Here is a 49,555-nt window from a genome sequence, read left to right as displayed (position 1 = left end):
ATGGCGTGCCAAGTTAGCTATCGGGGTTGTGGTCCCCAAAAAAGTTTCTCGGCATCTACCCTTGGCTCCTCCACCCTCAAGTTTCTTTCATCATTCGGGGCGTCGCTCTGGATTCATGACAGTTAGCGGAGGCACCGAATACCGCACCAGGGCAAACAGCAAAGCACCGGGGGCACCGTGCAGGCGTGTGGACAGCCGCACCGCCAACACCGCCCGAAAACGTCAAAACCATGGGCGGGTCGTTGCTCACTGGAACAAAACACCAAAAACGAGCACCAGCGCCAGCGATTCAGGCAGGCGAGGCAAAAACCAGCGAAGGCAAGGGGCGAAGGCGAAAAAAACCGGGGGGTTATATGTAATTGATTGAAAAACTCTCTGTATCTGTATCTGTTCCCGTTCTGTTCCCGTTCTGTTCCCGTTTGCCCTACCCCCGTCAAACCCGCATATTTCCTAAGTTTTTGCCTTTTTGTTCCCGTGTTCCCGCCGTTCCCGCTGTTTTTTGTTTTTGGCGGTATCAAAAGCAGTCATTCAGGCATCAATCGGGCGTAAAAAAACCGCCTCGGTGGGCGGTTTTCGCTGGGGCTTGGCACCCGGGCCGGGCTGCATCACGCCGCCCTGTGCGCTTCCAGGTCGATCACGTTCCCCTGTGTCAGCCGGTCCACGTAATCGGCCCACAGTTGAATCTGTTCAAACCGCTTCTTGATGTATTGGGTCCGGTTGTAGCTTCGCCCGTTGGCATCCTTCACGGCGTGGGCTAGGTTCGCTTCAATGGCCAAGGGGTCAGCGTCCAACTCATCCACCAACATGGTGCGGGCGCTGGCCCTGAAACCGTGCCAGGTCTGTTCCTTGCCAAACCCCAGCGCATACAGGGCGCTTCTGACGGAGTTTTCAGACAGCGGGCGGTCATGGCTTCGCTCACCGGGGAACACGTACACCCCGCCGCCCGTCAGGGCTTGCAGGTCACGCAGCAAGGCCACCGCCTGCACGGGCAAGGGCACCACATGAGGTAAGCCGTGTTCCTTGTCTTTCTTGGTGCGCTTCATCTTGGCGCTGGGGATCGTCCACAGTGCCCCGTCCAGGTCGAGTTCTGCCCACTCCATCGCCCGCAGGTTGCCGGGGCGTTGGTACAGCAGCGGGGCCAGTTGCAGGGCCGTGCGAACCAGCGGCCCGCCCTTGTATGCCCGGATAGCCCGCATCAGTTCACCAAAGCGGCCCGGCTCGGTGATCGCTGCAAAGTGGCCTTTGACCCGTGGCGTCAATCGGGCCTTCAAGCCCTCGGTAATGTTCCTGTGTTGGGGCGGGGCCATGGGCAACCAGTGTTTGAACACCTGCCCCGCCGTGTCCAGCACTCGCCGGGCCGATTCCATCGCGCCCCGTTCCTCTACCTTTTTGACAGCCTGCATCAGTTCCATGGGGTGAATCTCGGTCATGAGCTTGGCACCGATAGCGGGAAACAGGTCTTTTTCAAGATTGCGCCGGGTCCGTGTGGCGTGGTTCACACTCCAGCCGGGTTCCTGCACAGCGAACCATCCCAGGGCAACAGACTTGAAGGTGTCGCCGTCCGGGTTGCTGGCCTTCAGCTTTTCCAGCTTCCTCGCTTGGACTGGATCAAACCCCTCCCCCTTCAGCGCCTTTGCAGCGTCACGGGCTTTGCGGGCCGCTGCAACACTGACAGCCGGGTAAGACCCCAGCGCCATGCGTCCTTCTTTGCCGTCTTGGTAGGTCTTCCAAAACCAGCGTTTTGACCCAGCCGGGGAAACCTCCAGGTAAAGGCCCCCGGCATCGGTCAGGCGCAGGCGTTTTTTGTCAGCGGGGCAAAGGGCGTTTTTGCATTGAACATCGGTCAGCATCGGGGGCGTTCTCTCAGGTGTCCGGGGGGCAAACCGGGGAACGTTCCCCGGTTTTTTGGATTTTGCCCCGGTTGTTCCCCGGAATGTTCCCCGGTTTGGTCCCGGCTGTCAACGAACGTTAATGAACACCCTTGGACTACAAACCGTTGATTTACCAATGAAAAAGGGCGTTTACTGGAAGCCAGTAAACGCCCTTGAACTTGCATATGGTGGTGGGTGCGGACCCGGGTTCAATTCCTACAAGCTAGGAGCATGCTGACACCCGTTACGACCCTGCGGAAGGTTGCGGAAAGGTGCTTGCACCTGCCACCCCGTCCTCGACGCCTGCAACCTTCCGCATCCTTACGAACCAGTCTTTCGAATCGATTCAAGGTCGCGTTTCGACCCATTGCAGCCGGTCACATCTTTTAAGACGTTGACTTGTTTGTAGCGGTTGCTGCCGGTCGTGTCCCGCAGTCATTTGTGGGCTTTCTGCCAGTAGCGGTCGGTCGATCTTTAACCATCAGGCTCGGCAGCCGGTCAGTTCGGTCATAGGCCAATGACCGCTACCACACATCCTATCCAGTGCTGACGGATAGGATCCATTGATGCATGGGCCAATTTGCACAACAGGCTATGACGCCCAATGAACAGGGAGCCCTGCACATTTTCGATGCAGCGACGTTTTCTTACTGAACTAGCTGGATGTCAGTGACGATCATCTTGCCACCTTCATTGATCACCATAAACTTAATTTTTTCGCCTGGCTTGATGCTGGTCAATAAACTCTTATCTTTAGCAGTAAATACCATTGTCATTCCCGGCATATCCATATGTTTGATTTCGCCGTGTTTGATCGTGACCTTGCCAGTTTCGAGATCAATTTTCTTGACCTCTCCGTCGGTTAAAGACGGCGTCATTTGAGACATGTTCATCTTGCTGTGATCCATGACAGCTTGGGAAAAACTGCTTAAGGGAAGAGCCGCACCAATGGTCAATAGTAAAGTTGCAATTTTGGTTTGAATATTTTTCATATTTTCCTCATGAGTAAGAGTTAAAAACTTTTGATGATCCGTCTTTTTGGATTAGCAAGACTTGATACGCGTCACGCCTTGCGCCGTAGACAGGACCGTCCATTCCAGGAGATCCGATAGGCATCCCCGGAACGGCAAGACCTAACGCTTGTGGTTTTTCTTTGAGTAAACGTTGAATGTCTTCGGCTGGCACATGCCCCTCAATCACATATCCACCGACCAGAGCTGTATGACATGAAGCGAACTTTTGAGGCATACCCAGTCGAGCCCGCGCTGCGTTATTACCTTGATCGTTTACTTTCAAAGAAAAATTATTCTTTTCTAAATGAATAATCCAGTCTTTGCAACAGCCACAGTTAGGGTCTTTCCAGACTTGTATAGCTATAGCGTTTGGGCTGGCTGCAATAGCAATTGAGGACGAGCACATTGAAGCTATTCCCAACAATAGCAACCGCCTCGTTGAATTTTTTGAACTGTTTTTGTCAGTCATTTCAGCAGCCCTTTCCTGTAATGAAATTACTTCTTGCCAACCTTGATCGCGCCCTTCATCCCAGCTTCGTAGTGGCCTGGCATCAAGCAGGCAAAATTTACGGTTCCAGTCTTCGTGAATTGCCAAACAATTTCGCCTTGCTGTCCTGGAGATAGTGTCACTTTGCCAGGTTCGTCATGTTCCATATCTGGGAATTTTTTCATCTGCTCCAGATGCTCGAGCAATTCCTTCTGGGTGCCCAGACTCAATTCGTGCTTGACCTTTCCTTGATTCTTGACAACAAAGCGGACCGTCTCTCCTTGCTTGACCTGAATAGATGAGGGTGTGTAACGCATGTTATCCGTCATATCGACATTGATGGTCTGCGTTACCTTGGAGGCAACACCTGGTTTGCCAATTGCGGTTTCCTCGTCAGCATGGCCATGCCCACCGGCGTGCTTTCCAGCCGCAAAAGCCGACGCTGACAGGGTCAGAGCAACCAAAACAAAGATTTGGCGAGAAGTGATGTACTTGGGTTTCATTCGTTAACTCCGGAAAAAAAATTCAGTGATTGCTATGTGATGAGGGCTTGCGCACCTTGACTTCGGTCGTTTTGGCGGGCATCTGGGCGCGAGGCATGGACTGCCCACCCTCCGCCTTGAAGCGCGCTGGTTCAGTCAACGGCCCGGTGTACTCATGGGCTACCGTGCCTTCGGGATGCTTGTACCAACCCGGGTCCTTGTAGTCCCCCGGCTTTTGATTACGGCGGACCTTCAGAACGCTGAACATGCCACCCATTTCGACCGATCCGAAGGGGCCTTGGCCAGTCATCATCGCAGCGGTGTTGTCAGGGATGGGCATTTCCATCTCAGTCATGTCGGCCATACCACGCTCACCCATGACCATGTAGTCTGGAATCAGGTTATTGATCTTCTTGGCGATGCCACGGTGATCCACACCAATCAATGTCGGAACGTTATGGCCCATGGCGTTCATGGTGTGATGGCTTTTGTGACAGTGGAAGGCCCAGTCCCCTTCCTCATCTGCCAGAAACTCGATCTGTCGCATCTGACCGACGGCCACATCGGTCGTCACTTCATGCCAGCGGGTGCTCTTGGGTGTCGGGCCACCGTCCGTACCAGTGACGAGGAACTCATGGCCGTGCAAATGTATGGGGTGATTCGTCATCGTCAGATTGCCAATGCGAATACGCACCTTGTCGTTCAGGCGAACATTGAGGCTGTCAATGCCTGGAAATATCCGGCTATTCCAGCTCCACAGGTTGAAGTCCAGCATTGTCATGATCTTGGGGGTGTAGCTGCCCGGATCGATGTCATAGGCGTTGAGTAGGAAGCAGAAGTCTCGCTGGACCTCATCAATCAGATCATTCTTGACCTTAGGATGGGTCACCCAAAAGCCCATCATGCCCATGGCCATCTGTGTCATCTCATCAGCATGCGGGTGGTACATGAAGGTGCCAGGCCGGCGCGCGACGAACTCGTAAACAAACGTCTTGCCGGAGGGAATAGCCGGCTGGTTCAGTCCGGCCACACCGTCCATGCCGTTGGGCAGGCGCTGCCCGTGCCAGTGAATGGAGGTATGCTCTGGCAGCTTGTTGGTCACGAAGATCCGTACGCGATCGCCCTCGACCACTTCAATCGTGGGCCCCGGGCTCTGGCCGTTGTAGCCCCAGAGATGGGCTTTAAAGCCAGGGGCCATTTCCCGCACTACTGGTTCGGCGACCAGGTGAAATTCCTTGACGCCTTGATTCATGCGCCATGGCAAAGTCCATCCATTCAGCGTCACCACCGGGTTGTAGGCGCGTCCGCTGTTGGGGACAAGCGGCGCCATGGTGTTAGGGCTGGTCTGTATTACAGGCTCAGGCAGAGCGGCCATCGCCACGCGGCTGACCGCGCTGGCGGCCACGGCACCACCAGCAATCCCGGCGTACTTAAAAAAGTCTCTTCTGGAAGTCATCGTTGTATCTTTCATTCAATGAGGCGCAGCGCCACCGGCTGGCGCACTGGGCATGGCTGCCAGCGGAGTGTTCATCGGTCGCCCGACCAGTGAGGCTTGTAGCGCGGCATCCGCTAGCCAAAACTGCTGCTCGGCTCCGATCGCAGCCATGACCGTAGAGACCTGATCACGTGAGTCCGCCAGCAACTCGAAGATGCCGATGATCATTCCGTTGTAGCGCAGTTGGTTCTCTTCTGAGATCACCTTACGAAGCGGTATCACCTCGTCCCGGTTGTGCCGTGCAATGTCATAAGCCGTGCGATAGGATGAGTAGCTTTCTCGCAAGCTTGAACCCGCCGAGCGGACGGTCGCCTCAAGCTGATTGGCTGCGGCCAAGGTGCGTGCGTTCATGGCATCGCGCTGCATGCCCCCCCAATCAAAGATGGGCAGGCGTACCGCGATTTCATACCCTCGCGCTACGCTGCGCTCACCTGCCACACTGTTCGTGCTGGTGTTGCGCATGGCGGTCAGTTCGATGTCGGTGATGCTGGTGACCATGTTCAAACCCTGGGCTCTGGCGGAAGCATCCAGTGTGCTTTGGGCAAGACGGATGTCGAGGCGGTTACGCGTAGCAAACGTCGCAACGCCCTGCGGATCGAGCGCCTGTTTGGGTAGTTCAGGCAAGCGGTCCGGTAGTTTGAGCATCTGTGCCTGTTGGGCATCCAGACCGAGTACGCGTACGAACTCTTCGCGGGCAGCCGTTACTTGGTGAGTTGCTGTTGCCAATCGGGTCCCTGCGTCCGCATAGAAGGCCTGCTCACGAGCCCGTGTGAGGCGGTTGAAGTTGCCTATGGCCTGCATCCTGCGAGCCAGTTCGGCACTCGCTGCAGCGCTTTCATACACCTGCTTGGCATACTGAAGCGTCTGTTGGGCAGCCACGGCGCGGACCCATGCCTGGCGCACGCGGGTGACCTGGTCGACCACATCACTCGACAGTCGCAGATGGGCCGCTTCGATGCGACGGTTGGCGATTCCCTGGCGACTAGGCAGTGTCAGGATATCGAGCAGGCCGAAGGAAAGCGCACGGCTCAACTCCAACTCATCACCGGCCACCATGCGCTCCAGGGAGAAGAACGGGTTTGCAATTCTGCCCACCTGTGCCGCATCTGCGGACTCCGCCCAACCTTGAGCCAGCAGCGCCTGGAGCGACGGGCTGTTGACGAGCGCCAGCTGGACCGCCTCGCGCTGACCCAGAATGTTTTGAAGCAGCTTCTGGGCCGCCTGCGCACGCTGTTCGCGCTCATCGGCAGTCCGCGCGAGAGAAATCTGCCCTTCGGCAAAACTCTTGGCCTCCTCGTTCACCCGGGCAACGTTTTGTTCGAGGCTAACAGTGGCGCAACCGGCAAGCGTGGCCAAGGCGATCGCGGATAGCGCCAGTTTCCCTAGCGAGGTGCTTGGGATGCGCTTCATGGCTTGACTCCCCCATGATGACTAGATTGCGTATCAGGCACTTCAGAGGCATCCTTTAGGGCCTCACCTGTCGCGACCTCCTTGGCATAGCTGCGCCAGCCTCCAATACGACCTACCAAGTCGTTGGCTTTGACCCAGGACTGAATGGCCTGGTCGTTGTAGGGGCGGAAGTCACTAAGTGCAGACTTGTACTCAACTTCCACCACCGAAAGATTTTTCACGGGCTCTTTGTTGGCTTGGGCCGCGGCTACACCAGCTAACATGGCACAACTCAGGGCGAGACATGTCTGTGCGAATAATAGTGAACGTCTGACGAGCATGGTTTCCTCAATGTGATCGGTAACATAGACAGGGGGAATTATTAAAATACCAAGTCGTCAGCACGATGTCGAAAAGATTACATATTTGTCATCTCGCCATCGCAATAAATGGAAGTCGTCATACTCAGGTCTGCCAAAGAGGGTCAGTTGCCAATGAAAATTTTGATTGTGGAAGATGAGCCTAAGACCGGGGCATATCTGCGCCAGGGACTGATCGAGGCCGGTTTCGTTGTGGACTTGGCCAGAAATGGGCCCGACGGCCTTCACCTAGCTCTTGGCGGTAACTACGATCTCGCGATCCTGGATGTGATGATGCCGGGCATGAGCGGTTGGGAGGTCCTGCAGGCGATACGTCATGAAGGCCTACAAGTGCCAGCCATGTTTCTCACCGCCCGCGATCAGGTGGAAGATCGCGTGAAGGGGCTTGAATTAGGCGCCGACGATTACCTCGTCAAGCCGTTTTCCTTTGCCGAGCTCTTGGCCCGAGTTCGCACCATTGTGCGCCGCGGTCGTAGTGGCACCGAATCCACGACCTTGCAGGTGGCAGACCTCCAACTTGATCTGCTACGCCGCCGCGTCACCCGAGACGGCAAGCGCCTTAATCTTACCGCCAAGGAGTTTGGATTGCTGGAACTGCTGATGCGTAGGCAGGGAGAAGTCCTGCCCAGGTCGCTGATCGCCTCTCAGGTTTGGGACATGAACTTCGACAGCGACACTAACGTCATCGAGGTGGCCATGAGGCGTCTGCGCGTCAAGATCGATGAGGATCACCAGATCAAGCTGATCCAGACTGTACGCGGCATGGGCTACGTGCTCGAAGCGCCGGAGGGTCGCTAGGTGCTTCGCACGCTATCACTGACATCCCGCCTCACCATCTTTTTCATAGCGCTGGCCAGTTCGGTCATCCTGGGCTTGGCACTTCTTTTCATGGTGGAGGCTGATCGGCACTTCGTCGACCTCGATAGCGCCGCCTTGGATGACAAAAAGCACCTGGTCGAGGGCATCCTGGCCAGTTCCCGATCCCGTGAAGAAGCTCGCAGTCGCCTGAACGAAGCCTTGAAGCATCACCACGGCCTTTACGTTCTGATCAAAGGACCACAGGGTGAAAAGCTGTACCAGACCAACGGCTACAGCGGCCCCACTACGCAAGCATCATTCATCACGACTGACGACGGTCGCGAGCTTCAGTCTTGGAGGAATGGAGGGCGCGAGTTCCATGAGATGAGCTTTACTGCTGGCATGGTTCAGGGGGCGGCCGGGCCGCTCCAAGTATCAATCGCCGTCGATACGCAGCACCACCAAGAATTCATGAGAGAGCTCCGGCGCAGCATTGCAATCTATGCTGTGCTGGCGATTCTTCTAAGCGGATTTTTAGCCTGGTTCGCGGCTCATCAAGGCATGTCTCCGCTGCGCGCAATGAAACGTCGTGCCGCTGCAGTGACAGGCCAACAGTTGCAAGAGCGCATGCCCGAGGATGCCGTCCCGATTGAAATGGCAGATTTGGCCCGGGAGCTCAATGAGATGTTGGGCCGCCTGCAGAATGACTTCAAACAGCTTTCTGATTTTGCGGCGGATTTGGCGCATGAACTTCGCACACCCATCAGCAACCTCCTCACCCAAACACAGGTGACGCTGTCCACCCAACGCGACCTTAAGACATACCAAGATACGCTGGCGTCCAACGCAGAGGAATTGCAGCGTTTGGCTCGGGTGGTGTCAGACATGCTATTCCTCGCAAAGACAGAGCGGGGGGTAGACCTGCCCCATAAGGAGTCTTTCTCGGCAGCACAAGAAGCTCGTGAACTCGTTGAATTTTATGAAGCCGTTGCGGACGAAAAGCGCATCTTGATGAGCGTGGAAGGTGATGGGCGAATCTATGGCGATCGTTTGATGTTCAGACGTGCCGTGAGCAACCTCCTATCCAATGCGCTCAGGCATGCACCAGTCGGCGGTGTAGTGTCCGTCAGGATCGAAAGTTCGTCGCGCGAAATCGGGGTCACTGTCGAGAACACGGGCAAGGAGATCCCCCCGGATGTCCTGCCGAGACTCTTCGACCGCTTCTATCGCGCAGATTCGGCACGCAGGCACCCGGCTTCTGACGGGGCAGGCTTGGGGCTGTCGATTACCAAAGCCATCGTCGAGGCCCATGGCGGTGCGATCTCAGCTACGTCAGACCGGGACTGGACACGATTCCGGCTTGTTTTTCCAGAGCGACGGTCGAAGGCTGAGGCAACCGCCTGAACTACTCAATCCACACCTTGCCGGCCCGGGCTTAAGGCCGACTCCTACAGTCTTAAAAACTGCCGCGATTTAACTTGGTTGAGTGATAAGCCCGCCTGAGCGTGTGGGCTGGCACCTGATGCGTTCCCAGTTGGACCGTGCAGCTTCACAACCGAAGGAGATTTCAATGCCCCATCAGCAATTTTCGTCGTGCGTCACCACTTGCTACGAGTGTGCGCAGGCATGTAATCACTGCGCAGCGTCTTGCCTTCAGGAGCAAGAGATAAAGGCAATGGCCAAGTGCATCGCACTGGATATTGATTGCGCGGAAATCTGCGCACTTGCCGCTTCTGTGATGGGACGAGCCAGCGAAACGTCGAAGCAAGTCTGTTCTGCCTGTGCTCAGGTATGCCAAATGTGCGGCGACGAATGTGCCAAACATCAGATGCAGCACTGTCAAGACTGCGCACAAGCCTGCATGCGATGTGCCGATGAATGCCGGAAGATGGCCGAGATGGCTTGATCGCTGCAGGACATTGAGCCATCGGCCCCAGAGATAAAAACGACACTCTTGCAGCACATGTCTGTTGGGGAGCCTTCGTCCGGCGCAAGAGCTTGCTTCTGGCTTTTCAAGCAAGAGAGCACAGAAGCTTGACGCAGATCAAAGAGCAACTGCACTGAGGCACGGATAGTGCAGTTGAAACTCAAGGAGAAACTCATCATGCGAACACGAATTCTTGCTGCCACCACAGTGGCCACAGCTGTCATCTCTGGAATTGCCTTCGCGCAAACACCCAAGGCCGAAGAGGATCATTCGGCACATCACCCAGCCGGCAGCACTGCTGCAGCAAATTCCTCCACGCCTAGCGCAGCACCCAGTCCCGAGGCCATCAACCAGCAGATGAAGGCCATGCAGGACATGCACCAGAAGATGCAGGCCGCCAAGAGCCCGGCCGAGCGGGCCAAACTGATGGACGAGCACATGAAGTTGATGCAGTCCGGCATGGCCATGATGGGCCGGATGGGCGGTGGCCCCGGCGGCTCGGCGCCGGGGGGCATGGGCATGATGCCACCAACAGCCCAGGCTGGCACGGGCCAAACGCCAGCGGCCAGTGCAGGTGGAGCGTCCGGCATGGCGGGCATGAGCGGGATGATGAACATGCACATGCAGATGGAGCGCCGCATGGCCATGATGGAGCAGATGATGCAGATGATGGTGGACCGCGAGGCGGCCAGGCCCGGCAAGTAACTCGGCAATTAACTCGGCTAGTAACTTGTCACTGACAGGAGGCTTTCATGAACCAATCCCAGCCTGACGGCCCCCCGTCCTTTTGGAAGTCGCCCGCCGGCTTGAGCCTGCTGGTCGCGGCCCTGGTGGGTGGCTACTTTCTACTCACGGAGCACCGGGCTCACCTGTTCGGCGCGCTGCCCTACCTGCTCTTGCTGGCTTGCCCCGTGATGCATCTATTCATGCACAAGGGTCACGGGCACGGGGGTCATGGGGGATCCGGTCAGGGCCACAAAGACCACAAGGAAGGACCTAGCCGTGACCAGCGCGAGCAATGACTATGGGCTGTGGGGGCTGGTGTTCCTCAACGTGGGCGTGTTCGTGGGCTTTGCCTACAGTTTTTTCAAGCCCACCACCCTGCGCGATTGGCGCAGCTTTGGGGCCTACACCGGCTTCATCGTGGCACTGTTCGCCGAGATGTATGGTTTTCCGCTCACGATCTACCTACTTTCGGGTTGGCTGGGCCAACGCTTTCCGGACGTCAACCTCTTTGGACACGAGGCGGGCCACCTCTGGTGGCTGCTCACCGACCAGCAAGGCGACCCGCACGGCGGAGTGATGCATATCCTGAGCTTTGTATTCATCGGGGGCGGCTTCTGGCTGCTATCTAATGCCTGGCACGTGCTCTACCAGGCCCAACGCCGACATGAACTGGCCACGACAGGCCCCTACCGCGTCGTGCGTCACCCTCAGTACATCGGTTTCGTTGCCATCATGGCGGGATTCCTTCTGCAGTGGCCCACGCTGTTGACGCTGGCCATGTTCCCCGTGCTGGTGGTCATGTATGTCCGCCTGGCCATCAGCGAAGAGCGCGACTCTGAAGCAGCGTTTGGTGAGGCTTGGCAGCGCTATGCAGCCATCACGCCCCGATTCATTCCTCGACGCGCCAAGCATGAGAAGTCCGTCATCGACCATCAAGGCCGCTGAGCTCGCCTCCGGCTTGGGCGCCATCGTCTTGGGGGCGGGGCTCGCACTGCTCGTGCCTAAAGTGCTTCAGCGCTTCGCGGTGGCGCTCTTGATCGTGGGCCTGCTGGTGCACGGGGCGGGCATGACCCTCAAGTACAGGCTGGAAAATCGTGCAGGCCCGCCACTGCGGTGGGAACGCGCCCTCTTCTGGCTGTGCTGGGCTTGCCTGATCGGTCTGGCCGGCTGGATGGGGGTACGCCTACTGGCCAGTTAGAGATCGGCCCCGAAGACGTTGAAGCCAGCGAGAAAAACCACAAGGAGAACGGCGTGCAACGTCACCCTGACTTGAAAAGTACTTCCGAGCCGGGCGCTCCTGACCGGCCCCTCATGACGCACCAGGCCAGCACGGTCGCCGCTGGACAGGCCTACACCTGCCCCATGCACCCTGAAGTTCGGCAGCCTGCGCCGGGACAGTGCCCGATCTGCGGCATGAATCTGGAGCTTGAGGGCACCGGCTCCAGTCACATGGCAGACCACCATCACCATGGGCATCACAAAGCAGTGCCTCCATCCAAGCCCGTCAGCGATTCGGTAACCGCTGCGGACCACGACGTCGCGTTCACCTGCCCTATGCATCCCCAGGTGCGGCAGATGGGTCCGGGCAACTGTCCCATCTGTGGCATGGCGCTGGAGCCGGTGATCGCGACAGGGACGTCCGGCGAAAGCGCCGAATTGCGCGACATGACGCGGCGCTTCTGGATCGGCCTGGTGCTGTCCTTGCCCGTGCTGGCGCTGGAGATGGGGGGGCACCTGCTCGACATCAAGCATCTCGTCGGAGCTCAGACTTCCAATCTGATCCAGATGCTGCTGGGAACGCCCGTCGTGCTCTGGGCCGGCTGGCCCTTCTTCGTGCGGGGGTGGGCCTCCATCCAGCATCGCAGCCTCAACATGTTCACGCTCATTGCCATGGGCACGGGTGCGGCCTGGATCTACAGCATGTTCGGCACGCTCGCGCCTGGCTTGTTCCCGGCCGAGTTGCGCGGCCAGGAGGGTGCCGTCGCGATCTACTTTGAGGCCGCTGCCGTGATCACCGTGCTGGTGCTGCTCGGGCAGGTGCTCGAACTCAGGGCGCGGGAGAAAACCTCCGGGGCCATCAAGGCCTTGCTCGACCTGGCACCCAAAACGGCGGTTCGTGTGTCGGCCAGCGGTATCGATGAAACGGTGCCTATCGACACCATCCAGGTGGGCGAACTGCTGCGCGTGCGCCCCGGCGAGAAGGTACCGGTGGATGGTGAACTCACTGAAGGCAAGGGCACGGTGGACGAGTCCATGGTCACGGGCGAGCCCATGCCCGCGGTCAAGGCGCCGGGTTCCAAAGTCACGGTCGGCACTATGAATCAGACCGGCGGCTTCGTGATGCGGGCTGAGAAAGTTGGCGCCGACACCCTGCTCTCGCAGATCGTGCACATGGTGGCCGCCGCCCAGCGCAGCCGCGCCCCCATTCAGCGGATGGCGGACATGGTCTCGGCATGGTTCGTACCGGTCGTGATTGCGGTTGCTCTGCTCACATTTGTCGTGTGGCTGCTGTGGGGGCCGAGTCCGGCATTTTCCTATGCGCTCATCACCTCTGTGGCCGTGCTCATCATCGCCTGCCCCTGCGCACTGGGGCTGGCCACACCCATGTCCATCATGGTCGGCGTGGGCCAAGGTGCCCTGCATGGCGTGCTGATTCGCGACGCTGAGGCTCTGGAGCGCATGGAAAAAGTCGACACGCTGGTGGTCGACAAGACGGGGACGCTGACCGAGGGGCGTCCTCGCGTGGTTCACATCGAGCCCGCGCCCGGGTTCTTGCCCGATGATCTCCTGGTCAAGCTGGCCAGCGTAGAGCGCGCCAGCGAGCATCCGCTGGCCATGGCCGTGGTGGCTGCCGCGCAAGAGCGCCACTTGCCCCTGGTCGAGGTCACCGACTTTGACTCGCCCGTGGGCAAAGGCGTGCTGGGCAAGGTGGGCAACGTGGCTCTGGTATCCGGCGCTGCCAAGTTCCTGGCCGAGCATGGTGTCGATGTGACTCCGCTCCAGGCCGCCGCCGAACTGCAGCGTACCCAAGCGGCCACGGTGATCTTCGTGGCGCTGGACGGTCGGCTCGCCGGCTTTGTGGCCATCGCCGACCCCATCAAGGCCACGACCCCTGCCGCCCTCAGGAGTCTGCGCGAGGCCGGCGTGCGCATCGTCATGCTCACGGGGGATGGCCGCACGACGGCCTTGGCGGTAGCGAAGGAACTTGGGATCGACGAGGTGGTGGCCGAGATCTTCCCCGAGGACAAAGCCAAGATCGTGCAGCGGCTGCGCAGCGAAGGCCGCGTGGTGGCAATGGCCGGTGACGGGGTCAACGACGCGCCAGCCCTGGCTGCCGCCGAGGTGGGCATTGCCATGGGCACCGGGACCGACGTAGCCATGGAAAGCTCGGGAATCACGCTGCTAAAGGGGGACCTTATGGGCATCGTGCGGGCACGCAAGCTCTCGCACGCCACCATGAAGAACATCCGGCAGAACTTGTTTCTGTCCTTCGCCTACAACGTGGCAGGTATCCCAGTGGCGGCCGGCGTGCTCTACCCTTTCTTCGGGCTGCTGCTATCTCCGATCGTAGCGGCTGCAGCTATGGCGCTGTCGTCGGTAAGCGTGATTGCCAACGCGTTAAGACTTCGAGCCGCGAAAGTCGACTGACGCCGCCCGGTTCTAGACCGAGTCATGACGGGGATGAAAGACACCCGAGCGTGGCGGCCACCTTCGAAGCTTGGGATCATCACTACACAGCGAGTAGTTCTCCTGAGATCCCCTCAGGGTGACTTGCGTTTCCCGGAAACCTTGTGGGTTCCATGTACGTGACCATCGTAGGGCGTATCAGTCGCAGGCTCGGCAAGCGATGCCCGCGACAAGCCCGAAAGTACGCCGCACTCATCGACCGCGCCACCGCCTGCACAACTGTTACGCAGGTCGACCAATTGCTTTTGCAGGGATTTCAGTTCCTTGATGCGGACTGCCACGTGCTTGATGTGCTCGTCGACCAAGTTGTTGATGACGGAACAGTCCTTCGGCGGCGAGTCTTTAAATTTCAACAGCGCGCGAATCTCATCCAATGTCATGTCCAACCGTCGGCAATGCCGGATGAATGACAAACGCTCTACATGCTCAGGTCCGTACACGCGGTAGTTACCTTCTGTCCGGGCGGTTTGAGCGAGTAGTTCCTCACGCTCGTAGTACCTGATGGTCTCAACTTGCGTATGAGCTGCCTTGGCGAGATCTCCAATTTTCATGAACACACCTCGGTGAGCGACTTGGCTTTGATTCTCGAGCGATTTTAGCCACTTGACACTGAAGTGGCTACAGGGTTTCTAATACCTCAACGAGGAAGAAATCATGATTACATCTTGCGAAAGCACAAAGCCACAGATCTGCCAGAGTGAAAACTGCTGTTCAGCAGTGGCATGCACGACCATGGCGCAACCTGACCAGGACATGGCACAGATGCACTCAGACCATCCACAGAAAAAGTTCCGTATCTCCAACATGGACTGCGCCTCAGAGGAGTCCGAGATCCGGCGCGCCGTGGATAGCATCCCGGGAATCGAAGCCCTGCGATTCGATCTTGGGGCACGCCTACTCACCATTTCCGCGAGCCAAGCTGCACTGCCAGACGCACTGCAGGCGATTCGAAAAGCGGGCTTTAAGCCTGAGCCCATCGACGAAGACGCCAACACCCCTTCGGTTACGCGTACTGCGGCTGCGACGTTTTTGGACGTATGGGGAAAACTTCTGGCCGCGCTCGGCCTGGCATTGGCAGCAGAGTCGATCGCGTACGCCTTCCCTGCAACGACCTGGCTCAAAGCCCTTGGCATGGGCATGGCATTGGGTGCCATTTTCCTTGCGGGCTTTGGAGTCTACGCAAAGGGGATGGCTGCGCTTCGGCAAGGACGATTGAACATCAACGCCCTCATGTCGGTAGCCGTCACAGGCGCCTTCCTGATCGGTCAGTGGCCCGAGGCAGCCATGGTGATGGCGCTCTACGCCATTGCGGAGGCCATTGAGGCCCGCGCGGTCGATCGTGCGCGAGGCGCTATCAAGAGCCTCTTGGCTCTGTCCCCCGAGCAAGCCGAAGTGCGCCAGGAGAACGGTGGCTGGCTTCGGATTGGCGTCAAATCTGTTGCGCTGAACTCCGTGGTACGTATCGCTCCGGGTGAGCGTGTTCCGCTTGATGGCACCGTACTGGCGGGTCAGAGCGCAGTCGATCAGTCACCTGTGACAGGCGAAAGCCTGCCGGTGGACAAGGGACCTGGTGATGAGGTTTTTGCCGGAACCATCAACCAGGCATCTGCTCTGGAGATCCGGGTCACGTCTGCAGCCTCGGACAGCACGCTCAGCCGGATCATTAAAGCCGTCGAGGAAGCTCAGGCCACCCGCGCACCGACGCAGCGATTCGTTGACCAGTTCGCCGCGATCTACACACCTGCGGTCTTCGCCCTTGCACTGCTGGTTGCCGTCCTGATGCCCTGGGTGGCAGGGCTCACGTGGCTTGAAGCGGTCTACAAGGCTCTGGTCTTGCTGGTGATTGCATGCCCTTGCGCCTTGGTCATCTCCACACCTGTTTCGGTGGTGAGTGGTCTGGCCGCCGGCGCACGCCGGGGCATCTTGATCAAGGGAGGGGTTTACCTGGAGGAGGCCCGAAAGATCAAAGCCGTCGCCCTGGACAAAACTGGCACCATCACCGAAGGGAAGCCCAAATTAGTGGCGTTCGAGCCCATCGCGCCCGACGAGCCTGAGCAACGGGTAGAACTGCTCGCAAAGAGCCTGGCTGCGCGTTCAGACCACCCCGTCTCGAAAGCGATTGCTCAAGGCCTAGCGGTACAAGCCCAAGAAGTCGAAGCATTTGAAGCTGTCGCAGGTCGTGGCGTCCAGGGGGTTATCGATGGCCACCCCTACATCCTGGCCAATCACCGCTGGATCGAAGAGCGCGGCCAGTGTTCTGCGCCATTGGAAGCACGCCTCGCAGTTCATGAAGAGGCAGGACGAACTGTGACCATTTTGGCCAATCGGGACCGGGTAATCGCGCTCTTCGCTGTAGCGGACACGATCAAACCGTCATCGATCGAGGCCATTTCCGAGATGAAGGCGCTGGGGGTCGTTCCCATCATGTTGACCGGTGATAACGCCGCAACGGCGCGCACCGTCGGACACTTGGCAGGCATTTCAGAAATCCGAGGCAACCTGCTGCCTGAGGACAAGCTCAAGGCGATTGAAGAGTTACAAGGAAGATACGGTGTGACGGCCATGACCGGTGACGGCATCAATGATGCCCCGGCACTTGCAAAGGCGAACATTGGCTTTGCGATGGGCGCTGCGGGCACTCACACGGCCATGGAAGCGGCCGACGTCGTCGTCATGAACGACGACCTGCGCCGCTTGCCCGAGACGATTCGCCTCTCCAAACGTACCCATGTCATTTTGTGGCAGAACATCACCCTGGCTCTGGGCATCAAGGCGGTATTCCTGCTCATGGCCATCTTTGATGACGCGTCTATGTGGATGGCGGTCTTTGCCGACATGGGCGCAAGCTTGTTGGTGGTTTTCAACGGGCTTCGGCTTCTCAAGGCAGTCAAGTGATGGCTCCTTGGCAGCTGTAAACCTCTTCCATTTCCTCAGGATTACTGAGGCCAACGCCTCGTCCCGTGATCAAGCAAGCCTGAAGCGACTAAACTATCAACTTATGAAAAAGTTCTTGGCAATTTTCTTGCTGGTTCTGTTGCCCTTGCAATACAGCTGGGCAGCAATGGCAAGCTATTGCGAGCACGAAACCAGTGCGACTGCCAAGCACCCTGGTCACCACACACATGACCATGCGGCAATTGACCAGCAAGATTCCAGCAAAAATGCACCTCAATCGGCGGGCATGGACCATGACTGTGCCACTTGTCATATGGGTTGTGCCGCTGCCCTGGTCAGCGATCTGAGCAAATCCACATTAGCGGCCTCTGACGATCACCCACTTCACCTTCAGGTCATTGCTTCGCATATGTCTAGTGAACGTCCTGAACGGCCTCAATGGCCCGTGCTTGCCTGATCGGCGAGCCTCGGGTTTCTTTACCTTTCCCTCTTTTCGAATCCCCTGTGTGCGGATGCACATGACGCTTTGCGCGTTGTGCGTCATCGCCTAGCGACGTGTTGTCGCTGCTCGCTGATCTCCTTGGATGTTTTCACCATTGGAGATGAGCTATGAGTTTGTACAAAAAAAGATCGGCACCGATTCGAATCGCGCTGTCGGTCATGACCCTGAGTGGCTTGGTGCTGACGGCCCAAGCACAAGGCACATCCGCCGCCGCGTTGAGTGGCTCGGTGTCCTTGAAAGATGTTTTCGAAACGGCGTGGCAAAGGCAACCCGAGGCGCACGCGCTTCAATCGCGTCGCGATGCCGCCCTGGCCCAGGCCAAAGCCGCGTCGATGCTGTCCCCCGAGCCGCCCTCGCTGGAGATAAGTCAGCGATCAGACCGGATGACAGGCAACAGCGGTGCGCGGGAAGCTGAGGTGGGTATCGCCGTTCCCATTTGGCTACCCGGACAACGCACAGCCAGTGCCGATCTGGCGCAAGCTGAAATCTCGTTGGTTGAGCGCAAGCTGCTCGCCTCACAACTGCGGCTCGCTTCTTCCGTCAGGGATGCTTGGTGGGGCTGGTTGCGAGCTCGCGTCGATGCTGAACTGGCGAGCGAACAACTGGCCAATGCACAACGTATCGCCGCTGATGTAGCCAAACGGACCAACGCGGGTGATCTGGCAAAGTCCGACCAGCATCAAGCCGAAGGCGCTGTCGCTGCGGCCCAAGCGCATGCCGCCCAAGCTCAAGCTGCATCTGCCGCAGCCTTGGCACAAGTGATGGCGCTAACAGGCAGGACGGCACCGGCAGACTTGAAAGTCAACGCGGCGGTGGAGCCAACGCCAGATTCGACCCCACATACGGGTGCGTCAGTGGGGCATCCCTTGTTGGCTGAACTGGAGGATCGCATCACGATGGCCAAGCGGACGGCTCAGCTGATCAGCGCCCAGAGGCGATCCAACCCGGAACTCACGGTGGCCACCACGCGCGGCCGTGGGGCATTTGGAGAACGCTATGGCCAGACTGTGCTGATTGGCATTCGCGTGCCCTTGGGTGCAGGCCCTAGGCATGACGCCCGTCTTGCGACTGCACAAGCCGAAGCGATAGAAGTGCAGTCACAACTGGTCCTCGAGCAGGCGCGCATTCAAGCCGACAAACAAGGCGCTGCTGCTCGTCTGGAGGCCGCACGCACTCAACTTGATGCTGCGCAGCGACGAGCCCAGCTGGCCAACGAGTCCCGCAGCTTTTTTGACAAGTCGTTCAGGCTGGGCGAGTCGGATCTGCCCACCCGCTTGCGCATTGAAGCAGAGGCTGCAGAGGCCGCGAGACAAGCCGCTCGAAGCCGAATTGACCTGGCCTCCGCCATTTCGGCATTGCGGCAGTCCTTGGGCCTGCTGCCTCAGTGATGCTGACACCCCTCAAAAATTCAAGGAACACCATGAAGATCATTCATTCAACAGTCGCCACCTTTATGGCGCTGATATTCACATTACTCAGTCCTATGGCCATTGCCGGTGCGGGTCACGATCACGCGGAAGCTGCGCCAAAAACCCAGGGAACAGCACTGCCGCGTTTCGTCGCGGTTTCAGAGGATCTGGAAATGGTTGGCATCGTCAATGGCAAGCAGCTGACGATTTTCCTGGACCGTTTTACAGACAACAGTCCGGTTAATGACGCTCAAATTGACATTGACATCGAAGGCAGCAAATACAAAGCTGAAAAACACGGCGTAGGTGAATACGAAGTCATCCTCAAGGACACGCTCAAACCTGGCGTCATTGCCATCACCGCAACCATTCAGGCCGGTGAACTGAACGACCTGCTGACTGGCGAACTCGATTTGCACGAGGACGAAGATGAACCTGTCAGTGGTTCTTCTTGGAAAGGCATCGCCCTGTGGATCGGCGGGGGGTTATTGGCCCTGATGGCATTAGGCGCGATCGTTCGCTTTCGTCAACAAGCTCGTACGGCCTAAGGAGCCTCAGCATGAAAACAATCAACACTTCAAAAAAACGCCACTGGATGGCACTGGCCACTGCTTTGACCCTTGCAGGTGCTGCGCTGCCTACGTACGCGGGCGAAGGCCATGACCACGGCGCTGCGCCTGCGACGGCCAATGCCAATGGTCCACAGCGCATGGCCGATGGCAGCGTGTTTCTGCCCAAACCAGCCCAACGCCAACTGAATGTGCGCACGATGGTGGTGGAAACCGCTGAGGTGCCACGCGCCTTTGAACTCAATGGTCAGGTACTGATGGACCCCAACGCTGGGGGCAAAGTCCAGCCCATCAACGCCGGACGCATAGAACCCGGCCCCAATGGCTTGCCCAACGCAGGGCAAACCGTCAAGAAGGGTCAGGTATTGGCCTACGTGGTCCCTGCGGTCGCCCCCCTGGAGCGGGCCAGCCAGTTGACTCAATTGGCCGAATTTCGCGCTGCCAAAGCGCTTGCTGAAAAGCGTTTGGCACGTTTGCGCGAGTTATCAGATACCGTACCGCGCAAGGAAGTGGAAGCCGCAGAGAGTGATGTGCTCAGCCTGACCGACCGCATGTCGGCCGTTGGTGGCGGCCTCAGCAGCAAAGAAGCACTGGTCGCGCCCGTTTCTGGCGTGATTGCCTCGGCGCATGTCGTGGCAGGCCAAGTGGTGGACACGCGGGAATTGATTTTTGAAATTGTCGACCCGAAGCGGCTGCGCATTGAAGCCTTGGCTTTTGATATCTCAGTGGCCAACAACATCGGCGGTGCCACATTGGCTGTCGGCGACCAGCGCACGCCACTGGTTTTCATGGGTGCAGCGCGCAGTTTGCGAGAGCAAGCTCTGCCGCTGAACTTCCAAGTGCAAAGCCCGGAACTATTAGGCCTGGCCGTTGGACAGCCCGTCAAAGTCTATGTGCAGTCCAAGCAAAAGACACAGGGTATTGCGGTCCCCCAGTCGGCACTGATGAAAAACGCTGCCAATCAGAACGTGGTGTGGGTCAAGTCTGCAGCTGAGCAGTTTGAACCCCGCACGGTGACGTTCGAGCCCCTGGATGGAGCGCGCGTCACGGTGATCTCGGGCTTGAAGTCTGGCGATCGTGTGGCGACCCAAGGTGCCACGCTCATCAATCAAGTCCGGTAAAGGGGTCACGATATGTTCAAGTGGCTTCTCGAAAATAGCCTGACCAACCGGCTTCTGGTGTTGATAGCGGGTGCCGTATTGATGGCTTACGGGGCATTCACATTGTCTCGAACGCCAGTCGATGTCTTTCCCGATCTCAACAAACCTACTGTGACGATCATGACCGAGGCGGGTGGCATGGCGCCTGAAGAGGTCGAGCAACTGATTACCTTTCCTCTGGAGACGGCCATGAATGGCTTGCCTGGGGTCGAATCGGTTCGTTCGACCTCTTCTGCTGGCCTGTCCTTTTTGTATGTCACCTTCAACTGGGACACGGAGATTTTTCGGGCACGCCAACTGGTGTCTGAACGCCTCTCGTCCATGGAAGAAGGTTTGGCTGCCGGGGTAATACCACGGATGGGGCCGATCAGCTCCATCATGGGTGAGATCATGCAGATCGCTATTCCTGTCGATCCGCAGAAGATCTCCCCTATGGCCGTGCGTGAGTACGCCGACTGGGTGCTCCGGCCTCGACTCCTGGCCATCCCCGGCGTCGCACAGATCATCCCCATTGGCGGCGAAGTGCGCCAGTTTCAGGTGCAGCCCAACACAGCGCGCCTGTCGGACTTGGGTATCTCCTTGGACCAGTTGGAGTCGGCGTTGCGCGGGTTTTCGGCCAACACCTCGGGGGGGTTTCTGGAACTCAACGGGCGCGAGTACCTGATTCGAAATCTTGGTCGCACTTCACGCCTGGAGGACTTGCGCAATCTGGCCATCACCGCCAAGAACGGTCAGCCCATCTTGTTGCGCCAGATCGCTGAGGTCACTTTTGCCGCAGCCATCAAACGTGGGGATGCAGGCTTTGAGGGCAAGCCCGCCGTGATTCTGGGCGTTCAAAAGCAACCCACCGCTGACACGACCCGTTTGACACAGTCGATTGAAGAAGCGATTACGGATCTCAAGGCATCCCTTCCTGAGGGGATGGAGGCACCCCGTGTGACCTTCCGCCAGGCCAGCTTCATTGAGGCGTCGATCTCGACGCTGCAAGGCAAGTTGATCGGTGCGTCGCTGTTTGTGGCCGCGATCCTTTTCTTCTTCTTGGGCACAGTTCGACCCACCATCATCGCGCTCACCGCCATCCCAGTGTCCATCTTCATCACGGCACTGGTGTTCAAGTATTTTGGCTTGTCGATCAACACCATGACGCTTGGAGGACTGGCGATTGCCATTGGCGGACTGGTGGACGATGCCGTGGTGGATGTGGAAAACATCTTGCGGCGCATGAAAGAAGACCGTGCCAAGGACCCCAGTCAGCGCCTGTCGCTGCTCGCGCTCGTGGCCAAGGCGTCCATGGAAGTCCGCTCGGCGATCCTCTATGCGACGGTGATCATCGTGCTGGTCTTCCTGCCGCTTTTTGCTTTGCCGGGCCTGGAAGGCAAGTTGTTTGTGCCGCTGGGCATTGCCTTCATCATCTCGACACTGGCCTCTTTGTTGGTGTCGGTAACGATGACGCCGGTGCTGAGCTACTACCTCTTGCCGGGCATGAAAAACCTGGACCATGGCGACACCAAAGTGCTGGCATGGCTCAAGCAAGGCTACAAAGGCAGTTTGCAAAAAGTGCTGGACAAGCCACGCGTGGCGATAACCAGTGCATGTGTGGCGGTGGTGTTGGCTGCGGCGGCTGTTCCGTTTTTTCCGACCACCTTCTTGCCTCCTTTTAATGAAGGCACCTTGCTGGTGGGCATACGGCTGAACCCGGGCGTGACCTTGACCGAGTCCTCTGACCTGGCGCGCCAGGCCGAAGTGCTGGTCAAGCAGGTGCCCGAAGTGCTGCATGTGGGCAGGCGCAGCGGACGTGCTGAACTGGATGAGCATGCCGAAGGTGTTCATGTCAGCGAATTGGACGTGGGCATCAAACCCTCAGGCGAGTTGACGCGCTCAATGGATGAGGTCCGTGCCGACATCCGTGCACGCTTGGTCAACCTGCCTGCTTCGATTGAGGTGGGGCAACCCATCTCACACCGCATCGACCACATGCTGTCTGGGGTGCGCTCCCAAATCGCCATCAAGATTTTTGGCGAAGACCTGGACGTGCTGCGCGGGCAAGCCGATGCGCTGCGCTCACGGCTGTCAGGTATCGAGGGCATAGCTGACCTGCAAATCGAAAAACAAGTTCTTGCACCCCAGATCAAGGTACGGTTGGACTATGCGGCAGCGGCGCAATACGGCCTGTCTGGCGCGCAAGTGCTTGCCACACTGCAGACCCTGGTGGAAGGTGAACGTGTCACGCAAATCATGGAGGGAGGTCGCCGCTTTGCGTTGGTTGTGCGTTTACCAGAATCCGCACGATCGCTGGAAGGCTTGGGCCAGGTGTTGATCGAAACACCCTCGGGCAGAATTCCGCTGTCCAAAATCGCAACGATTGAAGACGCCGATGGTCCCAACCAAATCAGTCGGGACAACGGCAAGCGGCGTATCGTGATTTCTGCCAACGCTTCGGGCCGCCCATTGTCAGAAGTTGTGGCCGACATACGCAAAGTGACGGCGGATTCTCGATTGCCAGAGGGCTACTTCATCACCCTTGGAGGACAGTTTCAGGCGCAAGAAGAAGCCTCGCGCCTGATCTCTTTGCTCTCGGTGGTCTCTGTGGTGTTGATGTTTGTGGTGCTTTACAGCCGCTACAAGTCCGCCGTTTTGTCGGCCTTGATCATGGTGAACATTCCCTTGGCGCTCGTGGGTGCCGTGTTGGGTCTTTGGCTGTCAGGTCAGCCCTTGTCGGTGGCCGCCTTGGTCGGGTTCATCACGTTGGCTGGCATTTCGGTGCGCAACGGCATTTTGAAAGTCAGCCATTACATCAACCTCATGCGCTTTGAGGGAGAGTCCTTCACCAAGCCCATGATCTTGCGCGGTTCGATGGAACGATTGAGCCCTGTGTTGATGACGGCCTTGGTGACTGCCTTCGCATTGGCACCCTTGCTCTTCGAGGCCGAACGCCCCGGCACCGAAATTTTGCACCCGGTCGCCGTGGTGATTTTCTCGGGCTTGATCAGCTCTACGCTGCTCGACACCTTTCTGACGCCTGCCATGTTTTGGCTCTTTGGCCGCAAACCTGCCGAGGCGCTTTTGCAAGACAAAGATGCTGAAGCGTTCTGACAGATCACGCGCTACCTCCACCATAAACTCAAAAGGAAATCTCATGAAACTTCGTACTTTCTTAATCACCTCGTCGCTGGTCCTGGGCGGACTTGCCTGGGCTGGTCCCAACGATGGTGATCACAAACCCGTGCACGGTGGTGTTCTAACCACTGTCAAGGATATCGACTATGAATTGGTTGCCTCGCCCACGACTCTGCGTCTGTACGTGCGTGACCACGGCAAAGCAGTCGATGCGTCGAAGGCCTCGGCTAAATTGACACTGCTCACTGGCGCTGAAAAGCAAGAGGTCGACCTCAAGCCCGCCGGAGACAAGTTAGAAGCTACCGGCAGCTTCAAGGTTGGTCCGGGCACCAAGGTCGCGGCCATCTTGACGGTCGCGGGTAAGCCAACGACGGCACGTTTCATCATCAAGTGAAACTGCTAGCCCCATGAGCAGCACGTACGGTGGGCACACCGGTCCATTCCCAACCAGATCAAGCACCGGGTGGGTCTTGCTATCCGCTGCCTGGGCGGCCGCACTGGTGTCGACTTTTGCCGCGCTGTTCATCGGCGAAGTGATGGGCATGACCCCCTGCCAGCTCTGCTGGTACCAGCGCATCCTGATGTTTCCGCTGGCGGTGATGTTGGGCATGGCGGCCTACTGTAACGACCGCCGCGGAGCGGTCTATTCATTGCCGTTTGCAATGGGTGGCATAGCACTGGCTAGCTACCACAGCGCGCTCGTTGCAGGCTGGGTACCGCAGTGGTGGATTCCCTGCGGCGCCGGCCCATCCTGCAGCGATCAGAAGCTGGTGATCCTCGGCGACATTCAGATTCCGTGGCTGTCACTTCTGGCTTTTGCCGCAATCGCGGTTCTACTGCTCGTCTACCTGAAAAAATCCGCACATGAAAACCAATAAAGTGGCTGTCGCTGGCATCCTGCTCTTCGTTGTTGCCGCGTTTGCTCTGGGGGTGAGCCTGTATCGCAAACACGTTCACAGCGCCCAGGATCAGACAGTCAGCGCCGAGCAGACTCGCCTCGTGCGCATGCACTCGCCGATACTCGGCCCGCAGGGCGCGCCCGTCACGATCGTCGAATTTTTTGACCCGGCCTGCGAGACCTGCCGTGCGTTCTATCCCATCGTGAAGAGCCTGATGGCTAAGTACCCCGAGGATGTCAGACTGGTCATTCGCTACGCGCCCTTCCATCGGGGATCCGATCAGGTGGTGAAGTTGCTCGAGGCTGCGCGGCGCCAAGGCAAGTACCAACTGGTGCTGAAGGCTGTGTTGCAGGCCCAACCGACCTGGGCTGACCACAGCCAGCCCAATCCTGATCTCACCTTTGAGCTATCAAGGGCCGTCGGTCTGGACATCGAGCGGGCTCGGCAGGATATGGCCCGACCCGAAATGCAGGCACTTCTAGACCAGGATCTTGAGGACCTGAAAGCGTTACAAGTCAGCCGGACACCGACGTTTTTTGTCCAGGGGCGCAGCCTGCCCAGCTTCGGGCCAGACCAGCTAGCTGCCCTTGTGGCGGAGGAAGTCGCGAAGGCAAAACGATAAGTCAGCCGCGCCAGACTCGTACGAGTTTGATCGTCCAAGAAAGAAGTAGATGAACCAGTCTTTTCGCAAAGCACAGTGGCATTGCCTCGCGATCGTCGTGCTCGTTGCCGACCAGATCGCCAAGAGCTACATCGATATGACGACCCCGTTGGGATGGTCGCATGAGGTCACGTCGTTTTTTAACCTGGTTCACGTTCTCAATCCTGGCGCAGCGTTCAGTTTCCTCGCGGGCGCAGGTGGCTGGCAGCGTTGGTTCTTCCTTGCGATCGCCCTCGCGGCGTCAGCGTGGCTGGTATGGCTGCTGGCTCGGCCCCTGCGAGAATTCGAAGGCCTTTCGTACAGCCTCATTCTGGGCGGAGCCCTCGGCAACGCGTTCGACCGTGCCGTGCGGGGGCAGGTCATCGACTTCCTGGACTTCCACCTGCGCGGCTGGCACTGGCCGGCCTTCAACATCGCCGATATGGCCATCGTGGTCGCAGCCATCGCGCTAGTGCTCCAGTCGCTGATGAGCGTCGAGAACTACGTCACAGCAAAAAATTCTCGGTGACCTGAGGCGACCCGGAAACTTTAACTCGGACACAGCGCGGGGGCAGGCTGCACAAGCGCGCCAGGGGCCATCGATGGACCTGACGCTACATTGCGAATAGGACGGGTCAGGGAAAAACGGGGGCAAGACCATGTCGCAGCTTGACTCAAGGAGTCGTCGTTAAAACAAGTACCTGACCCAAACCCAGCTCGCTGAACGCTGGGTGTTGACGTATTAGCGTAAGCGGCTGGGCATCCCGTCTTGACTGTGTAGTGCAGTTTGCTGGAGGCTGTTAAATACAGAGTCTATGCACTTGGCCGACCTTCGCACTTGGCAAACAATGCAATCGCCCGGTCGCAATACTTGCAATGCCCCTGGCAGCAGTCGTGCATCAAAAAAGCCACCAAGTCGGATAGCACTGAGAATTTTGCGCTGTAGATGATGGAGCGCCCTTCGCGGCGGCTTTGCACAAGACCAGCTTTTTCTAAATGCCCTAGGTGAAACGAGACGCGCGAGGATGCTGCGCCTCCCAGCTGTTCGCCGATGGCTCCCGCAGCCATCCCGTCCGCGCCCGCGACCACCAGCATGCGAACAATACGCAGCCGCGTCTCCTGTGATATTGCACCAAAGCCTTCTACGGCTTGCTGTTCTTGCATCATTGTTGTTTCCTCTGGCTTCGAGTGTCGCGCAAACCAAGCCCTCAAGATGGCCAAGCGCCTCACAAATCAATATCTCAAGAGATGTTGAGATGACGATACACTTCATCATCGACGTGGGGGCTGTGCGACTGTTTTGCCCTCTAGCGCCTCCCATCCAACCGCATTGAACCAACTATGACTGACCTCCGAGAGCGCTTGGAAACCCACCAGGTTTCCATCTACTTTGCCGCGATTTGCGTTGCTACGTTATGTGCACTGGCGCTACCGAATACTGGCTGGCTTGCGCATGCCATAAACCCGGCGCTTGCATTCATGCTCTTCGTGACGTTTTTGCAGGTGCCCATGGCGGAGCTCACCAGGGCATTTACGCGACTCCGCTTTCTTGGGGCGCTGCTGTGCACCAACTTTGTTGCCATCCCTCTCGTGGTGGCGGTACTGCTCCAGTTTCTGCCAGATGACCCATTGGTTCGACTCGGTGTCCTTCTCGTGCTTTTGACCCCGTGCATCGATTACGTCGTGACGTTCGCGCACCTTGGTCGGGCCGACGCCAAGCTGCTGCTGGCGGCGACGCCTGCGTTGCTGGTATTGCAGATGGTGTTGCTGCCTGGCTACCTCCATCTGCTTCTGGGCGATACCTCTGCAGACTTGGTGCGCCTCGGGCCTTTTGTGGAGGCATTCGTTTGGCTCATCGCTGTGCCGCTGGCCTTAGCAGCTCTGGTACAAGCGTGGGCAGCCCGCAGTATCAGGGGCGCAAGATTGTCACAACAGCTCGGCGTCCTGCCGGTTCCAGCCACAGCGCTCGTTTTGTTTGTCGTCGTCGCGGCTGTGGTACCCCAGCTGGGCGCTGCAGGCGCTGCTGCCATCCGGGTCATTCCAATCTATTTGGCTTTCGCAGTGGCTGCGCCGTTGGTTGGCTGGCTCGTGGCGCGTGCGTTTGGTCTCGGTGCCGCTGCGGGGCGGGCAGTAGCTTTCAGCGCGGCCACCCGCAACTCCCTGGTGGTCCTGCCGCTAGCTTTAGCGGTGCCAGGCGCGGTGCCCATCCTGCCGGCCATCATCGTCACCCAAACCATGGTGGAGTTGGTTAGCGAACTGATTTACATGCGTGTGCTTCCGGCGCTTGGACGTGGAAAGCTAGCTGACTAGCAATGACCTCGGCGGTGCGACAGGATAGGTTTGAGGCTGCCAGCGATGCGGCAACAACTCATGGACCAAGCTGGCCCGTTGGGTTGGCAGGCGCGTCAGCACATCTTTGAGATACGCGTACGGGTCATGCCCATTGAGCCGGGCGCTTTGAATCAGGCTCATCACAGCGGCACCGCGTTGGCCCGCACGAAGCGAGCCGGCGAACAGCCAGTTGTTGCGGCCAATAGCTATCGGCCGGATTTGGTTCTCGATGTGGTTGTTGTCGACGGGCAGTTGCCCGTCATCCACGAAGCGGGTCAACGCCTGCCAACGCCGCAGGCTGTAGTCCAAGGCTTTTGCGGTGGCTGTGCCATCGGTGACCTTCTGCCTGGTTTGCATCAACCACGCATGTAACGCATCAAGCAGCGGTTTTGAGCGCTCCTGACGTGCCCGTTGACGCTCGTCGGCGCTGCAGGCTTTGAGCTCTCGTTCAATCTCATAGACCTGCGCAATGTGCTCCAACGCGCGCTGCGCCACCGGGCTCTTGGTCGCCGTGTGCAGGTCAAAGAATTTGCGCCGGGCATGGGCCAGGCAACCGACCTCGGTGACGCCCTGCACCATGAGCTGTTTGTAGCCACTGAAGTCGTCACATACAAGGCTCCCGCGCCAAGTGCCCAAGAAGGCTTTGGCGTTCTCCCCGGCGCGTGATGCACAGAAGTCATACACCACCGCCTTGGTGTCTTCGAACGCACCGGCGGCGTACGCCCACAGGTAGGCGCGGTGGGTCTTGCCGTGTCCTGGTTGGAGCATCTGCACCGGCGTCTCATCGGCGTGCACCACCCGGTGCGTCAGGATGTCTGCTTTCAAGGCGTCGACCAGCGGCTGAAGCTGCACCCCACAACTGCCCACCCAGGCGCCCAGCGTCGAGCGTGGAATGGCCAAGCCGGCGCGGCCAAAGATGGCCTCCTGGCGGTACAGCGGCAAGTGGTCAGCGAACTTGGCCACCAGCACCTGGGCCAGCAGGCCCGATGTGGGTGTGCCTTTGTCGATGACGTGCGCCGGCACCGGCGCCTGGATCAAGGTTTTGCACTGGGCGCAGACCCATTTGCCACGGATGTGGCGCTCCACCGTGAACACGCCAGGCGCATAGTCCAGCTTCTCGGCCACGTCCTCGCCTATGCGCTTTAACTGACAGCCGCAGCCACAGGTGGTGGACTCGGGCTCGTGGTGGATCTCCCGGCGCGGCAGGTTCCCGGGCAGCGGCTGGCGCTTGGGGCGCTGTTTGTCGCTGTCGTCCTTGGCGGGCGGCTGCAGCGCATCGAGCTCCTGCTGCAGCGCCTGCATGTCAGCATCGATGGTCTCGTCCAGCAGGCTCTTTTGCTCGGCGCTGTAGCCTTCAGACTTGGCCGCGAACTTCAGCCGCTTGAGCACCGCTATCTCGTGCGTGATCTTGTCGATGACAGCCTGCTTGAAGGCGATCTCGCGGTCCTTGCGCTCGATGACGGCGCTCTGGCTGGCCATCGTCTCCACCAAGGAGAGTACCGCCTGGCGCAGTTGCTGCGCGTTGAGTTGGTCCAGGTGCGTGGTATCGATCACGGAAGTCAATCATGCCGACCTCCACGCCAATGCACATTGGCGGTTTCGCCAATTGCAAGGTGCATCACGCTACTTCTCTACAGCACCGTGATGACGCCAGCCTCGCCTATGCGCTGCCACGGCAGGCCCAGCACGAGGGCGTCAAGCTGCTCGCGTGTCAGACCCAGGGTGGCTCCTGAATCGTTTGGCCAGACGAACTTGCCCTGGTTCTGCCGCCTGGCGGCCAGCCACACGCCTATGCCGTCGTGCACCAGAACCTTCATCCGGTTGGCCCGGCGATTGGCAAACAGGTAGGCATGGTGCGGGCGGGCCGAGCCAAACACGCCCACCACGCGTGCCAGCGCTGCTTCGCTTCCCGAGCGCATGTCCAGTGGGGCAACGGCAAGCCAGACGGCATCAACCCGGATCACCGCAGCAACTCGCGCATCCACACCGCGCACTCAGCAGCGCTCGCCACTGGCCAGGTGATCGTCATGGCTGTGGCACCCCGGCGAAGTTCTACTCTGATTTCCTGGGACGCCGTGGCCACCGGCGCTGGCAGCGCGATAGGGATGAATGCCGCGTCCGCCAACGGCGCAACCCCCGCATTGGCCTGTCGGCGCCACTTGTGCACCACGTTGGCATTGATCCCATGCGACATCGCCACGCTCGCAACCGACGCTCCGGGCTGATCGCATTCGCGAAGAATCTTTGCCTTCAGGTCGGGGGCATGACGCCGCCGGGTGATCTTCTTGGAGTCTGTAATGGTGTCCACTTAAATTCCTTGGTGGACACCATCTTTGCCGCTTACCCGGTCAAGTTCAAGAAGGGGTTGGCCGGACGCTTACCTGCCACGGGCCACCAAGTGGTTTTCTGCGAAGCGGGCTGGAGATCTCGCGGTTCGTCGGTCTTCTGCACCTCGGTTTCCATGCCAAGTGACTCAATCGCTTTGACCGAAGGTTTGAGCGCATCGGGCGCGGGGCGGACTGTCAAGGTACGTTGCATCAGATTGAAGTCCAGGCCCTGCACGCCGGGCATACCCCGCAGCTTGCCCCGAAGCAGGCCATATTCAGTCGGGCAGTCCATCTTCGCGATGCGAAACTCCAGTCTGAGATTTCGCCACGCATCGGTTGTTATGATGGGAAATGCGCGTTACTCGGCTGTAACCATTCCAAGGAGAAGACCATGCGGACCAACTGGAGAGAAGTCGCCAAGTTTTTTTCCGGATTCGAAACGTTTCATGCGTTGTTCCACGCGGGTCTGTTGGTGTCAGGGACGGCTTTCACTTTGTTTGGCATTGCCGTTACGCCGAACCTCAGCACGATAGGTGTTGTCTTGCACGGAGCTTTGGCGGTCATTCTTGGCGTCTACGCATGGGGGCCAAAACGGCCATAGAAAAGCGCTCACGGGGCGTTCCCTGCCGGTGATCGGCCACCGCAATGACTCGCATCGTCACTGATGCTTGCATCAATTGCAAGTTCACTGCCTGCGTCGGCGTGTGCCCCGTCGATGCGTTTCGCGAAGGAATCAATTTCTTGGCGAACAATCACTGCCCCTTGCCTACAATTAAGGAGCTTCAATAAGGGGTAATTCACCCCGGCCTAATCTTCGTTTTGGCAATCAAAGAATACCTAGAGGCGTCAAATGCAAACAACTGTACCTACGAGTCAACGAGTGAGGGCGCTTATAACCCAAGCGACGGAGTTCAAGCAAACCAGCGATAACTGCTCGGGCCAGAGCGAATCCTGGAGCGAGCTAAATTTCGACAAGTTTGCTCAGATGTTTGTTGATGAATGCGTCAGCGTCATTGAGCAGCACTGCCTAAGAGTTGATCCACGTTCGATCAACTGCCAATCGCTGAAGGTGGCCCTGCGTGCTCATTTTGGAACTCAATAGCCGACGACGACTTGCCACACTTAAGCAATGGCATGACACACCACAATCCTCTTGGTGGCTAGATCGAGTCAGCGCGTTGCGCGTTTGACTCACGGCGATTAACCTTCCCGGGGCCCCAGATCAATGTTCTCACTGCGGGCACGAGTCGGCGACTAATGCGGCAGTGTGCTTCGGCGCCTGAACCAGGCTGGTCGGCAGAAAGTGCCAAGTAGGCGTCGTGGTCGCGGCATTCCTCCTCGCCCGTTCAACCCAAAATGGCGCCCCTAAATACCAGCTCGCGTCTCGCGGCTGCAGGGGACGGCGTGAATTTCGGTGGGCATAGCTGGCACCTTACAGATAGCCAGGGCCTCAAGCACGGAATTTGAGTTGTTGATTTCGCGTACAAACTGAGCCAGTGGCTCAGATTTCATACGCAATCAACAGCTTAGCGAGCCTTCTTGGCCAACGCGATCAAGTGGTCGACTACAAGCAGGGAGCGCGGGTTGGTGCCGGCCAGTGAACCGGAAGTGAGCCATCTGCCGTCCACGCCCAGCGACGGTGTACCTTCGATCTTGTAGCCCTCGGCCAGCGCCTTTGCCTGCTTGACCTTGCCTGCAACGCTAAAGGAGTTCATCGTTTCTACAAGACGCTTTCCATCGACGCCGTTCTTTGCCGCGAAGGCGGCAATGTCCGCGGTGGTTGCCAGGCGTTGTTTCTCGGAGTGGATGGCGTGGAACACCTTTCCATGCAACTTCTCGACAAGGCCAACCCCTTCCAGCGCAAAGTAGAGCTGCTGGTGGATTACAAAGTCCTCGCGAAAGGCGACCGGTATGCGGCGGAAAAGAACATCTCGCGGCAACTTCTTTAGCCAAGCCTCCAGCGATGGCTCAAACGAATGGCAGTGCGAGCAGCTATAAGCGAAAAATTCCAGCACCTCGACCTGCTTCTGGTCTTTGGTCGGCTGACGTGGAGAAACCTCCAGGTAGTGCTTGCCTTCAACAAAATTTTCCTGGGCGCGCGCGGCGGTATGGGCGGAGAGGGTTAGCGGGAGAGCGAAGCTGCAAAAAGTGCGTCTTTTGATCATGATGGAGGGTTGGTGAGATTAATGGACCCGCTCAGCTTTCAGCGAGCAGCCGGTCGATGAGTTGATGGAGCTCGGCGAAGTCCGGCTTTCCCACAAAGCGCTTGACAATCTCCCCGCGCTTGTTCACGAGGAAGGTTGTAGGTGTGACGTTCACATCGCCCCACGCCTTTGCCACCGTGCCGGTATTGTCAATGGCCACCGGGAACGGCAGCTTGCGTGTTTGCGCGAAATTGACGACATAGGCCGGCGGGTCGTAGCTCATGGCCACAGCGATGGTTTCGTAGCCGCGGCTGCGGAACTTCTCGTAGGTGCTCACCAGCATGGGCATCTCCGCGACGCAGGTGGTGCAACTGGTCGCCCAAAAGTTAATCAGCGCCACTTTGCCTTTGAGGTCGGCAGTGGTCCGCGACGAGCCATCCAGCAGCGTGAAAGAGCTTTGTGGGGCGCCCGAGGAGTTCAGGCAGCCTGTTAGTGCCAGTGACACTGCGACAAAAGCCAGCAAATTTCGGAAAATCGTCATGTGTGTTCCCAGTTTGTTCGTTGGATATCGAAGCCTGTCCATTGGGTCTTTCAGGCCACCGTTAGTTCACCGAGACTGTTTCGCCGCAGGTGGCTTCTCCGCGCCCACCAGCGACTGAAGCACCAGCGCAATCGCCCCGCCTACGATGGCCATGTCGGCGATATTGAACGCGGGCCAGTGCCAACCACGCAGGTGGAAATCAAGGTAGTCGATGACTTGCCCGCGCACAGCGCGGTCGAATCCGTTGCCAAGGGCGCCGCCCAGGATGAGGCTGTAGGAAAGCGCCTCCAGTCTTCGGAGCGGCCGAAATAACATCCAAGCGAGCCACACCGAAGCAGCCAGAGCGATCGCAAGGAAGAACCACCGCTGCCAGCCACCCGCCCCGGCGAGGAAGCTGAACGCCGCACCGGGATTAAGGACATGAACCAGATTGAAGAACGGCGTGACGTCGCGTGACCACCCCAAGGGGGTAGTCATGTCGATGTAGGTCTTGGCAGCCTGGTCGGCGGCAAGTATTCCAATGGCAAGTGAATACCACTGCGCTCTTTCATGGGGATGACTCATCTACTTTTTCTCCTGTTCAGAAAATTCTGGTTCCGTCGAGGCTTGGCGGGAGCGGGCCGCAAAGCGTTCTCGATTCCCTGATCGGTCGCCTGCACCTGGACTTGCTGCGTGTTCGCGATACCGGGAAAGACAACTAGGATACCCACAAAGGCGAGTTGCCGGTTGGCCCAGTCGATGCCGTTGGCCACGCCCAGCGCCGCGTGAAAGGCGGGCTTCATCGCACAGCTCCCGCGAGTGGCAGGCTCTGCGCAACGCGTCTCGTGCCCATGGACCGACCACGGCAACGCAGGCCCAGCCGAGCGCAAAGCCGGCAATGACATCGACTGGAAAGTGCGCGCCTAGCACGATGCGCGACCAACCGACCGCCACGGCGAACAGAAGCACCCCAATCCTGCCGGTTCGGCCCAACACGGGCCAGAGCGACGCCGTCAGGACGCCCATGTAAACCGCATGGCCGCTTGGCATGGTGTAGCGGCTGTCGGGTGCGGACGCGGCGCGGTACATAGAGTCGCCAAGCAGGACGAACGGGCGCGGCAGGGCGAACCACGTCTTGGTGAGCGCTGCAGCGGCAAACGAAAGCGGTAACCCGAGCGTGAACCTCCACAGGGCCACCCTTGAAGGAATAGCCGCGCGCCTAACTGATATGTGCCCCCAAACCAGGAACAGGACCACGACGGCTGGTGCTCCCCAGTAACTGCCAACTGCACTCAGGAACTCGGGCAGCCAGATCCAGCCGTCGGGCAAGGTGCGCTGAATGCCCAGGAAGAGATCGACATTGGCCCCACTCCAGTCATAAAGCCAGTGTTTCATCCACTGCGTTGCGGTGCCGGGCGCCTGCATTTGGTTTTCAGATGGTCTTGAGTTTTAACAGTCGCAGACCATTGAAGACGACCAGCAAGCTGGCCCCCATGTCGGCGAACACGGCCATCCACATCGTGGCCTGCCCAGTGAACGTCAGAGCGACGAACACCACCTTGATGCCCAGGGCCAGAACAATGTTTTGCGTCAGGATAGACGCGGTGGTGCGCGACAGCCGGATGAAGGTGGGAATCTTGCGCAAATCGTCGTCCATCAGGGCAACGTCGGCCGTTTCGATAGCGGTGTCGGTGCCGGCCGCGCCCATGGCAAAACCAATGTCGGCACGCGCGAGCGCGGGCGAGTCGTTGATGCCGTCGCCGACCATTCCGACTTGCCCTTCACCGCCGATAAGGCCTTCTACGGTTTTGAGCTTGTCCTCGGGCAACTGGTCGCCACGGGCTTCGGAGATCCCGACCTGGGCAGCGATGGCGGCGGCCGTGTGCTGGTTGTCTCCGGTCAGCATCAGCGTGCGCACGCCCAGTGCCTGCAGGTCGGCCACGGCTTCGCGACTGGTTTCCTTCACGGTATCGGCCACGGCGAAGATGCCCAGCACGGTGGCCTCATCCATCAGCAGGATCGCTGTCTTGCCCTGGCGCTCTAGCGTCTCCAATTGCGACTGAAGAGCGGCTTCACTGAGGCCGAGCTCCTTTGCGAGCCGGTGATTGCCCATCTGTAGCATTCGGCCGGCAATGCGGCCGCGCACGCCGCGTCCGGGCAACGCCGCGAAGTCGTCTACTTCGCGCAGCGAGACGCCGTCACGCATCGCCTTCCGGGCAATCGCTTGGGATACTGGATGGTCCGAGCGCGCCGCCAGACTCGCTGCCCAGACGGCAACTTTCTGCGCATCACCTAGCAAGGGAACAAAGTCAGTCTGCTCGGGCTTGCCGTGGGTGAGCGTGCCGGTTTTGTCCAGGGCAAGCACCTTGAGCTTGCGCCCGCCCTCCAGGTAGACTCCGCCCTTGATCAGAATGCCGCGCCTGGCCGCAGCTGCCAAGCCGCTGACAATGGTGACTGGCGTAGAGATGACCAGCGCGCACGGGCAGGCTACCACCAGCAGTACCAGCGCCTTGTAAATCCAGTCAAACCAGGCGCCACCGAAAGCGAGCGGCGGAACAACAGCAACGAGCATGGCCACCGCAAACACGGCTGGCGTATAGACCCGGGCGAACTGGTCGACGAAGCGCTGGGTTGGCGCGCGGCTACCTTGGGCCGACTCGACGGCATGGATGATGCGTGCCAGCGTCGAGTCATTGGCGCCCGCGGTCACTCGGTACTCGAAGGAGCCGGTCTCGTTGATGGTGCCTGCGAACACCTGGTCGCCTTCGGTCTTCTCGACCGGCAGGCTTTCGCCGGTGATGGGCGCCTGATTGATGGCCGAGCGTCCCATGGTGATCAAGCCGTCCAGCGCAATCCGCTCCCCGGGCCGCACTCGGACCACCGCCCCCTTGGCGGCCTCTTTGGCAGGGATTTCTTTCCATGAGCCGTCGGCCTGTCGCACGGTCGCGGTCTCCGGCGCCAGATCCATCAAACCGCGAATGGCATTGCGGGCCCGGTCCAGAGACTTGGCCTCGATCACCTCGGCCAGGGCGAAGAGGAACATAACCATGGCAGCTTCGGGCCAGTGGCCGATTGCCATCGCTCCCGTGACCGCGATGGACATCAGGGCATTCATGTTCAGGTTGCGGTTCTTCAGTGCGATCCAGCCTTTTTTGTAGGTGCTGAGTCCGCCGGTGAAGATGGAGACCAGGGCCAGTGCGACCACCGCCCAGTGAAGTCCGTCGTTGGCCCAGTACACGCCCTCGGCAAGCACAGCCGTGATGCCGGAGACCGCCATCGGCCACCAGTTGGTCTTTTGCGCTGGGGCCTGGAGATCGCGCGGCGCATCCGTTTTTTGCACTTCGGTTTCCATGCCCAGTGATTCGATGGCTTCAACTGCCGGTTTGATCGCGTCCGGCGCGTGCCGGACGGTGAGCGTGCGCTGCATAAGGTTGAAGTCCAGGCCCAGTACGCCCGGCATGCCCTGCAGCTTGCCCCGGATCAGGCCTTCCTCAGTCGGGCAGTCCATCTTCGCAATGCGAAGCACTGTGGCAACTGCCTGTGCGTCCTGCCGCTCGGCCCGCATTCCAATGGAAGCAAGCGCCTTCTCGATAGGAGCCGTGGACGGCAGCGTGTGCTGGACACCCAGTACCCGTTGCATCAGGTTGAAGTCCATCGTTATCACGCCCGGCTCCTTGCCCAGTCGATCGCGGATCAGTGCTTCTTCCGTCGGGCAATCCATGTTCTCGATGCGATAGGTCACGCGCTCGCCGGCTGGGGTGGCCGGTGCCGTTACCGACGGCTGTAACTGCGGGATCGGCGGTTTGACGGCGGGCGCTGCTGCGGCAAGCCCGGTGCCGGCGGCGGTCTGCTCCTTGGCTCGCATGCCGATCGAAGCCAGGACCTCTTCCATCTGCGCGCGTGCCTGCGTCAGATGCTTTACCGACAGCGTGCGCTCGCGCAGGTCGAAGTCCAGCTCCTGGACCCCCTCGACCGTCCCAAGGTGCGTGCGAATGAGTTTCTCCTCGCTCGGGCAATCCATATTCTCGATGCGGTAGGTCGTGAGCACCGCAGTATCAAGGACGGTCTGTGTCTTCATGCCGACCAAATTCAGCGCCCGCTCCAGGGTATCGGCCGAGACCATGCGGTGCGAGACGGTCAGCTTGCGCTGCGGAAGGTCGAACTCCAGCCGGTCGACCCCGGGCATTGCCTCCAACGTGCGCCGCACCAGCGCTTCCTCGTTGCGGCAGTCCATGTTGCTCACGTGGAAGACGGTGGTCGCTGTACTGGTCTTCTCCTGGGCGCAGCTGGCCGGTTGGTTATTGCCGCCGGAGCAGCCGCATGAATTGGAAGGGTCTTTGTTCATAGGTGGCTCTCGATTGGAAAGGAGTTCTTCGCTTGCGCCATGATTGAAGAATCTCTAGTTGGTGTAGTGTCAAGTGTTTGGTGATCATGCGCGCTGTAGGAGCCGTAATAAATTTGGCACTTCCATGGTGTTCTAGTTGCGGGAAAGATAAATGAACCGCAAGAGCTGCTTGTAAGCAATTGCCAAGAGGCTGCCGAGCGCTTGGCTGTTATCACTTGGTCCTTACGCACTCAGCTTGTTTACTAGTGGGACGATAGTGTCGCGAACTACCTCTGGTGTCAGTTGTCCGATGTGCTTGTGGCGGATCACGCCATCCCGGTCAATGACGAAGGTTTCTGGCACGCCGTAAACCCCAAAGTCGATGCCGACCAGCCCGTCTGCGTCCACCAGCGACTGTGTGTACGGATCGCCATACTTCACTAGCCAGCGCGCCGCGCTGTCGTTTTTGTCCTTGTAATTCAGCCCGTAGATTGGCACGATACCCATACGGGCTAAGTCCATCACCACCGGGTGCTCCGACTGACAGGCTATGCACCATGAGGCCCAGACATTAAGCACCCAAACCTTACCGCGCAGATCCTGGGCGGAGACGAAAGTGCCGGGCGCATGTAGCGTTGTAAGGCGAAAAGCTGGTGCTGGTTTGTCGATCAACGGCGATGGGACTTCGCGCGGATTCAGGGTGAGGCCGATCCCTAAAAAGCCTATTAACACCAAGAAAGTAATTAGGGGTATGTAGCGTTTCATAATCTGTGTGTCGTGATCAACTGGCCGCAGTCGCCAGTTGAGGGCACTGGGAACTGCGCACGCAATAGTTGCTTATGGTGGTATCGATCAATATTGCAAGCAGTCCAACGACGAAAATTTTTTTCTCATAAGTCTTTTCTGTTTGATCGTAAATGTATTGCCTGTATGCATTGATTAACTTACCTCTAGTTGGTATAGAGTCAAGTCTTTGGAGATTGAGCATGCTGCAGATCGGTAAATTGGCTAAAAAGGCAGACTGCCTCGTGCAGACGGTGCGTTTCTATGAGTCCGAGGGATTGCTTCCCGAGCCTGCCCGCAGCGAGGGCAACTTCAGGCTGTACGACGACGTGCATCTGCAGCGCTTGCTGTTCATCCGGCGGTGCCGGGCCAAGGACATGACACTGGATGAGATCCGGCAACTGTTGAGCTTCCGGGATCGACCGGATCTGGACTGCGGTGAGGTGAACACCTTGGTGGACTCTCATATCGTTCAGGTGCGGGCCAAGATCAAGGAGTTGCGCGAATTGGAACGCGATTTGATGGAGTTGCGAAGCTCCTGCGATTCCGGTCGCACTGCGGGTGAGTGCGGAATTCTCAGCAGCTTGGCTGAGCCTGCCTGAAGCTCAAGTGGGCCGCCAGGGGGCCGGGACAGCAGGTAGCGTCCTCTTGTGGGCAGTGCGGCGAAAGGTCTGCACAATGACCTCCGCGCTTGCCGAGTCCACCTCCTGGCCTTCGAGGAAATCGTCGATCACGTCGTAGCTGACGCCGAGTGCCTCCTTATCTGGGCGCAGGGGGCGCATGGATTCCAGATCTGCGGTCGGCACCTTCTGCGCCAAACCCTCGTCACCTCCGAGGGCGACAGCTAAGGCGCGGACGCGCCGCTTGGTGAGGCCGCCCAGCGGACTCAAATCGAAACCGCCATCGCCGAACTTGGTGAAAAAGCCCATGACCGCCTCGGCGGCGTGGTCCGTTCCGACCACCAGCCCACCTGTTGCGCCTGCAACTGCGTACTGCGCAATCATGCGTTGCCGCGCCTTGATGTTGCCAAGTACGAAGTCTTCCTGCCACTGATCGTTGAACGTGAGCCCGCTGGCTTTCAACTGTTCGAGCATGGCGTCGGCCGCGGGCTTGATGTCCGTGACCAGAGTCTCGTCAGGATCGATGAAGGTGAGTGCCCGTTGCGCGTCCGCCTGGTCAGCCTGCACCCCATAGGGAAGCCGCATCGCGATGAACCGGATTTGCATCCCCGAGGAGCGCAGGTGCTCCACGGTGACTTGGCATAGGCGACCGGCAACGGACGAATCCACTCCACCGCTGATTCCGAGCACCAGTGATCCTGCATTGGCGGTTCGCGCGTACTCCGCGAGAAATCGCATGCGCTTGGCGATCTCCGCCGATGCATCGAAATGCGAGTCAACACCCAGCTCGGCGGAAATGCGGCTCTGTTCTTCTGTCATGCTTCGATCTTAGCGGAGCAGGGAAAAAATTCGGGTTCTAGCTCTCCGTTATTCGTGGTCTGTCACGAGCATGGGCTGAAGTGGATTTGGCCACAATCTCTTATACAAGCGGCGTGTGAGACGCGTTGTCTCAGCGTTCTGATGGCCGTCGAAAAACGGCGGCGCCAGCTTCCTCGGGCTGCTGTAGCTTGACTCTCTACCCGGTAGAGAGGTCACAATAAAAATTGTCTGTGCCAGTTAAAAAGGTGCACGGCCAAATTAATCAAATTTTTGTACCGACAAGAGGTCCCAGATGAAGTGTCCAACGTGTCCTGACTCCGTCCTGACCATGTCCGAGAGGCAGGGCGTGGAGATCGATTACTGTCCGCAATGCCGGGGTGTCTGGCTGGACCGCGGTGAGCTCGACAAGCTGATCGAGCTTTCCGCTAGACCGGTCCAGTCCATGCAGGATTCCCGGCCTCGGCACTCCGATTTCGAGTCCCGAGATCACCAACGCCGCCGGAAGTCCTGGCTTGGAGAGATTTTCGATTGATAGTGCGGTAATTCGCGTGAAGTCGCTGGCTACGCTGCGCGCCGTTTCGGCCCCGGCGTTGGCTTTCGTTGCTGGCTTCATGCACGCGTGGGCCATTGCTTCGCCCTTGGGAGGACAACCTGTTTGGTGGTTGCAGTTGATGGCACTGACGCTCCTGGTAATTCTGCTGGACAGATGTCGGTCTGCAACCGCTGCCGCCTGGCTTGGTTCGCTGTTCGCAACATGCTCAATCGGCGGGTCTGTCTGGTGGCTCTACATCTCGCTGCACGTGTACGGAGGGCTCTCTTCCGCCATGGCTGGACTGAGTGTGCTGGGTCTTTCAGGCTTTTTGGCCGTTTACTATGCACTGGCAGGCGCCGTGTTCTGTCGGCTTCGCCCACGCGGGCCAGCGTTCCGGTCTTGCTTGTTCGCCGCAGTGTGGCTGGCTGCAGATTTGCTCCGCGCCACGCTACTCACTGGTTTCCCGTGGGGAGTTGGGGGTTACGCCCACATCGATGGCCCTTTTTCGGCACTCGCGCCTTGGGTTGGAGTGTACGGTATAGGTGCGGCGGCGGCCTTTGTTTCCGCGCTGCTTGCCGCCGTGCTGGTACGCCCAGCCCAAATTTGCGGTGCTTGGCAACCTCTGTTAGTCGTCGTTCTCGTCGTCGTTGCCCTTGGGCGTTCGCATGAAGCGCAAGACCTCGAGCGGGCTCCGGCCGTGTCTGTGACGTTGTTACAGGCAAACATTGCGCAGGAGCAGAAGTTCGAGTCGGCAACGGGCGTGCGCGATGCACTAGAGTGGTACGCCACACAACTGATGGCAGCAAGCACCGCGTTGGTAGTGGCTCCCGAAACTGCGATTCCGCTATTGCCCGACCAACTGCCGGCCGGGTATCTGGAAAAGCTGCGATCACACTTCGCTACGGGGCAGCGGGCGGCGCTCATCGGCATCCCGATGGGTCGAATAGTGGAAGGATATACAAATTCAGTCGTTGGACTAGGGCCCGGCGCAGACGAATACCGCTACGACAAGCATCATCTCGTGCCTTTTGGCGAGTTCGTCCCTCCCTTGTTTAGGTGGTTCACTCGAATGATAAAAATTCCATTGGGGGATTTCGAGTCCGGAGCGGTGGGGCAGTCCTCCTTTCAATGGAGTGGCAACCGCTTTGCCCCCAATATTTGTTATGAAGATCTGTTTGGGGAGGAACTGGCTGCCCGTTTCCGTGACAAGGCTTATGCGCCGACCGTTCTAGTTAACGTGAGCAACATTGCTTGGTTTGGCAATACTGTTGCCATCGATCAGCACCTTCAAATCAGCCGTATGCGAGCGCGTGAGTTCGAAAGGCCGATGCTGCGTGCGACGAACACGGGCGCCACAGCCGTGATCGACCGTTTTGGCCGCGTTACCGATTTGTTACCTCGACATACCAGAGGAGCTCTTGTCGCGCAGGTGCAGGGGAGCAAGCTGATCACTGCGTATGCGTGGTGGCTGTCGCGCTTGGGGTTATGGCCGTTCTGGGTGCTGGTCGCGGCGGTGCTGACCGTGGCTGGCAGGGCGTCTCGCGAATAGTCGTCTATGGCGTCTCCTGCGAGTCCGATAATTTTGATGGCGATATACATGTGGGTCTCCCCACCTGCGACAAGTCCTCATTTCGCAGATGCTCGGGGTGCAGGTCCGTCCGAAACGCGATGCGGAGAGGTCGTCCCTCTGGAAGCGTAGAGGCCAAACCCCACTTCTTGCCTGCCGGGGTCCGCGGCGTTCGGCTGGGGTTATCGGCGCTGGAAAGTGAGCGGGTCCAGTTCCGACGGCCATGTGCCGCGCTCCATCACCCTAAAGCGCCCCGTGCCGACGTTCTGGGGCGGAGTGCGCCCAAGGGCGTGACCTACTGGGGCCAGCGCGAGACGAAGCACCTGGGCCAGCACTTCCGAATAATCGCGACTCCTCCACGCCAAGCCGAGCATCGCCGTGTGGCTAAGCAAGTGCAAGCCAAGGTAGGGCTGGCACACGATGTGTCCAAGCTCATGGGCGCGCCACGCGGCACCCAAGTCCCCAGCGGCCTCGCTGGAAACTGCCATGCCGGTCTCGCGCAAGAAAGCGGCGCGGGCGAGCGCATAGTCACCTGAGGAAGTGCTGGCCGTCGCTGGCCGACGACTGAAGGGATAGACCAGCTGCGAACCATAGTCCATTGGAAAGTCTGTCTCCTTCAAACCCACTTCGGTGGCGCCCAGTTGGCGATTTGGAAGACGGAAGGTACCGAAGAGGTGGTCCCAGAGCATCCAGAACTCCCCGTAGTTGACTTGCGCGTCCTCGTACTCGCGCTTGTGGTGCCACCGGTGGACCTCAGCGGCCCCGATCAGGAATCGCAGCGGCCCAACCCGGTAATCCAGGTTGGAGTGCTGGAATGCGAGGTGGACGGCGAGCAGGCCGAGCCACGCTCCGACGGCAAGTGCCGGTGCCCCCATCAGTACCACTGCAACCAGGCCAGGTGCGGCCATCATCCCGGCCTGCAGAGGGTGCCGGCGTTCCCCGTTTGCCCATACAGGCGTTCCGAGCTGTGGTGGATCGCATGGAATCGCCAGAGCCAGTCCACACGGTGACTTACCCAATGGATGCTGTAGAGGCTGAAATCCAGCACCACACCGACGGCAAGAGCCTGCGCCCAAAGCGGCCACTGGTCCGGCCACCGTACCCCGGCCGACCATAGAGGCGCCAAGGCAGCCACGATCCCATGGACAGTGAGAAGCACCGCGAGGTTCACCACCGCGTGGATTGCATCGCAAACGCTGTCGCGGTGGTCCTGTTGCCAGGCCGTGTGAAAAGGCAGTCGCCTCTCCAGCAAGCCGACTGAAGCAAGGGCGGCGGCAACTATGAGTGGCACTGTGGGGAAATACGGCCAGCCGGCAGCAAGCCCGCCGAAAAGCACTATGGCGGTTGCGCCAAGGATCAGCGGGTAGCTGCCGTATCGGATGAGCGCCTTAGTGTTTTTGGGTTTCATTTTCCAGTTCTGACAATGATTTGGTCAGATTGAAAACCCTCTAGCCACAGTAGAGTCAAGCGCAGCGAAAAGAGTCCCCTGGCGAGCCAAGGCTGCTAACCAGCCTTGCCCCGAATACGCCTATAGTTCGCCCGACGGCGACGGGTTTGCCGCGTCGCAAAGCTGTACTTCTATCCATTTTTATGCAATCTGTATCTCTCATTGCTCGCCTATTCATGCTGCTGATCCTGCTTGGGGGAGGGGTCGCATCGGCTCAGCCCGGCGGCAAAAGCGTGGTCGTGACCGAGCGCACCCGCGCCGAACTGCTGACCCATGCGCCCGAGGGCTTGGAGCCGGGCAAGCCAGTCTGGGTCGGCCTGCAGCTTGCGCATCAGCCAAAGTGGCACTCGTATTGGAAAAATTCCGGCGATTCCGGGCTCCCAACCAAGCTCGAATGGAAGCTGCCCGCCGGAGTGATGGCGGGCGAGATCGTATGGCCAACGCCCGGCAAATATTCGATCGGCACGCTGATCAACTACGGCTACGAGAACACGGTGCTGCTGCCAGTACCCCTGATCATCACGCCGGAGTTCAAGCCTTCGCTCTTGGGTGGCGCGCTGGAGGTCAAGCTCAAGGCGCAGTGGCTGGTGTGCCGCGAGCAATGCATACCCGAGGAGGGCGAATTCTCGCTCTCGATTCCTGTCAGGAGCGCGACGGCCTTGCACGGTTCCGTTTTCCAGGCGAGCTTTGCGGCACAGCCCAAGCCGCTGACGGGTCAGGCAACCGCCACGATCGATGGGAATGCTTTGCGGCTTCGGATCAATGGGCTACCTGCGGGCCTTCGCGGCAAGCCGTTGGAGTTTTTTCCAGAAACGACGGAGGTTATCGAGACTTCCGCGAAATGGAGCCAAGCATGGGACGGCCAGGTCTGGACCGCGCAGGTCCCGCTCTCGCCTCAGCGCAGCCAGAGTCCCGACGTGATGCCGATCATATTGACACAGGGAAACGAGGGCTGGAGCATCGACGCGCGGGTGCAAGGCACGTGGCCCGCGACCGCCGCACCAGTGGCCGTGTCGCCAGCTTTGCAAGAAGCGCTTCGCAACAACACGGCCGCGGCCGCATCGGGAGCCGGGCTGACGTTCACGGCTGCCTTGCTGGGCGCGTTGCTTGGCGGACTGATCCTGAACCTGATGCCTTGCGTCTTCCCAGTGCTCGCGATCAAAGTAGTCGGCTTCACCCAGCATGCAGCCGATCAGCGCGCCCGGCGCCTCGACGGGGCCGCGTATTCCGTGGGAGTCATTGCCTCGTTTGCGGCCCTTGGCCTGCTTGTCATTGCGCTACGCAGTGCGGGGCAGCAGCTCGGTTGGGGGTTTCAGTTGCAGATGCCCGGTGTGGTCGCTGCACTTGCCGTGTTGTTCACCCTGATCGGCCTGAACCTGGCCGGCGCGTTCGAGTTCCGCCAGTTCATTCCCTCTCGCCTGGCATCTCTCCAGAGTAGCCATCCTGTCCTTAACTCCTTCCTGTCCGGCGTGCTGGCCGTCGTTGTCGCGTCCCCCTGCACCGCGCCGTTCATGGGCGCTGCCTTGGGATTCGCCATCGGCCTGCCGGCCGTCCAGGCACTGCTGATCTTTGCGACGCTGGGCCTCGGCATGGCCCTGCCGTATCTGGTTGCCAGCTGGGTTCCGGCAGTTGCACGCTTGCTGCCTCGGTCTGGCGAGTGGATGGTGACTTTCCGCAAATTGATGGCCTACCCGATGTTCGCCGCAGTGGTGTGGCTGTTGTGGGTGCTGGGGCAGCAAAGTGGCATTGATGCGGCGAGCGCTCTGCTGGTGGTCTTGATCGCCATTAGCATGCTGGCCTGGAGCATGGGTTTGGCGGGGCGCGCGCGAGTAATCGTCGGCGTGATTGCGGTCGCTTGGGCGGCTGGATTCGCTTGGCTTCTCGGTGGTCAGATCGCTGCAGCACCACTACAGCGGGTTGTAGCGGTGAGCGACGGGGTCTGGCAGGCCTGGGAGCCGGGCCGGGTGGAGCAACTGCTGGCCAGCGGACGTCCTGTGTTTGTGGATTTCACCGCGGCATGGTGCGTCACCTGCCAGTACAACAAGAAGACGGTGCTGCAGAGCCCTGAGGTGCTCGCCGATCTCGCCGCCAGGGACATCACGCTGCTGCGCGCGGACTGGACGCTGCGCGATCCCGCCATTACCGCCGCACTGGCTGCGCTGGGTCGCAACGGCGTACCGCTGTACGTGCTCTACAGCTCAAACGCTGCCCCGCGAATTCTCTCGGAGATACTGAGCCGGTCAGAGCTGCGGGAGGCTCTGACAGCCGTACCCCTGGCAGCACGCTCTTCGGCGGTCGTGCCGTCGCTAACCCCACGTCCCGAATTGCGCCGCAGCATCTCCGCTCCATAGCACTTGACTCTCCAGTCCCTATAGGCCTGAGGATGACGGAACGTAAAAGGAATACACATATGGCTGACACCGAGGAAGACGACGAGCTCGGCGGGCTGGACGCGAGCAACGCGACCGACCGCAAGATCCTGCGAACCGTGTTGCTGATCAACCTGGGACAGTCCGCTGCCGGCATCGGCCTAGGCATGTGGGCTGCCTCCACCGCACTGATGGGCGCCGGGCTGGACAACCTCGCCGATGCTTCGGTCTACGCGGTTAGCCTTTACGCCGTCGGGCGGGCGGCAATGGTCAAGGTGCGTGCGGCGCGTTTGTCGGGCTTCTTGCTCATCGGCCTTGCCGTGCTGTTGCTGGTAGAGGTCCTGCGCCGCTTCGCTGGAGGGGAGGAACCTGTCGGTCCGGCCATGATGGCCATGGCCGCTGTGAACGCGGCTTTGAACCTGGTGTGCCTGAGGCTACTGCGCCGCCATCGCGGGGAGGATGTGAACTTCAAGGCGTCGGCGATCTTCACAAGCAATGACTCCATCGTCAATGGAGCCATTGTGCTTTCCGGCGCGCTCGTCATGTGGCTGGGATCGAACGTGCCAGACCTTTTGCTGGGTCTCGTTGTGGCCGGGATCGCAGCGAACGGCGGCCGGGAGATTCTGCGCGAGGCATCGGAAACGGCTCAACGTGAAGCAAGCACATGAGGTCGATGACCGTGCCGCTGTAGCTAGCTGCCGTGGTGCCCTGCGCCGGGATGGCTTGCATGGTCGTCCCTCTCCGAGCTCCTCGCCAAGGTCTTGAGGCGACCGATCTGGCTTCCGGTCGCCGGCGGCCCTTCATGCGCATGCCGGCGCGTCCGCGTGGAAAATCCGATGTTGCCCAAGGTTTGGCCTTCTGCGAGTTGACGGCGATATGCCTAAACGGGCATAATTGAAACAATGCTGAAGCAAGCACGCAAGCCCATCAAGTGGGTCAGTTCCGCCAAGCGCGATCTGGATGCGATGCCAGAAGACGTCAAAGACGTTTTTGGCCATGCCATCGACCTAGCCCAGGCTGGCGGCAAGCACCAGGATGCCAAGGTGATGACGGGTTTCGGTTCGGCCGGCGTGCTGGAGGTGGTCGAGGACCATCAGGGCGACACCTTCCGGGCCGTCTATACCGTCAAGTTCGCCGGGTGGGTTTATGTCCTGCACTGCTTCCAGAAGAAGTCCAAAAGCGGCATCGCCACGCCGAAGCCGGACATGGACTTGATCAATATCCGCCTGAAAGCCGCGAAGCAGGATTTCGAAGCATGGCAAGCACAGCAAGGAGCACGCAAATGAATGGTCACAACGAAATCATGATCGAAGAAGGCGGCACCAATGTCTATGTCGACCTGGGTTATACCGACGCTGCGGAAATGCAGCGAAAATCCCAGCTTGCAGGCGAGATCGCCCGCGCGATCAAGGCGCGCCGCCTGACGCAAGAAGATGCGGCGACGCTGCTGGGAATCGATCAATCCAAGGTCTCGCGCATCACGCGCGGCAAATTCCGCGGGGTCAGCGAAGCCAAGCTGTTGGAGCTGGTAGCCAGGCTGGGTCACGATGTGAAGATCGTGGTCGGCCCGGTGCGGCGCCGCGCCGGCAAGATCGAGCTGCAGTTTGCCTGAGCTTGCCCTGCAGCGCCAGGCGCAACCAAACTTGCGGCACTCTTGCCTGTCAGCTGTAGAGCTTGCATGTGGACCGGCGGGCGCCTGACGACAGTGACATGACTCGTCTCGCCCAATACATCGAGGCTGCTGAACGCGACAACACGCGGCGAAGCTACGCTTCGGCCATATGGCATTTTGAAATAGAGTGGAAAGGCTTGTTGCCCTCGACGGCTGACGCCGTTTCCCGCTATTTGGCCGACCACGCGGCTACCCTGGCCATGAACACACTGCGCCAGCGGCTCGCGGCGCTGTCCCGCTGGCACACCGACCAAGGTTTTGCAGACCCTACCTATGTTGATAGGTTGCTCAAGAAAGAACTCGAAGAACATGCAAATGATATGCGGCGGATGCGCGAGAAAATGCTGGCCTCTACCGGCAGTATTTTCGATCAGGTTCGCAAGAGTTCGTCTGCCTTGGGCTCGACCCTGACTGAGTTCGAACGACTGACAAAAAGATCGGCGCATGTCGAGATCCATGCACCGAACATGGATCACTTCCACGCGATGAACGAGCAGTTTGCTCGGCAGGCGCGTGAGCGGGCGGAAGAGCTTGAGATGGTTCGCCTGACGGGAAAGATGACAGCCGATTCGGCCAAGACCCTCAAGGATCTAGCAGAGGCGGCAACAGTCCTACTGGAGCGACTGGACGAGCGTGACGAGAAGGCTGATAAATCCACAAGGACCCAAATCAACATCGCCGTCTGATGGTTGGTGTTTCGGCGGTGCTAGCCTTGTTCGCATTAATCTTCTCAGGTCTCGCGTATTTTCAAGACAGAAACAATATCGACGCTGGCGACAGTTGGCAGGCGAAGCTGCTTACGACCATCAGCGATGGAAACCTGAGGCGCGATGCGTCTGAAAAAGAAAATCAGCGGCTGAGCGATCAGGTCACGGCCCTCGAAGCAAAGATCGACCACATTGAAGAAGCTCAACGCATTGAACCGCACAGAAAGAGCGATGCTTCAGCGGCACGTCGGGCGACGAGTCCTGGAAGCACCTTACCGCTGCCATAGACCCACCGGCGCAACTCCTGAACAGCGCCCGACCAATCCTGCTGGTTTATCCGCCGTCGCAGCGTTGATGTCTGCAGCCGACCCGCGCCAAGGTTGAAGGTGAAATCCACGATGGCAGCCAGCCGCGATTCAGATTCCGTGGCCAGCACTGGGCAATAACGCAGGGTCGCTGCGAGCGCCGTTTGCAAGTCTAGCGCCAGATAGACCTCGGCTTCAGTCTCCGTGATCGGCGGATGCTTCGGATCGCAAAGGTGTCCGTAGCCGATGGTCCAGTAGCCAGCCGGGCAGACGTAGGGATGCGCGCGGCCGGGATCGGCCCGCGGCACCCGATGGAACCCCTCGAAGCGCTTGGCGAGATCGATGGCCGCCTGCGGCACTGCGATCACGGCCGCACCCGGTCGAACACGCGCCCCAGGAACCAGAAGTTCAGCACCCCGGCCCATAGCGCCTGATCGGCCTCGGTCCAGGCGTGCAGGATCGCCGCGCCCCAATCGGCGCCTCCCGACATGGCACCGACGAACGCCGCCGTCTTTGCCGCACAGTACAGCGCCATGAACCAGTAGGTGATCACTGGGCGAACAGTGCTGGAAAGTGCATCGGCCCAGGCCACCCCAATTTTTTCACCCTGGGTGCGCACGGCATCTCGCAGGGTTTCGATTGCGCCGGTGTTCCATGCGCCGTCGGCGGCCGCGCCGATCTCGGACATGCGCTGGGCACCGCGCAGTTTCTCAAACTCCAACGCCTTGTCCTGCATAGCCAATTCATGTTCACGCTCGCCTTGGCGGTCGAACCATTTCAGGACCTCGGGAGCCAGGCGAAACGCGCCGCCCAGCAAGCCACCCAACAGTGTCTCGATCATTGGGGACCTCCCATCAGCCGTAACTTGATGGCGATGCCGACCAGCAGTGCAGCCAACACGCCGGTGGTCAGCACCTTGATCGTGGTTTGCCAGGCCGTTCGGCGCGCTTCCCGCCACGCATCGATGAGACCCCGCAGGTCGCGGATGTCGGCGGCGGCGTGGCCGTTTTCAAGGCCAAGGCAGGCCAATGCGCGCTCGGCACCTCGCTCGGCGGCGCGGGTGAGCAACTCATCAAGGTCCTCCGGGCGCAGGTTCAGGATGTCAGCACTGTGGTTGCTGGTGGATTCTTCTGTCATGGGCATCTCCAAAAAGAAAAAGCCCGCACTGGAGTGAACCAGGCGGGCGATTGATAAAAGGGTTTTTTTTGCGGCTTAAGCTGTTTGCTGCGCTGCAAGGATTGGAATTACGCGCCTTACTGGCGGCGACTCCACGGTGCTCTTTGCAAGGCCAAAGATGTCCTTGCGCTCTGGCGGTAAATCGCCGTCGATAAAGACCGGCATGCATCCCGTGAGGAACTCAATGGCCGCCGCAAAGAACACCAAGTTGTCCGAATAGGCGGCGGCGCACCCAGCATCCCAAAGCGGCCCTTCCAAGAACATGCACGAGCCCTTGCACATTTGCAGGACTGGGCAAGACGAGCAGCCTTGGCGCTGGCTCCAGTGCGTGGCGCTTTTCATGCGCACGGCTGGCAGGTCTGAAAGGTGGCCAATCAAATGACTCTGGCCATTTGGAGCAAAGGCAGCAGCGCTCACGTTCTGGCAGGTCACGACATTGCCCTTGAGATCCACAGCCAGGTTGTTG

The 49,555-nt window shown here is 59.3% G+C and carries 52 protein-coding genes and 4 pseudogenes (1 of these 56 cut by a window edge); 28 read left to right on the top strand and 28 right to left on the bottom strand.

Going from position 1 to position 49,555, the window contains the following annotated elements:
• Positions 1–605: 605 nt before the first annotated feature.
• From B9Z47_RS11900 to B9Z47_RS11870, 7 genes are all read right to left on the bottom strand, one after another.
• A complete protein-coding gene (locus B9Z47_RS11900) occupies positions 606–1,850 on the bottom strand; it encodes an integrase arm-type DNA-binding domain-containing protein (RefSeq protein ID WP_108331438.1) in 1,245 nt (414 codons plus the stop codon).
• Positions 1,851–2,518: 668 nt separating this feature from the next.
• On the bottom strand, positions 2,519–2,863 hold the full coding sequence (locus B9Z47_RS11895; protein WP_090142667.1) for a copper-binding protein: 345 nt from the start codon (positions 2,861–2,863) through the stop codon (positions 2,519–2,521).
• Between the two features lie 7 nt (positions 2,864–2,870).
• A complete protein-coding gene (locus tag B9Z47_RS11890; protein WP_089957688.1) occupies positions 2,871–3,353 on the bottom strand; it encodes a DUF411 domain-containing protein in 483 nt (160 codons plus the stop codon).
• A gap of 26 nt (positions 3,354–3,379) precedes the next feature.
• Entirely contained in the window at positions 3,380–3,874 is a 495-nt protein-coding gene (locus B9Z47_RS11885; protein WP_100117898.1) for a plastocyanin/azurin family copper-binding protein, read from the bottom strand.
• A gap of 22 nt (positions 3,875–3,896) precedes the next feature.
• A complete protein-coding gene (locus tag B9Z47_RS11880) occupies positions 3,897–5,309 on the bottom strand; it encodes a multicopper oxidase family protein (protein WP_089958022.1) in 1,413 nt (470 codons plus the stop codon).
• A 15-nt stretch (positions 5,310–5,324) separates the two neighbouring features.
• Positions 5,325–6,758, bottom strand: coding sequence for a TolC family protein (locus tag B9Z47_RS11875; protein WP_108331437.1), 1,434 nt, complete (start codon positions 6,756–6,758; stop codon positions 5,325–5,327).
• Positions 6,755–7,021 carry a hypothetical protein gene (locus tag B9Z47_RS11870; protein WP_228768226.1) on the bottom strand — a complete coding sequence of 89 codons (267 nt, stop codon included), beginning with the start codon at positions 7,019–7,021 and terminating at the stop codon, positions 6,755–6,757. The genes B9Z47_RS11875 and B9Z47_RS11870 overlap by 4 nt, the downstream gene beginning before the upstream one ends.
• Before the next feature lie 210 nt (positions 7,022–7,231).
• On the opposite strand from B9Z47_RS11870, the gene B9Z47_RS11865 reads away from it, so the two are divergent.
• The 8 genes from B9Z47_RS11865 (at position 7,232) to B9Z47_RS11830 (ending at position 14,216) form a co-directional block, all read left to right on the top strand.
• On the top strand, positions 7,232–7,915 hold the full coding sequence (locus B9Z47_RS11865; RefSeq protein WP_108331471.1) for a heavy metal response regulator transcription factor: 684 nt from the start codon (positions 7,232–7,234) through the stop codon (positions 7,913–7,915).
• Positions 7,916–9,319, top strand: a complete 1,404-nt coding sequence (locus B9Z47_RS11860) for a heavy metal sensor histidine kinase (RefSeq protein ID WP_108331436.1) — start codon at positions 7,916–7,918, stop codon at positions 9,317–9,319.
• A 118-nt stretch (positions 9,320–9,437) separates the two neighbouring features.
• Positions 9,438–9,821: a four-helix bundle copper-binding protein gene (locus B9Z47_RS11855; protein WP_369912173.1), complete on the top strand. Its 384-nt coding sequence runs from the start codon at positions 9,438–9,440 to the stop codon at positions 9,819–9,821.
• A 198-nt stretch (positions 9,822–10,019) separates the two neighbouring features.
• Positions 10,020–10,547, top strand: a complete 528-nt coding sequence (locus B9Z47_RS11850) for a hypothetical protein (protein WP_108331470.1) — start codon at positions 10,020–10,022, stop codon at positions 10,545–10,547.
• Between the two features lie 47 nt (positions 10,548–10,594).
• On the top strand, positions 10,595–10,864 hold the full coding sequence (locus tag B9Z47_RS11845) for a DUF2933 domain-containing protein (protein WP_108331434.1): 270 nt from the start codon (positions 10,595–10,597) through the stop codon (positions 10,862–10,864).
• Positions 10,845–11,513 (top strand): isoprenylcysteine carboxylmethyltransferase family protein, encoded by a 669-nt coding sequence (locus B9Z47_RS11840; protein ID WP_199219980.1) that lies wholly within the window; start codon positions 10,845–10,847, stop codon positions 11,511–11,513. The genes B9Z47_RS11845 and B9Z47_RS11840 overlap by 20 nt, the downstream gene beginning before the upstream one ends.
• Entirely contained in the window at positions 11,479–11,766 is a 288-nt protein-coding gene (locus B9Z47_RS18580; protein ID WP_108331432.1) for a hypothetical protein, read from the top strand. Before B9Z47_RS11840 ends, B9Z47_RS18580 begins: the two co-directional genes overlap by 35 nt.
• Positions 11,682–14,216 (top strand): copper-translocating P-type ATPase, encoded by a 2,535-nt coding sequence (locus tag B9Z47_RS11830; protein ID WP_369912171.1) that lies wholly within the window; start codon positions 11,682–11,684, stop codon positions 14,214–14,216. Before B9Z47_RS18580 ends, B9Z47_RS11830 begins: the two co-directional genes overlap by 85 nt.
• 113 nt (positions 14,217–14,329) lie before the next feature.
• On the opposite strand, the gene cadR (B9Z47_RS11825) is transcribed toward B9Z47_RS11830, so the two are convergent.
• Positions 14,330–14,806, bottom strand: coding sequence for a Cd(II)/Pb(II)-responsive transcriptional regulator (gene cadR, locus B9Z47_RS11825; protein WP_108331431.1), 477 nt, complete (start codon positions 14,804–14,806; stop codon positions 14,330–14,332).
• Between the two features lie 181 nt (positions 14,807–14,987).
• Between cadR (B9Z47_RS11825) and B9Z47_RS11820 the strand changes: the two genes are divergently transcribed.
• The 10 genes from B9Z47_RS11820 (at position 14,988) to lspA (B9Z47_RS11775) (ending at position 25,975) form a co-directional block, all read left to right on the top strand.
• Positions 14,988–17,150 carry a cation-translocating P-type ATPase gene (locus B9Z47_RS11820; RefSeq protein ID WP_233253780.1) on the top strand — a complete coding sequence of 721 codons (2,163 nt, stop codon included), beginning with the start codon at positions 14,988–14,990 and terminating at the stop codon, positions 17,148–17,150.
• A 103-nt stretch (positions 17,151–17,253) separates the two neighbouring features.
• Positions 17,254–17,607 carry a cation efflux protein, CzcI family gene (gene czcI / locus B9Z47_RS11815; RefSeq protein WP_053176215.1) on the top strand — a complete coding sequence of 118 codons (354 nt, stop codon included), beginning with the start codon at positions 17,254–17,256 and terminating at the stop codon, positions 17,605–17,607.
• 152 nt (positions 17,608–17,759) lie between these two features.
• Positions 17,760–19,040 carry a TolC family protein gene (locus B9Z47_RS11810; RefSeq protein ID WP_108331429.1) on the top strand — a complete coding sequence of 427 codons (1,281 nt, stop codon included), beginning with the start codon at positions 17,760–17,762 and terminating at the stop codon, positions 19,038–19,040.
• 32 nt (positions 19,041–19,072) lie between these two features.
• Complete coding sequence (locus tag B9Z47_RS11805; RefSeq protein WP_228768230.1) at positions 19,073–19,609, top strand: hypothetical protein; 537 nt, start codon at positions 19,073–19,075, stop codon at positions 19,607–19,609.
• A gap of 11 nt (positions 19,610–19,620) precedes the next feature.
• A complete protein-coding gene (locus B9Z47_RS11800) occupies positions 19,621–20,751 on the top strand; it encodes an efflux RND transporter periplasmic adaptor subunit (protein WP_089957655.1) in 1,131 nt (376 codons plus the stop codon).
• Positions 20,752–20,763: 12 nt separating this feature from the next.
• Positions 20,764–23,883, top strand: coding sequence for an efflux RND transporter permease subunit (locus tag B9Z47_RS11795; RefSeq protein WP_108331428.1), 3,120 nt, complete (start codon positions 20,764–20,766; stop codon positions 23,881–23,883).
• A 43-nt stretch (positions 23,884–23,926) separates the two neighbouring features.
• Positions 23,927–24,301 (top strand): hypothetical protein, encoded by a 375-nt coding sequence (locus tag B9Z47_RS11790; protein ID WP_108331468.1) that lies wholly within the window; start codon positions 23,927–23,929, stop codon positions 24,299–24,301.
• Positions 24,302–24,314: 13 nt separating this feature from the next.
• The gene (locus B9Z47_RS11785) at positions 24,315–24,785 is read left to right on the top strand and encodes a disulfide bond formation protein B (protein WP_108331427.1); all 471 of its coding nucleotides are present in this window, start codon (positions 24,315–24,317) and stop codon (positions 24,783–24,785) included.
• Positions 24,772–25,428: a thioredoxin domain-containing protein gene (locus B9Z47_RS11780; protein WP_108331426.1), complete on the top strand. Its 657-nt coding sequence runs from the start codon at positions 24,772–24,774 to the stop codon at positions 25,426–25,428. The genes B9Z47_RS11785 and B9Z47_RS11780 overlap by 14 nt, the downstream gene beginning before the upstream one ends.
• Positions 25,429–25,477: 49 nt before the next feature.
• The gene (gene lspA, locus B9Z47_RS11775; RefSeq protein ID WP_108331425.1) at positions 25,478–25,975 is read left to right on the top strand and encodes a signal peptidase II; all 498 of its coding nucleotides are present in this window, start codon (positions 25,478–25,480) and stop codon (positions 25,973–25,975) included.
• A gap of 284 nt (positions 25,976–26,259) precedes the next feature.
• Here the strand turns inward: lspA (B9Z47_RS11775) and B9Z47_RS11770 are convergent, their stop codons facing one another.
• Positions 26,260–26,610 (bottom strand): helix-turn-helix transcriptional regulator, encoded by a 351-nt coding sequence (locus B9Z47_RS11770; protein WP_108331467.1) that lies wholly within the window; start codon positions 26,608–26,610, stop codon positions 26,260–26,262.
• Between the two features lie 177 nt (positions 26,611–26,787).
• Here B9Z47_RS11770 and B9Z47_RS11765 point away from each other — a divergent pair, with 177 nt between their 5' ends.
• On the top strand, positions 26,788–27,756 hold the full coding sequence (locus tag B9Z47_RS11765) for an arsenic resistance protein (protein ID WP_108331424.1): 969 nt from the start codon (positions 26,788–26,790) through the stop codon (positions 27,754–27,756).
• Here the strand turns inward: B9Z47_RS11765 and B9Z47_RS11760 are convergent.
• The 4 genes and pseudogenes from B9Z47_RS11760 to B9Z47_RS11745 all read right to left on the bottom strand — a co-directional run.
• Complete coding sequence (locus tag B9Z47_RS11760) at positions 27,745–29,331, bottom strand: IS66 family transposase (protein ID WP_108331423.1); 1,587 nt, start codon at positions 29,329–29,331, stop codon at positions 27,745–27,747. The genes B9Z47_RS11765 and B9Z47_RS11760 overlap by 12 nt on opposite strands.
• A 77-nt stretch (positions 29,332–29,408) precedes the next feature.
• Positions 29,409–29,762: an IS66 family insertion sequence element accessory protein TnpB gene (gene tnpB, locus B9Z47_RS11755; RefSeq protein ID WP_146185789.1), complete on the bottom strand. Its 354-nt coding sequence runs from the start codon at positions 29,760–29,762 to the stop codon at positions 29,409–29,411.
• Positions 29,738–30,085 (bottom strand): transposase, encoded by a 348-nt coding sequence (locus B9Z47_RS11750; protein WP_233253779.1) that lies wholly within the window; start codon positions 30,083–30,085, stop codon positions 29,738–29,740. The genes tnpB and B9Z47_RS11750 overlap by 25 nt, the downstream gene beginning before the upstream one ends.
• Before the next feature lie 74 nt (positions 30,086–30,159).
• Positions 30,160–30,408: pseudogene (locus B9Z47_RS11745) on the bottom strand (ATPase P); the annotation flags it as partial.
• A gap of 341 nt (positions 30,409–30,749) precedes the next feature.
• Here B9Z47_RS11745 and B9Z47_RS18970 point away from each other — a divergent pair.
• Positions 30,750–30,851 (top strand): annotated as a pseudogene (locus tag B9Z47_RS18970) (ferredoxin); the annotation flags it as partial.
• A gap of 779 nt (positions 30,852–31,630) precedes the next feature.
• Here the strand turns inward: B9Z47_RS18970 and B9Z47_RS11730 are convergent.
• The 7 genes and pseudogenes from B9Z47_RS11730 to B9Z47_RS11705 all read right to left on the bottom strand — a co-directional run bounded on the left by B9Z47_RS11730 (position 31,631) and on the right by B9Z47_RS11705 (position 37,857).
• Complete coding sequence (locus B9Z47_RS11730; RefSeq protein ID WP_108331420.1) at positions 31,631–32,269, bottom strand: thiol:disulfide interchange protein DsbA/DsbL; 639 nt, start codon at positions 32,267–32,269, stop codon at positions 31,631–31,633.
• A gap of 31 nt (positions 32,270–32,300) precedes the next feature.
• Positions 32,301–32,789 carry a TlpA disulfide reductase family protein gene (locus B9Z47_RS11725; RefSeq protein ID WP_108331419.1) on the bottom strand — a complete coding sequence of 163 codons (489 nt, stop codon included), beginning with the start codon at positions 32,787–32,789 and terminating at the stop codon, positions 32,301–32,303.
• Positions 32,790–32,855: 66 nt separating this feature from the next.
• The gene (lspA, locus tag B9Z47_RS11720; protein WP_108331418.1) at positions 32,856–33,353 is read right to left on the bottom strand and encodes a signal peptidase II; all 498 of its coding nucleotides are present in this window, start codon (positions 33,351–33,353) and stop codon (positions 32,856–32,858) included.
• Entirely contained in the window at positions 33,350–33,571 is a 222-nt protein-coding gene (locus tag B9Z47_RS18965; protein ID WP_233253783.1) for a hypothetical protein, read from the bottom strand. Before B9Z47_RS18965 ends, lspA (B9Z47_RS11720) begins: the two co-directional genes overlap by 4 nt.
• A 100-nt stretch (positions 33,572–33,671) precedes the next feature.
• Positions 33,672–34,163: pseudogene (locus tag B9Z47_RS18960) on the bottom strand (phosphatase PAP2 family protein); the annotation flags it as partial.
• A gap of 37 nt (positions 34,164–34,200) precedes the next feature.
• Positions 34,201–37,113 carry a heavy metal translocating P-type ATPase gene (locus B9Z47_RS11710; RefSeq protein WP_108331416.1) on the bottom strand — a complete coding sequence of 971 codons (2,913 nt, stop codon included), beginning with the start codon at positions 37,111–37,113 and terminating at the stop codon, positions 34,201–34,203.
• A gap of 222 nt (positions 37,114–37,335) precedes the next feature.
• Positions 37,336–37,857, bottom strand: coding sequence for a DsbE family thiol:disulfide interchange protein (locus B9Z47_RS11705; protein WP_108331415.1), 522 nt, complete (start codon positions 37,855–37,857; stop codon positions 37,336–37,338).
• Positions 37,858–38,078: 221 nt separating this feature from the next.
• On the opposite strand from B9Z47_RS11705, the gene cadR (B9Z47_RS11695) reads away from it, so the two are divergent.
• Positions 38,079–38,477 carry a Cd(II)/Pb(II)-responsive transcriptional regulator gene (cadR, locus tag B9Z47_RS11695; RefSeq protein ID WP_108331413.1) on the top strand — a complete coding sequence of 133 codons (399 nt, stop codon included), beginning with the start codon at positions 38,079–38,081 and terminating at the stop codon, positions 38,475–38,477.
• Positions 38,478–38,480: 3 nt separating this feature from the next.
• Here the strand turns inward: cadR (B9Z47_RS11695) and nadE are convergent, their stop codons facing one another.
• Complete coding sequence (gene nadE / locus B9Z47_RS11690; protein ID WP_108331412.1) at positions 38,481–39,314, bottom strand: ammonia-dependent NAD(+) synthetase; 834 nt, start codon at positions 39,312–39,314, stop codon at positions 38,481–38,483.
• A 292-nt stretch (positions 39,315–39,606) separates the two neighbouring features.
• Between nadE and B9Z47_RS11685 the strand changes: the two genes are divergently transcribed.
• Both B9Z47_RS11685 and lnt read left to right on the top strand, forming a co-directional pair.
• Entirely contained in the window at positions 39,607–39,846 is a 240-nt protein-coding gene (locus B9Z47_RS11685; RefSeq protein ID WP_108331411.1) for a zf-TFIIB domain-containing protein, read from the top strand.
• Between the two features lie 16 nt (positions 39,847–39,862).
• On the top strand, positions 39,863–41,395 hold the full coding sequence (gene lnt / locus B9Z47_RS11680) for an apolipoprotein N-acyltransferase (RefSeq protein WP_369912162.1): 1,533 nt from the start codon (positions 39,863–39,865) through the stop codon (positions 41,393–41,395).
• Between the two features lie 200 nt (positions 41,396–41,595).
• On the opposite strand, the gene B9Z47_RS18955 is transcribed toward lnt, so the two are convergent.
• Entirely contained in the window at positions 41,596–41,901 is a 306-nt protein-coding gene (locus B9Z47_RS18955; RefSeq protein ID WP_233253782.1) for a DUF3703 domain-containing protein, read from the bottom strand.
• Between the two features lie 234 nt (positions 41,902–42,135).
• A pseudogene (locus B9Z47_RS18950) lies at positions 42,136–42,821 on the bottom strand (sterol desaturase family protein); the annotation flags it as partial.
• 215 nt (positions 42,822–43,036) lie between these two features.
• Here B9Z47_RS18950 and B9Z47_RS11670 point away from each other — a divergent pair.
• From B9Z47_RS11670 to B9Z47_RS18945, 5 genes are all read left to right on the top strand, one after another.
• The gene (locus B9Z47_RS11670; RefSeq protein ID WP_233253778.1) at positions 43,037–45,211 is read left to right on the top strand and encodes a protein-disulfide reductase DsbD; all 2,175 of its coding nucleotides are present in this window, start codon (positions 43,037–43,039) and stop codon (positions 45,209–45,211) included.
• Positions 45,212–45,270: 59 nt separating this feature from the next.
• A complete protein-coding gene (locus B9Z47_RS11665) occupies positions 45,271–45,897 on the top strand; it encodes a cation transporter (protein WP_108331465.1) in 627 nt (208 codons plus the stop codon).
• A 234-nt stretch (positions 45,898–46,131) separates the two neighbouring features.
• A complete protein-coding gene (locus B9Z47_RS11660; RefSeq protein WP_108331408.1) occupies positions 46,132–46,515 on the top strand; it encodes a type II toxin-antitoxin system RelE/ParE family toxin in 384 nt (127 codons plus the stop codon).
• Positions 46,512–46,841 carry a helix-turn-helix domain-containing protein gene (locus B9Z47_RS11655; RefSeq protein WP_108331407.1) on the top strand — a complete coding sequence of 110 codons (330 nt, stop codon included), beginning with the start codon at positions 46,512–46,514 and terminating at the stop codon, positions 46,839–46,841. The genes B9Z47_RS11660 and B9Z47_RS11655 overlap by 4 nt, the downstream gene beginning before the upstream one ends.
• 98 nt (positions 46,842–46,939) lie before the next feature.
• Positions 46,940–47,587 (top strand): hypothetical protein, encoded by a 648-nt coding sequence (locus tag B9Z47_RS18945; protein ID WP_233253777.1) that lies wholly within the window; start codon positions 46,940–46,942, stop codon positions 47,585–47,587.
• A gap of 44 nt (positions 47,588–47,631) precedes the next feature.
• Here the strand turns inward: B9Z47_RS18945 and B9Z47_RS11645 are convergent, their stop codons facing one another.
• The 5 genes from B9Z47_RS11645 to B9Z47_RS11625 all read right to left on the bottom strand — a co-directional run.
• On the bottom strand, positions 47,632–47,814 hold the full coding sequence (locus B9Z47_RS11645) for a hypothetical protein (protein ID WP_108331406.1): 183 nt from the start codon (positions 47,812–47,814) through the stop codon (positions 47,632–47,634).
• Positions 47,811–48,281 (bottom strand): lysozyme, encoded by a 471-nt coding sequence (locus B9Z47_RS11640; protein ID WP_108331405.1) that lies wholly within the window; start codon positions 48,279–48,281, stop codon positions 47,811–47,813. Before B9Z47_RS11640 ends, B9Z47_RS11645 begins: the two co-directional genes overlap by 4 nt.
• On the bottom strand, positions 48,278–48,754 hold the full coding sequence (locus B9Z47_RS11635) for a hypothetical protein (protein ID WP_108331404.1): 477 nt from the start codon (positions 48,752–48,754) through the stop codon (positions 48,278–48,280). The genes B9Z47_RS11640 and B9Z47_RS11635 overlap by 4 nt, the downstream gene beginning before the upstream one ends.
• On the bottom strand, positions 48,751–49,050 hold the full coding sequence (locus B9Z47_RS11630) for a DUF6127 family protein (RefSeq protein ID WP_108331464.1): 300 nt from the start codon (positions 49,048–49,050) through the stop codon (positions 48,751–48,753). The genes B9Z47_RS11635 and B9Z47_RS11630 overlap by 4 nt, the downstream gene beginning before the upstream one ends.
• A gap of 75 nt (positions 49,051–49,125) precedes the next feature.
• Positions 49,126–49,555, bottom strand: the end of a protein-coding gene (locus B9Z47_RS11625; RefSeq protein ID WP_108331403.1) for an SPASM domain-containing protein. It continues 938 nt past the right edge of the window; only the last 430 of its 1,368 coding nucleotides appear in the window; the start codon falls outside the window, past its right edge; the stop codon is at positions 49,126–49,128.

Origin of the sequence: Limnohabitans sp. 2KL-1, from assembly GCF_003063435.1 — a bacterium.
GTDB lineage: Bacteria > Pseudomonadota > Gammaproteobacteria > Burkholderiales > Burkholderiaceae_C > Limnohabitans_A.
The sequence above is the reverse complement of the archived record's forward strand: the minus strand, read 5'-3'. Positions and strand labels throughout refer to the sequence as shown.

Bases quoted from the DNA above. Each gene is read 5' to 3' on its own strand.
- B9Z47_RS11900 (WP_108331438.1), bottom strand. From the start codon at position 1,850: ATGCTGACCGATGTTCAATGCAAAAACGCCCTTTGCCCCGCTGACAAA.
- B9Z47_RS11895 (WP_090142667.1), bottom strand. From the start codon at position 2,863: ATGAAAAATATTCAAACCAAAATTGCAACTTTACTATTGACCATTGGT.
- B9Z47_RS11890 (WP_089957688.1), bottom strand. From the start codon at position 3,353: ATGACTGACAAAAACAGTTCAAAAAATTCAACGAGGCGGTTGCTATTG.
- B9Z47_RS11885 (WP_100117898.1), bottom strand. From the start codon at position 3,874: ATGAAACCCAAGTACATCACTTCTCGCCAAATCTTTGTTTTGGTTGCT.
- B9Z47_RS11880 (WP_089958022.1), bottom strand. From the start codon at position 5,309: ATGACTTCCAGAAGAGACTTTTTTAAGTACGCCGGGATTGCTGGTGGT.
- B9Z47_RS11875 (WP_108331437.1), bottom strand. From the start codon at position 6,758: ATGAAGCGCATCCCAAGCACCTCGCTAGGGAAACTGGCGCTATCCGCG.
- B9Z47_RS11870 (WP_228768226.1), bottom strand. From the start codon at position 7,021: ATGTTAGCTGGTGTAGCCGCGGCCCAAGCCAACAAAGAGCCCGTGAAA.
- B9Z47_RS11865 (WP_108331471.1), top strand. From the start codon at position 7,232: ATGAAAATTTTGATTGTGGAAGATGAGCCTAAGACCGGGGCATATCTG.
- B9Z47_RS11855 (WP_369912173.1), top strand. From the start codon at position 9,438: ATGCGTTCCCAGTTGGACCGTGCAGCTTCACAACCGAAGGAGATTTCA.
- B9Z47_RS11850 (WP_108331470.1), top strand. From the start codon at position 10,020: ATGCGAACACGAATTCTTGCTGCCACCACAGTGGCCACAGCTGTCATC.
- B9Z47_RS11845 (WP_108331434.1), top strand. From the start codon at position 10,595: ATGAACCAATCCCAGCCTGACGGCCCCCCGTCCTTTTGGAAGTCGCCC.
- B9Z47_RS18580 (WP_108331432.1), top strand. From the start codon at position 11,479: ATGAGAAGTCCGTCATCGACCATCAAGGCCGCTGAGCTCGCCTCCGGC.
- cadR (WP_108331431.1), bottom strand. From the start codon at position 14,806: ATGAAAATTGGAGATCTCGCCAAGGCAGCTCATACGCAAGTTGAGACC.
- B9Z47_RS11820 (WP_233253780.1), top strand. From the start codon at position 14,988: ATGGCGCAACCTGACCAGGACATGGCACAGATGCACTCAGACCATCCA.
- czcI (WP_053176215.1), top strand. From the start codon at position 17,254: ATGAAAAAGTTCTTGGCAATTTTCTTGCTGGTTCTGTTGCCCTTGCAA.
- B9Z47_RS11810 (WP_108331429.1), top strand. From the start codon at position 17,760: ATGAGTTTGTACAAAAAAAGATCGGCACCGATTCGAATCGCGCTGTCG.
- B9Z47_RS11805 (WP_228768230.1), top strand. From the start codon at position 19,073: ATGAAGATCATTCATTCAACAGTCGCCACCTTTATGGCGCTGATATTC.
- B9Z47_RS11800 (WP_089957655.1), top strand. From the start codon at position 19,621: ATGAAAACAATCAACACTTCAAAAAAACGCCACTGGATGGCACTGGCC.
- B9Z47_RS11795 (WP_108331428.1), top strand. From the start codon at position 20,764: ATGTTCAAGTGGCTTCTCGAAAATAGCCTGACCAACCGGCTTCTGGTG.
- B9Z47_RS11790 (WP_108331468.1), top strand. From the start codon at position 23,927: ATGAAACTTCGTACTTTCTTAATCACCTCGTCGCTGGTCCTGGGCGGA.
- B9Z47_RS11785 (WP_108331427.1), top strand. From the start codon at position 24,315: ATGAGCAGCACGTACGGTGGGCACACCGGTCCATTCCCAACCAGATCA.
- B9Z47_RS11780 (WP_108331426.1), top strand. From the start codon at position 24,772: ATGAAAACCAATAAAGTGGCTGTCGCTGGCATCCTGCTCTTCGTTGTT.
- lspA (WP_108331425.1), top strand. From the start codon at position 25,478: ATGAACCAGTCTTTTCGCAAAGCACAGTGGCATTGCCTCGCGATCGTC.
- B9Z47_RS11770 (WP_108331467.1), bottom strand. From the start codon at position 26,610: ATGCAAGAACAGCAAGCCGTAGAAGGCTTTGGTGCAATATCACAGGAG.
- B9Z47_RS11765 (WP_108331424.1), top strand. From the start codon at position 26,788: ATGACTGACCTCCGAGAGCGCTTGGAAACCCACCAGGTTTCCATCTAC.
- B9Z47_RS11730 (WP_108331420.1), bottom strand. From the start codon at position 32,269: ATGATCAAAAGACGCACTTTTTGCAGCTTCGCTCTCCCGCTAACCCTC.
- B9Z47_RS11725 (WP_108331419.1), bottom strand. From the start codon at position 32,789: ATGACGATTTTCCGAAATTTGCTGGCTTTTGTCGCAGTGTCACTGGCA.
- lspA (WP_108331418.1), bottom strand. From the start codon at position 33,353: ATGAGTCATCCCCATGAAAGAGCGCAGTGGTATTCACTTGCCATTGGA.
- B9Z47_RS18965 (WP_233253783.1), bottom strand. From the start codon at position 33,571: ATGAAGCCCGCCTTTCACGCGGCGCTGGGCGTGGCCAACGGCATCGAC.
- B9Z47_RS11710 (WP_108331416.1), bottom strand. From the start codon at position 37,113: ATGAACAAAGACCCTTCCAATTCATGCGGCTGCTCCGGCGGCAATAAC.
- B9Z47_RS11705 (WP_108331415.1), bottom strand. From the start codon at position 37,857: ATGAAACGCTACATACCCCTAATTACTTTCTTGGTGTTAATAGGCTTT.
- cadR (WP_108331413.1), top strand. From the start codon at position 38,079: ATGCTGCAGATCGGTAAATTGGCTAAAAAGGCAGACTGCCTCGTGCAG.
- nadE (WP_108331412.1), bottom strand. From the start codon at position 39,314: ATGACAGAAGAACAGAGCCGCATTTCCGCCGAGCTGGGTGTTGACTCG.
- B9Z47_RS11685 (WP_108331411.1), top strand. From the start codon at position 39,607: ATGAAGTGTCCAACGTGTCCTGACTCCGTCCTGACCATGTCCGAGAGG.
- B9Z47_RS18955 (WP_233253782.1), bottom strand. From the start codon at position 41,901: ATGGCAGTTTCCAGCGAGGCCGCTGGGGACTTGGGTGCCGCGTGGCGC.
- B9Z47_RS11670 (WP_233253778.1), top strand. From the start codon at position 43,037: ATGCTGCTGATCCTGCTTGGGGGAGGGGTCGCATCGGCTCAGCCCGGC.
- B9Z47_RS11665 (WP_108331465.1), top strand. From the start codon at position 45,271: ATGGCTGACACCGAGGAAGACGACGAGCTCGGCGGGCTGGACGCGAGC.
- B9Z47_RS11660 (WP_108331408.1), top strand. From the start codon at position 46,132: ATGCTGAAGCAAGCACGCAAGCCCATCAAGTGGGTCAGTTCCGCCAAG.
- B9Z47_RS11655 (WP_108331407.1), top strand. From the start codon at position 46,512: ATGAATGGTCACAACGAAATCATGATCGAAGAAGGCGGCACCAATGTC.
- B9Z47_RS18945 (WP_233253777.1), top strand. From the start codon at position 46,940: ATGACTCGTCTCGCCCAATACATCGAGGCTGCTGAACGCGACAACACG.
- B9Z47_RS11635 (WP_108331404.1), bottom strand. From the start codon at position 48,754: ATGATCGAGACACTGTTGGGTGGCTTGCTGGGCGGCGCGTTTCGCCTG.
- B9Z47_RS11630 (WP_108331464.1), bottom strand. From the start codon at position 49,050: ATGACAGAAGAATCCACCAGCAACCACAGTGCTGACATCCTGAACCTG.